Annotated in this window: 53 protein-coding genes (1 of these 53 running past the window's edge); 29 read left to right on the top strand and 24 right to left on the bottom strand. The window is 55.7% G+C overall.

What is annotated here, in order from left to right; translation table 11 throughout:
- Nucleotides 1-1,693: the 3' portion of a two-component system sensor histidine kinase KdpD gene (gene kdpD, locus AAF463_RS18405; protein WP_350261252.1), read on the top strand. It extends 980 nt beyond the left edge of the window; the window shows 1,693 of its 2,673 coding nt (coding positions 981-2,673); its start codon lies off the left edge, out of view; it ends in the stop codon at nucleotides 1,691-1,693.
- Nucleotides 1,694-1,747: 54 nt separating this feature from the next.
- Nucleotides 1,748-2,257 (top strand): TIGR00645 family protein, encoded by a 510-nt coding sequence (locus AAF463_RS18400; RefSeq protein WP_101762740.1) that lies wholly within the window; start codon nucleotides 1,748-1,750, stop codon nucleotides 2,255-2,257.
- Between the two features lie 187 nt (nucleotides 2,258-2,444).
- Here the strand turns inward: AAF463_RS18400 and AAF463_RS18395 are convergent, their stop codons facing one another.
- A complete protein-coding gene (locus AAF463_RS18395) occupies nucleotides 2,445-3,377 on the bottom strand; it encodes a LysR family transcriptional regulator (RefSeq protein WP_192414746.1) in 933 nt (310 codons plus the stop codon).
- Nucleotides 3,378-3,469: 92 nt separating this feature from the next.
- Between AAF463_RS18395 and AAF463_RS18390 the strand changes: the two genes are divergently transcribed.
- The 4 genes from AAF463_RS18390 to AAF463_RS18375 all read left to right on the top strand — a co-directional run bounded on the left by AAF463_RS18390 (nucleotide 3,470) and on the right by AAF463_RS18375 (nucleotide 7,624).
- A complete protein-coding gene (locus AAF463_RS18390; protein WP_101762738.1) occupies nucleotides 3,470-4,675 on the top strand; it encodes an MFS transporter in 1,206 nt (401 codons plus the stop codon).
- A 53-nt stretch (nucleotides 4,676-4,728) separates the two neighbouring features.
- Nucleotides 4,729-6,078 carry a sodium:proton antiporter gene (locus AAF463_RS18385; protein ID WP_192236938.1) on the top strand — a complete coding sequence of 450 codons (1,350 nt, stop codon included), beginning with the start codon at nucleotides 4,729-4,731 and terminating at the stop codon, nucleotides 6,076-6,078.
- Between the two features lie 26 nt (nucleotides 6,079-6,104).
- Complete coding sequence (locus tag AAF463_RS18380; protein WP_101762791.1) at nucleotides 6,105-6,452, top strand: hypothetical protein; 348 nt, start codon at nucleotides 6,105-6,107, stop codon at nucleotides 6,450-6,452.
- 275 nt (nucleotides 6,453-6,727) lie between these two features.
- Nucleotides 6,728-7,624: an alpha/beta hydrolase gene (locus AAF463_RS18375; protein WP_101762736.1), complete on the top strand. Its 897-nt coding sequence runs from the start codon at nucleotides 6,728-6,730 to the stop codon at nucleotides 7,622-7,624.
- Here AAF463_RS18375 and AAF463_RS18370 read toward each other — a convergent pair whose 3' ends face one another.
- Nucleotides 7,625-8,542: a bestrophin family ion channel gene (locus tag AAF463_RS18370; RefSeq protein WP_350261251.1), complete on the bottom strand. Its 918-nt coding sequence runs from the start codon at nucleotides 8,540-8,542 to the stop codon at nucleotides 7,625-7,627.
- A gap of 108 nt (nucleotides 8,543-8,650) precedes the next feature.
- Nucleotides 8,651-9,553, bottom strand: coding sequence for a LysR family transcriptional regulator (locus AAF463_RS18365; protein WP_350261250.1), 903 nt, complete (start codon nucleotides 9,551-9,553; stop codon nucleotides 8,651-8,653).
- A 95-nt stretch (nucleotides 9,554-9,648) separates the two neighbouring features.
- Between AAF463_RS18365 and AAF463_RS18360 the strand changes: the two genes are divergently transcribed.
- Nucleotides 9,649-10,470 (top strand): SDR family oxidoreductase, encoded by an 822-nt coding sequence (locus AAF463_RS18360; RefSeq protein WP_350261249.1) that lies wholly within the window; start codon nucleotides 9,649-9,651, stop codon nucleotides 10,468-10,470.
- A gap of 75 nt (nucleotides 10,471-10,545) precedes the next feature.
- On the opposite strand, the gene AAF463_RS18355 is transcribed toward AAF463_RS18360, so the two are convergent.
- From AAF463_RS18355 to gorA, 4 genes are all read right to left on the bottom strand, one after another.
- On the bottom strand, nucleotides 10,546-10,914 hold the full coding sequence (locus AAF463_RS18355) for a helix-turn-helix transcriptional regulator (RefSeq protein WP_110867668.1): 369 nt from the start codon (nucleotides 10,912-10,914) through the stop codon (nucleotides 10,546-10,548).
- 87 nt (nucleotides 10,915-11,001) lie between these two features.
- Complete coding sequence (locus AAF463_RS18350; RefSeq protein WP_101762732.1) at nucleotides 11,002-11,277, bottom strand: hypothetical protein; 276 nt, start codon at nucleotides 11,275-11,277, stop codon at nucleotides 11,002-11,004.
- Nucleotides 11,278-11,440: 163 nt separating this feature from the next.
- The gene (locus AAF463_RS18345) at nucleotides 11,441-12,373 is read right to left on the bottom strand and encodes a nucleoside recognition domain-containing protein (protein ID WP_101762731.1); all 933 of its coding nucleotides are present in this window, start codon (nucleotides 12,371-12,373) and stop codon (nucleotides 11,441-11,443) included.
- Nucleotides 12,374-12,593: 220 nt separating this feature from the next.
- On the bottom strand, nucleotides 12,594-13,946 hold the full coding sequence (gene gorA, locus AAF463_RS18340) for a glutathione-disulfide reductase (protein WP_350261248.1): 1,353 nt from the start codon (nucleotides 13,944-13,946) through the stop codon (nucleotides 12,594-12,596).
- 126 nt (nucleotides 13,947-14,072) lie between these two features.
- Between gorA and rnz the strand changes: the two genes are divergently transcribed.
- On the top strand, nucleotides 14,073-14,984 hold the full coding sequence (gene rnz, locus AAF463_RS18335) for a ribonuclease Z (RefSeq protein WP_350261247.1): 912 nt from the start codon (nucleotides 14,073-14,075) through the stop codon (nucleotides 14,982-14,984).
- Here rnz and AAF463_RS18330 read toward each other — a convergent pair.
- Both AAF463_RS18330 and AAF463_RS18325 read right to left on the bottom strand, forming a co-directional pair.
- Nucleotides 14,981-15,793 (bottom strand): CPBP family intramembrane glutamic endopeptidase, encoded by an 813-nt coding sequence (locus AAF463_RS18330; RefSeq protein WP_101762728.1) that lies wholly within the window; start codon nucleotides 15,791-15,793, stop codon nucleotides 14,981-14,983. The genes rnz and AAF463_RS18330 overlap by 4 nt on opposite strands.
- Nucleotides 15,794-15,833: 40 nt before the next feature.
- On the bottom strand, nucleotides 15,834-16,676 hold the full coding sequence (locus AAF463_RS18325; RefSeq protein ID WP_277974199.1) for a 23S rRNA (adenine(2030)-N(6))-methyltransferase RlmJ: 843 nt from the start codon (nucleotides 16,674-16,676) through the stop codon (nucleotides 15,834-15,836).
- A gap of 330 nt (nucleotides 16,677-17,006) precedes the next feature.
- On the opposite strand from AAF463_RS18325, the gene AAF463_RS18320 reads away from it, so the two are divergent.
- The 4 genes from AAF463_RS18320 (at nucleotide 17,007) to rsmJ (ending at nucleotide 21,790) form a co-directional block, all read left to right on the top strand.
- Nucleotides 17,007-17,456, top strand: coding sequence for a hypothetical protein (locus tag AAF463_RS18320; protein ID WP_350261246.1), 450 nt, complete (start codon nucleotides 17,007-17,009; stop codon nucleotides 17,454-17,456).
- A gap of 127 nt (nucleotides 17,457-17,583) precedes the next feature.
- Nucleotides 17,584-18,849, top strand: coding sequence for a hypothetical protein (locus AAF463_RS18315; protein ID WP_350261245.1), 1,266 nt, complete (start codon nucleotides 17,584-17,586; stop codon nucleotides 18,847-18,849).
- Nucleotides 18,850-18,989: 140 nt separating this feature from the next.
- The gene (gene prlC, locus AAF463_RS18310) at nucleotides 18,990-21,032 is read left to right on the top strand and encodes an oligopeptidase A (protein WP_110867662.1); all 2,043 of its coding nucleotides are present in this window, start codon (nucleotides 18,990-18,992) and stop codon (nucleotides 21,030-21,032) included.
- 8 nt (nucleotides 21,033-21,040) lie between these two features.
- Complete coding sequence (rsmJ, locus tag AAF463_RS18305) at nucleotides 21,041-21,790, top strand: 16S rRNA (guanine(1516)-N(2))-methyltransferase RsmJ (protein WP_192236947.1); 750 nt, start codon at nucleotides 21,041-21,043, stop codon at nucleotides 21,788-21,790.
- Between the two features lie 66 nt (nucleotides 21,791-21,856).
- On the opposite strand, the gene uspA is transcribed toward rsmJ, so the two are convergent.
- The gene (uspA, locus tag AAF463_RS18300; RefSeq protein ID WP_007889892.1) at nucleotides 21,857-22,294 is read right to left on the bottom strand and encodes a universal stress protein UspA; all 438 of its coding nucleotides are present in this window, start codon (nucleotides 22,292-22,294) and stop codon (nucleotides 21,857-21,859) included.
- 418 nt (nucleotides 22,295-22,712) lie between these two features.
- Here uspA and uspB point away from each other — a divergent pair, with 418 nt between their 5' ends.
- Nucleotides 22,713-23,048, top strand: a complete 336-nt coding sequence (gene uspB / locus AAF463_RS18295) for a universal stress protein UspB (RefSeq protein WP_008108136.1) — start codon at nucleotides 22,713-22,715, stop codon at nucleotides 23,046-23,048.
- Nucleotides 23,049-23,143: 95 nt separating this feature from the next.
- Here uspB and pitA read toward each other — a convergent pair whose 3' ends face one another.
- Complete coding sequence (gene pitA, locus AAF463_RS18290) at nucleotides 23,144-24,643, bottom strand: inorganic phosphate transporter PitA (protein WP_137386695.1); 1,500 nt, start codon at nucleotides 24,641-24,643, stop codon at nucleotides 23,144-23,146.
- 242 nt (nucleotides 24,644-24,885) lie between these two features.
- Between pitA and AAF463_RS18285 the strand changes: the two genes are divergently transcribed.
- From AAF463_RS18285 to yfaU, 7 genes are all read left to right on the top strand, one after another.
- Nucleotides 24,886-26,070 (top strand): NAD(P)/FAD-dependent oxidoreductase, encoded by a 1,185-nt coding sequence (locus AAF463_RS18285; protein ID WP_350261244.1) that lies wholly within the window; start codon nucleotides 24,886-24,888, stop codon nucleotides 26,068-26,070.
- Nucleotides 26,071-26,121: 51 nt separating this feature from the next.
- Nucleotides 26,122-26,469 (top strand): hypothetical protein, encoded by a 348-nt coding sequence (locus AAF463_RS18280; protein ID WP_101762721.1) that lies wholly within the window; start codon nucleotides 26,122-26,124, stop codon nucleotides 26,467-26,469.
- Nucleotides 26,470-26,736: 267 nt separating this feature from the next.
- Nucleotides 26,737-27,273, top strand: coding sequence for a DUF1640 domain-containing protein (locus AAF463_RS18275; protein WP_192414773.1), 537 nt, complete (start codon nucleotides 26,737-26,739; stop codon nucleotides 27,271-27,273).
- A 177-nt stretch (nucleotides 27,274-27,450) separates the two neighbouring features.
- A complete protein-coding gene (locus AAF463_RS18270) occupies nucleotides 27,451-28,233 on the top strand; it encodes an IclR family transcriptional regulator (RefSeq protein ID WP_101762719.1) in 783 nt (260 codons plus the stop codon).
- Nucleotides 28,234-28,246: 13 nt separating this feature from the next.
- Complete coding sequence (rhmD, locus tag AAF463_RS18265; RefSeq protein ID WP_217549878.1) at nucleotides 28,247-29,449, top strand: L-rhamnonate dehydratase; 1,203 nt, start codon at nucleotides 28,247-28,249, stop codon at nucleotides 29,447-29,449.
- A 47-nt stretch (nucleotides 29,450-29,496) separates the two neighbouring features.
- The gene (locus tag AAF463_RS18260; RefSeq protein WP_350261243.1) at nucleotides 29,497-30,783 is read left to right on the top strand and encodes an MFS transporter; all 1,287 of its coding nucleotides are present in this window, start codon (nucleotides 29,497-29,499) and stop codon (nucleotides 30,781-30,783) included.
- Between the two features lie 13 nt (nucleotides 30,784-30,796).
- Complete coding sequence (gene yfaU, locus AAF463_RS18255) at nucleotides 30,797-31,597, top strand: 2-keto-3-deoxy-L-rhamnonate aldolase (RefSeq protein ID WP_350261242.1); 801 nt, start codon at nucleotides 30,797-30,799, stop codon at nucleotides 31,595-31,597.
- A 109-nt stretch (nucleotides 31,598-31,706) separates the two neighbouring features.
- On the opposite strand, the gene AAF463_RS18250 is transcribed toward yfaU, so the two are convergent.
- A complete protein-coding gene (locus AAF463_RS18250; RefSeq protein WP_222235108.1) occupies nucleotides 31,707-32,198 on the bottom strand; it encodes a helix-turn-helix domain-containing protein in 492 nt (163 codons plus the stop codon).
- 317 nt (nucleotides 32,199-32,515) lie between these two features.
- On the opposite strand from AAF463_RS18250, the gene AAF463_RS18245 reads away from it, so the two are divergent.
- Nucleotides 32,516-33,538 (top strand): alpha/beta hydrolase, encoded by a 1,023-nt coding sequence (locus tag AAF463_RS18245; RefSeq protein WP_350261241.1) that lies wholly within the window; start codon nucleotides 32,516-32,518, stop codon nucleotides 33,536-33,538.
- 31 nt (nucleotides 33,539-33,569) lie between these two features.
- Here AAF463_RS18245 and AAF463_RS18240 read toward each other — a convergent pair whose 3' ends face one another.
- From AAF463_RS18240 to proP, 3 genes are all read right to left on the bottom strand, one after another.
- Nucleotides 33,570-34,541 (bottom strand): sensor domain-containing diguanylate cyclase, encoded by a 972-nt coding sequence (locus tag AAF463_RS18240; protein WP_350261240.1) that lies wholly within the window; start codon nucleotides 34,539-34,541, stop codon nucleotides 33,570-33,572.
- 109 nt (nucleotides 34,542-34,650) lie between these two features.
- Nucleotides 34,651-35,628 carry a porphobilinogen synthase gene (gene hemB, locus AAF463_RS18235; RefSeq protein ID WP_101762712.1) on the bottom strand — a complete coding sequence of 326 codons (978 nt, stop codon included), beginning with the start codon at nucleotides 35,626-35,628 and terminating at the stop codon, nucleotides 34,651-34,653.
- 116 nt (nucleotides 35,629-35,744) lie between these two features.
- Entirely contained in the window at nucleotides 35,745-37,250 is a 1,506-nt protein-coding gene (gene proP, locus AAF463_RS18230) for a glycine betaine/L-proline transporter ProP (protein WP_101762711.1), read from the bottom strand.
- Nucleotides 37,251-37,610: 360 nt separating this feature from the next.
- Between proP and AAF463_RS18225 the strand changes: the two genes are divergently transcribed.
- The 3 genes from AAF463_RS18225 (at nucleotide 37,611) to AAF463_RS18215 (ending at nucleotide 39,489) form a co-directional block, all read left to right on the top strand.
- Nucleotides 37,611-38,411, top strand: a complete 801-nt coding sequence (locus AAF463_RS18225) for a hypothetical protein (RefSeq protein WP_350261239.1) — start codon at nucleotides 37,611-37,613, stop codon at nucleotides 38,409-38,411.
- Nucleotides 38,404-38,874, top strand: a complete 471-nt coding sequence (locus AAF463_RS18220; RefSeq protein ID WP_101762709.1) for a hypothetical protein — start codon at nucleotides 38,404-38,406, stop codon at nucleotides 38,872-38,874. The genes AAF463_RS18225 and AAF463_RS18220 overlap by 8 nt, the downstream gene beginning before the upstream one ends.
- A gap of 111 nt (nucleotides 38,875-38,985) precedes the next feature.
- Entirely contained in the window at nucleotides 38,986-39,489 is a 504-nt protein-coding gene (locus AAF463_RS18215; RefSeq protein ID WP_350261238.1) for a hypothetical protein, read from the top strand.
- Here the strand turns inward: AAF463_RS18215 and AAF463_RS18210 are convergent.
- Together AAF463_RS18210 and AAF463_RS18205 are read right to left on the bottom strand one after the other, a co-directional pair.
- The gene (locus AAF463_RS18210) at nucleotides 39,457-40,416 is read right to left on the bottom strand and encodes a D-2-hydroxyacid dehydrogenase family protein (RefSeq protein ID WP_350261237.1); all 960 of its coding nucleotides are present in this window, start codon (nucleotides 40,414-40,416) and stop codon (nucleotides 39,457-39,459) included. The two genes, AAF463_RS18215 and AAF463_RS18210, sit on opposite strands and share 33 nt — an antisense overlap.
- Nucleotides 40,391-41,995 carry an EAL domain-containing protein gene (locus AAF463_RS18205; RefSeq protein WP_350261236.1) on the bottom strand — a complete coding sequence of 535 codons (1,605 nt, stop codon included), beginning with the start codon at nucleotides 41,993-41,995 and terminating at the stop codon, nucleotides 40,391-40,393. The genes AAF463_RS18210 and AAF463_RS18205 overlap by 26 nt, the downstream gene beginning before the upstream one ends.
- Nucleotides 41,996-42,222: 227 nt before the next feature.
- Between AAF463_RS18205 and AAF463_RS18200 the strand changes: the two genes are divergently transcribed.
- Together AAF463_RS18200 and AAF463_RS18195 are read left to right on the top strand one after the other, a co-directional pair.
- Complete coding sequence (locus AAF463_RS18200) at nucleotides 42,223-42,987, top strand: class II aldolase/adducin family protein (RefSeq protein ID WP_101762706.1); 765 nt, start codon at nucleotides 42,223-42,225, stop codon at nucleotides 42,985-42,987.
- 11 nt (nucleotides 42,988-42,998) lie between these two features.
- Entirely contained in the window at nucleotides 42,999-43,949 is a 951-nt protein-coding gene (locus tag AAF463_RS18195; protein ID WP_350261235.1) for an ABC transporter substrate-binding protein, read from the top strand.
- A gap of 76 nt (nucleotides 43,950-44,025) precedes the next feature.
- Here the strand turns inward: AAF463_RS18195 and AAF463_RS18190 are convergent, their stop codons facing one another.
- From AAF463_RS18190 to AAF463_RS18175, 4 genes are all read right to left on the bottom strand, one after another.
- Nucleotides 44,026-45,072 (bottom strand): AI-2E family transporter, encoded by a 1,047-nt coding sequence (locus AAF463_RS18190; RefSeq protein ID WP_101762704.1) that lies wholly within the window; start codon nucleotides 45,070-45,072, stop codon nucleotides 44,026-44,028.
- Nucleotides 45,073-45,187: 115 nt separating this feature from the next.
- Complete coding sequence (locus AAF463_RS18185; RefSeq protein ID WP_350261234.1) at nucleotides 45,188-46,837, bottom strand: ABC transporter permease subunit; 1,650 nt, start codon at nucleotides 46,835-46,837, stop codon at nucleotides 45,188-45,190.
- 3 nt (nucleotides 46,838-46,840) lie between these two features.
- Nucleotides 46,841-47,812: an ABC transporter substrate-binding protein gene (locus tag AAF463_RS18180; protein ID WP_222235067.1), complete on the bottom strand. Its 972-nt coding sequence runs from the start codon at nucleotides 47,810-47,812 to the stop codon at nucleotides 46,841-46,843.
- Entirely contained in the window at nucleotides 47,790-48,503 is a 714-nt protein-coding gene (locus AAF463_RS18175; protein WP_350261233.1) for an ABC transporter ATP-binding protein, read from the bottom strand. The genes AAF463_RS18180 and AAF463_RS18175 overlap by 23 nt, the downstream gene beginning before the upstream one ends.
- Nucleotides 48,504-48,729: 226 nt before the next feature.
- On the opposite strand from AAF463_RS18175, the gene AAF463_RS18170 reads away from it, so the two are divergent.
- Nucleotides 48,730-49,953 (top strand): MFS transporter, encoded by a 1,224-nt coding sequence (locus AAF463_RS18170; protein ID WP_192236961.1) that lies wholly within the window; start codon nucleotides 48,730-48,732, stop codon nucleotides 49,951-49,953.
- A gap of 214 nt (nucleotides 49,954-50,167) precedes the next feature.
- On the opposite strand, the gene AAF463_RS18165 is transcribed toward AAF463_RS18170, so the two are convergent.
- Nucleotides 50,168-50,983, bottom strand: coding sequence for a TIM barrel protein (locus tag AAF463_RS18165; RefSeq protein WP_137386675.1), 816 nt, complete (start codon nucleotides 50,981-50,983; stop codon nucleotides 50,168-50,170).
- Nucleotides 50,984-51,407: 424 nt separating this feature from the next.
- Between AAF463_RS18165 and AAF463_RS18160 the strand changes: the two genes are divergently transcribed.
- The gene (locus AAF463_RS18160) at nucleotides 51,408-52,913 is read left to right on the top strand and encodes a CoA-acylating methylmalonate-semialdehyde dehydrogenase (protein WP_008107947.1); all 1,506 of its coding nucleotides are present in this window, start codon (nucleotides 51,408-51,410) and stop codon (nucleotides 52,911-52,913) included.
- Nucleotides 52,914-52,937: 24 nt separating this feature from the next.
- On the top strand, nucleotides 52,938-53,753 hold the full coding sequence (gene iolB, locus AAF463_RS18155) for a 5-deoxy-glucuronate isomerase (protein WP_222235071.1): 816 nt from the start codon (nucleotides 52,938-52,940) through the stop codon (nucleotides 53,751-53,753).
- Between the two features lie 72 nt (nucleotides 53,754-53,825).
- On the opposite strand, the gene AAF463_RS18150 is transcribed toward iolB, so the two are convergent.
- Together AAF463_RS18150 and iolC are read right to left on the bottom strand one after the other, a co-directional pair.
- Entirely contained in the window at nucleotides 53,826-54,671 is an 846-nt protein-coding gene (locus AAF463_RS18150; RefSeq protein ID WP_350261232.1) for a MurR/RpiR family transcriptional regulator, read from the bottom strand.
- 331 nt (nucleotides 54,672-55,002) lie between these two features.
- Nucleotides 55,003-56,916: a 5-dehydro-2-deoxygluconokinase gene (gene iolC / locus AAF463_RS18145; protein ID WP_101762693.1), complete on the bottom strand. Its 1,914-nt coding sequence runs from the start codon at nucleotides 56,914-56,916 to the stop codon at nucleotides 55,003-55,005.
- Nucleotides 56,917-57,061: the final 145 nt, after the last annotated feature.

Genomic DNA, 57,061 nt, shown 5'->3' with positions numbered 1-57,061 from the left:
GCGTTACGCGCGCGAGCACAATCTCGGCAAAATCGTGACCGGCCGTCAGCCACAACGGCGTTGGCGGCGCGACAGCTTTGCCCAGCGCCTCGGCGAACTCGGCCCGGATCTCGATTTATTGGTGGTGGCGCTGGATGAACCGGTGCGCGATGCGCCGCATCCGCTCAGCGGCCAGCGCGCCAGCAACGAAAAATGGCGGCTCTATCTGCGCGGCTGTGTGATGGCGCTGCTGCTGTGTATTGTGGTCACCGGCGTCGGCCGCTGGCTGCTGGTGGCGTTTGATCCCGCCAACAGCGTGATGATTTATCTGCTGGCGGTGGTGCTGGTGGCGCTGCGCTATGGCCGCTGGCCATCGGTGTTCGCCACGGTGATCAACATCATCGCTTTCGACCTGTTCTTTGTCGCGCCTACCGGCACCGTGGCGGTGTCGGATTTGCAGTATCTGGTGACCTTCGCGGTGATGCTGGCGGTGGGCGTGATTGTTGGGAATCTGACAGCGGGCGTGCGCTATCAGGCCAAAGTGGCGCGCTACCGTGAACAGCGCGCGCGGCATCTGTATGAGATGGCGAAAGCGCTCGGCAGCGATTTGACGCCGCAGGATATCGCCACCACCAGCCAGCGCATCATCGATGTCACCCTGCAGGCGCGCAGTTTACTGCTGCTGCCGGATGAGCAGGGCGAGCTGCAAACCGTGGGCGATACCGCGATCGGTACGCCGCCGGATCTGGCTATCGCCAAATGGAGTTACAGCAAAGGCCAACCGGCGGGCGCGGGCACCGATACCTTGCCCGCGGTGCCGTACCAGATTTTGCCGCTGAAAAGTGGTAATCACTGTCTCGGCTTGCTGGTGGTGGAACCGGAAAACCTGCGTCAGCTGATGATCCCCGAACAGCAGCGTTTACTGGAAACCTTCACCGTGTTGATTGCTAACGCGCTGGAACGCATGGCGCTGTCGCACAGTGAAGCGGCGTCGCGGCTGGCCGCCGAGCGCGAGCAGCTGCGTAATGCGCTGCTGTCAGCGCTGTCGCACGATCTGCGTACGCCGCTGACGGTGCTTTTTGGTCAGGCGGAGATGCTGATGCTCGATCTCGCCAGCGAAGAGTCGAAGTATGTCGGCCAGGCCAATCAGATTCGTGAACAGACGCTGAGTACCATTCGGCTGGTGAGTAACATGCTGGATATGGCGCGCATTCAATCCGGCGGACTCAATCTGCGCGAAGAGTGGGTGGCGCTGGATGAGGTGATTGGCGGCGCGCTGAGCAGCATGGGCCCGTCGCTGAAGGGCCATGAATTTATCCTCGATTTACCCGAGATGGTGCTGATCAAAGGCGACAGCGCCATGCTAGAGCGCGTGTTTACCAATCTGATCGAAAACAGCCTGAAATATGCAGGCAACGCAGCGCAGCACGGTATTCGGGCGTGGCGCGATCGCGATCGGCTGGAGATTGCAGTGTGGGACAGCGGTCCCGGCATCGCGCCGGAGAACCTCACGCGTATTTTTGACAAATTTGCGCGCGGTGATAAAGAGTCGGCGGTGCCGGGCGTCGGCTTGGGTTTGGCGATCGGTAAAACCATTATCGAATCCCATCGCGGGCGCATCTGGGCGGAGAATCGGCCGGAAGGCGGCGCGGTGTTCCGTTTGTCATTGCCGCTGCCCGCCGCGCCTGAAATTTCTGAAGAAGGGCTGAAATAACTTCACATAAGTTCGGTTATACTCGCCCACTTGTCTGTTGATTAATGGGAACTTATGGAACGTTTTATCGAAAACCTGATGTATTCATCGCGCTGGCTGCTGGCTCCGGTTTACATGGGACTTTCGTTGGGCCTGCTGGCGCTGACCATCAAATTCTTCCAGGAAATTTTTCACCTGTTGCCGCACGTCTTCAGCATTGCGGAGAACGATTTGATTCTGCTGCTGCTGTCGCTGGTGGATATGACGCTGGTCGGCGGTTTGCTGGTGATGGTGATGCTCTCGGGTTACGAGAACTTTGTCTCCAAGCTGGATATTGATGAGCACAGAGAGAAGCTGAGCTGGCTCGGTAAAATGGACTCTGGCTCGTTGAAAAACAAAGTCGCGGCCTCGATTGTGGCGATTTCGTCGATTCACCTGCTGCGTATCTTTATGGACGCGCGCAACATCGAAAACGACAAGCTGATGTGGTACGTGATTATCCACCTGACGTTTGTGCTGTCGGCCTTTGTGATGGGCTGGCTGGACAATATGTCGAAGGGGGATAAGAAAGCAGTGAAGATGTAGTTTGTGCGCGCTGTCCCTCACCCCAGCCCTCTCCCGCAAGCGGGCGAGGGGGCTGACCGCGCTACCATCGGCACAAGCGGGCGAGGAGGCTGACCATGCTACCATCGGCACAAGCGGGCGAGGAGGCTGACCGCGCTACCATCGGTTCCCTCTCCCGTTGGGAGAGGGTTAGGGTGAGGGAAAACCGCTACCGCGTCGCTGGCTGCGTTCCGGCTAACTTCGGCATCACGTCCCGAATCATGGCGAAAAACTTCTGTAACCGCGCCGGATAGTAGCTGGCCCACGGATAAGTCAGCCACACTGGCAGCGGCGGCGCTTGCCACTCCGGCAACAGCTGAATCAAATCCCCTTTCGCTAAATCCTCCTGCACCACCCACGATGACACCACCGCCGCGCCCATCCCGGCAACGGCGGCTTTGCGCACCGCGTATAAACTGTCGCTGGCGAGGCGCGGGGCAATCGCCAGGTTCACAGGCTGACCATCGTTAATACGCTGCAGGGCGATTTCGTTGCGATAAAAACTGGTCAGCGCCAGCCAGGGCAGGTTGGTGAGCTGCGAGACGTCCTCAACTGGCGGGTGCGCGGCCAGCAGCGACGGTGCCGCCACCACAAAGCGTGGCACTTCCGCCAGTAACACCGCTACGATTGAAGCATCGCTGGGCGCACCGACCTGAATGGCGCAGTCGATGTTTTCGCTGATGAAGTCTGGCGTGCGGTCATTCAGCGTCCACTCCACGTTTAAGCGTGGATAGCGATGCAGATAATCAATCAGCGGTTCAATTAGCTGATCCTGACCAAACGCATGCGGCGCCCGCACGCGCAGCGTGCCAATCGGGTCGTCGCTGGCACCGGTGAGGTCATCCTCCAGCGCGTGCCAGGTCGCGACCAGCTGACGCGCCTGCGCATAACAGCGCTCGCCATCGTCGGTGAGTTTCAGCGCATGCGTGGTGCGCATAATCAGTTTGAGACCAAGCCGCTGCTCAAGCGCCTGCAGCCGTCGGCTGATAGTGGGCTGCGTGGTGCCGAGCTGGGCGGCGGCGGCGGAGAGCGATCCGCTCTCGACGATGCGAATAAAGGTCTGCATCAGTTCGATACGATCAAGGCTGGATGGGTTGTTCATACGCACCACGCATAACAGTTCTGTGTTTGAGCAGTCTACCGCGTATGGCGGCAACGCGCTTTAATAAGCGCACTTTCACGGGGGAATCCACTATGTCAGCTATATCAACGTCAGCCATGCCAGCTGAAAAACTGCCCGCGCCGCTGGTCTTCACGCTCGCGGCCGGTGCCGGACTCAGCGTTGCATCGATTTACTACAGCCAGCCGATGCTGGATATCATCAGCAAACAGTTCAACGTCGGCATCGGCAGCGTCGGCATGGTGCCGATGCTGACGCAAGCCGGTTACGCGCTGGGCATTTTGCTGCTGGCCCCGCTCGGCGACCGCCACGATCGCCGTACCATTATCCTGATTAAAGGTTTGCTGCTGGTTGCCGCGCTGCTGCTGTGTGGCTTCTCGGGCGGATTGAACGCCTTGCTGATCGCCAGCTTCGTCACCGGTTTAACCGCCACCGTGGCGCAGGACATCGTGCCCGCTTCAGCGGCGTTAGCGCCGGAGCGCAGCCGCGGCAAAATCGTCGGCACGGTAATGACGGGATTGCTGGTGGGGATTTTGCTGTCACGCGTGGTAAGCGGCGTGGTGGCGGAGTATTTCGGCTGGCGCACCATGTACATGATTGCGGCGGCGGCGGTGTTGCTGATTAGCGTGGCGCTGTGGCGCGTGCTGCCGCGCTTTACGCCGGGCACGTCGGTGAGCTATCCGCGTTTGCTGCTGTCGCTGGCGCATCTGTGGCAGCACCATCAAACGCTGCGCCGCGCCGCGCTGGCACAAGGTTTGTTGTCGGTGGGCTTTAGCGCCTTCTGGTCAACGCTGGCGTTAATGCTAAGTCAAAACTTCCATCTGGATAGCGCGGTCGCTGGCGCATTCGGCCTCGCCGGAGCCGCGGGCGCTTTAGCCGCACCGTTAGCTGGCAGCGTGGCGGATCGCATCGGTCCGGCGCGTGTTACGCAGTACGGTGCCACGCTGGTGATGGTGTCGTTCGCGCTGATGTTCCTGCTGCCGCTGCTGCCGATGCCGGCTCAGCTTGGTCTGATTATCATCAGCACCATCGGTTTTGATTTGGGGGTGCAGGCCACGCTGGTGGCGCATCAGACGCTGGTTTACAGCCTGGCGCCAGAAGCACGCAGCCGCCTTAACGCCTTGATGTTTACCGTTGTTTTCATCGGCATGGCGACCGGCGCGGCGCTGGGTAGCCTGGCGCTGGCACATTGGGGCTGGACCGGCGTGGTTGCACTCGCAACATTGGCCGCTGCGCTTGCCCTGATGATTCGCCTCGCAAGCCGTCATCTGAAAAACTGATCGCCTAACATGTGCCAGGCTTAAAGGAGAATGTTATTTAAAAACGGAGCGTTATGAATTTCCTGGCCTGGACCGCCGCCACCGGCGGTCTTTTACTTCTTATGTCACTGGCTTCCGGTTGGATACACCGCGGGCCAGTGACCTCATTTGGTCTCTACCTGTTCGCGGGCATTCTGTGTGGCCCGTGGATGCTCAATCTGCTGCAAGTCGACATCATCGGTCACGCCAACCTCGCCGCGCATCTTACTGAAATCGCGATGGCAGCCTCGCTGTTTATCACCGGGCTGAAACTGCGCTTACCGCTCAACGCGCATGCGTGGCGGCTTGGCGTCAGGCTGGCGTTTCCCGCGATGCTGCTCACCGTCGGCGGCATGACGGTGCTGGTGCACTGGATCACCGGCTTTGACTGGGCGATGTCGCTGGCGTTTGGTGCCATTGTCGCGCCGACCGATCCGGTGCTCGCCAGCCTGATTTCAGTGAACGATGCGCGTGACGACGATGCCCTGCGCGTGGCGCTCTCCAGCGAAGCGGGCATGAACGACGGCTCGGCGCTGCCGCTGCTGATGCTGGCGATTTTGCTGTTGCAGCCGGGCGAACTCAGCACCGCTGCGCTCGGTGAATGGTTCGCCAAAGATGCGCTGTGGGCGATTGGCGGCGGGCTGGGAATCGGCTTTGCGCTGGGCTGGCTGATCGGCCAGCTGGCGACGCATTTACGTACCGCCAATCAGGATCTGGCACCCAACGATCTGTTCGCGCTGGCGCTGATTGCGCTCAGCTATGCCGCCGCGCAGTCGGTGGATGCGTCGGGCTTCCTCGCCACCTTTGCGGCTGGCGTCGGTTTACGTCGTGCGGAATTGCGCGTGGTGAAGCACTATCCGCAAGATGAGATGTCTGAAGAGGAGCGTTTCTTACCGGCTGAAGCGCGCGTGAATACCGGTCAGCGGATGGCGCAGGGCAGCAGCGGCATGGTGAAATCGGTGGGTTTGGTGATAGGCGATGCGCTCTCCTTTGGTGATACTATCGAGCGTTTGCTGGCGGCGGGCATGATGGTGGTGCTCGGTATTACGCTGGCGCAGCACTGGAATCTCACCGGCATTGGCCTGGCGCTGCTGCTGTTTGTGGTGGTGCGCCCGCTGGCGGTGTGGATCACCACATGGCGCTGCGATATTCCGCTGATGCGACGCTTGCTAATTGGCTGGTTGGGTATTCGCGGCATCGGCAGTATCAATTATATTGCCTATGCATGGGTGCACGGCATGCGTGGACCGCAGGCGGAGCAGATGGTGGACATGGCGCTGACGTTAGTGGTGTGCAGCATTGTGTTGCACGGCATCACGGTCACGCCATTGTTAAACTGGCGTGCTGCCCGTCAGGCCGCCCGCGCCGAACAGAACGAAAAATGATTTATTGGAAATTATTGGAGCCTATTATGAAAGCGTTATTACTCGCCCTCGTTGGGCTGTCGCTGTCGGCCGGCGCGTTGGCTGCCGACGGTGACAATAATCAGGAAGAGAATGTTTATGCCAGCCAGCTGTGTCATCTGGTGAGCAGTGAAAAGAAGACCAGCGATTTGGATGGCTACACTGAGAAGCTGAAGTCGCAACTCGCGGCCAGCCAGTCTTCATCGGCCATGCAGCAGCCTGAATTCAATGAAGAAATCGCGCAGGAAGTGATTAGCGCATGGCTGGAGTTGGGCGAAGATGAGCGCGGCAAACTGCGTAAAGATCAGCAGCAGTGCGAACAAACGGTAATGACCCAGTTCCAGCAACAGGACTAATACCCGTCATACTTCAAGCTGCAGGTGCGTTGGCTGCGTGTGCTCACCCCAGTCACTTACTTTTGTAAGCTCCTGGGGATTCACACCCTTGCCGCCTTCCTGCAGCTCGAATTATTTAGGGTATTCGAAAAAGCTCGCGCCTTTTTAGGCGCGTTTTTTTATGGCTTTTTTGTACGATTTACGTACATAATCGCCAACGTCGAAATCAGACACGCGTCACATAATGAGATTCAGCTGTTGAAGCTGGCATTTTTTGCATACTGGCACTGGGCAAGATGATTACACGTCGTCACTTTTTGTTGGCTACTGGAGCAACCGTTCTCTCGATGACCACGGGCAAGCTGTTTGCCCGCGATGACGTCATTCCGTTGTGGCCCGACGATCCGCCGGGCGGCGGCGGTCCTTCCGGCTTGCTTAAAGTGAATTCGCACGGCTCCTGGACCAATATCGTTTCACCCGCGATTCAGCGTTTCCGCCCGGAAAATCCCAACGGCGAAGCGGTGATTGTGGCCGCGGGCGGCGGCTATCGTTTTATCGGCATGGGCCGCGAAGCCTGGCCGGTAGCGCGCTGGCTTAATGCCAACGGTTATACCGTGTATGTGCTCAGCTACCGTTTGCCGGGTGAGAAGTGGCAGGCGGGCAATCTGGCACCGCTGCAGGACGCGCAGCGCGCCATTCGTCTGGTGCGTTCGATGGAGCGCAAAGTGCATGTGCTGGGCTTTTCTGCCGGTGGCCATCTACTTGGCATGGCGGCGGCGCGTCCGGATTTCGAATCCTATCCGGCGCAGGATCCGCTTGACCAGATCAGGCCGAAGGTGGATAGCGTTGGCCTGATTTATCCGGTGATCACCCTTGAAGCGCCATATCAGCACACCAACACGCATCTGATGATGGTGGGGAAAAACGCCACGCCAAGCCAGGAAGCCAACTGGTCAGTGCAAAATTACGTCACACGTCACTATCCCCCGACGTTCCTCGCGCAGGCCGAGGACGATCGCACCTCCAATCCTCATAATACTGAACTGATGCGCGATACCTGCCGCCGCATGCGCGTGCCGGTTGAGCTGATTGAGCTCAGCAGCGGCGGTCACGGTTTTGGTCTCGGCAAAGCGGGCACGCCTGCCGCATTGTGGGATCAGGCGTATGTGCGTTGGTTGGATAATCAGAGCTGATTACGTCAAATTGAAATGCGCATCCGGCTGCAGTGGTTCCGGTAGCGGCATATCGCCATTCATCGCTTTCAAATTGCGTTCGATAGTGACGCACAGCGCATCGAGCGGCAGATGATTCGGTGCGGTGCCAAACGGATGTTCCAGCTCCTCCGCCAGCGCTTCCAGCGATAAAAAGGTGTAGGAGATAAACATCGACACCAGCGGCGTCATCAGGTGCAAATCCGCCACCAGCGCAAACGGCAGCAGCGTGCAGAACAGATAAACGGTGCGATGCAGAATCAGGCTGTAGGCGAACGGAATCGGTGTGCTGGCAATGCGATCGCAACCGCCCAGAATCGCCGACAGCTGATTCAGATTCTCATCAATGCTCTGCCAGACAATATCCGACACCAACCCTTCATCGCGGCGTAGCGCCAGCCATTCACTCAAACACACTAAAATCTGCGACGTCGTCATCGGATGATGCAACACCGCGCTGTGCCAGTTAGCCGGCAGCAAACGCTGTAAATCGGCCTGCACATCGGTTTTACGCAGGCGATGTTTCAGGCACCAGCAGAACGCCAGCAGCAAGCCGGTAAATTCCCGCACCTGTTCTTCGCTCACGCCACGCATGCTTTTGATCTGCCGCAGCAGCGAGCGCTGGGTGATATGCAGGCTTCCCCACAAGGTGCGGGCTTCAAGAAAGCGCGCATAGCTGGCGTTATTGCGAAAGCCGAGGAAGATGGCGATCGACACCCCAACCAGGCTAAAAGGCGCGGTGGTGAGGTGAATGCCGAAAGTGGAGTACCACGGATAGCCAAAGATGGCGATCAGCGACATCAGCAGGTTAAGCGACAGGCGGAACACGATGTTGCTGAGCACCGAACCATGCCAGTCAAACAGCCGGAGAAACCAGTGTTGGTGAGGACGTACAATCATTTTGCGATGGTGTATTTTTTAGGTTTTGTGGCGACAGGTTACGCCGCCGGGCATCAAAGGATCAACGCCATTGCCAAAGGTTTTAAGACAAAAGCCGTGCTGCTCGCCTCACGCATGACGTGGCAGGCCGACTTTCAGCGCATCGATAAACAGCCGTAGCGCCATGGATTGATGCCGGTTGGGCGGGAACCACAGCGCAATCCCCGCCGATTGCACCCGCCAATCGGCCAGCAGCTCCACCAACTGGCCGCTGCGCATCTCCTTCTCGACATACAGCGACGGCACATAAGCAATGCCTAAACCGGCGAGAGCGGCCTGCGCCATCAGCGCGTTGCTGTCCAAAGTCAGCGTGCCTGGCACGTCAATCTCCTGCTTTTCTTCCGCCTGCGCATATTCCCACTGATAACGTTTTCCGCTCGGTAAGCGCTGGCGAATGCACTGTTGCTGTAGCAGATCGCGCGGATGATTAACCGCCGCGTTTCTCGCCAGATAAGCGGGCGCGGCGACGGTGACAAACGTCAGCGGGCCGCTAAGCGGAATGGCCACCATATCCTGTGGCACATCCTCAATCAGCCGAATGCCGGCATCAAAACCGGCGGCGGTGATATCCACCAACGCACCTTGCGCGGCGAAATCGAGCTGGATATCGGGATAGCGCGCGCTAAAGTCCGCCACCACGTGCTCCAGCAGCAAAGCGATCGCGGCATCGCTGGCGCTGATGCGCAGCGTGCCGTAATGCTGATGGCGGCTGGCGGAGATGTCGTGCAGCACATCATCCATCTGGTTCAGCAGCGGCGAGAGTCGATCCAGCAGTTGCTGTCCGGCATCGGTGAGCGACACGCTACGTGTGGTGCGTTGAAACAGCTGTACGCCCAGATTGTGCTCCAGCGTTTTCACCAGATGGCTGAGTGACGAGCGCTTGAGGCCGAGCATTTCAGCGGCACGACGAAAGCTGCGCTGCTCGCCCAGCGTTTTGATGGCCTGCAGTTCGTGCCAGGAAGGACGTCTCATTGGTGGCTTTTCCTCACTGGGTCATGCGCGATTGGGTAGATTATCTCCACCAGTAAAGCGATCTACCATCAAGTTTTCAATATGAGGAGCACAAGATGAAAACCTGGTTGATTACCGGCGCCAGCAGCGGACTGGGCCGATTGATGAGTGAACGTTTACTGGCACGCGGCGATCGCGTAGTAGCGACGGTGCGGCGTGAACAGGCGATGGCCGATCTGCAGCAAACCTATGGCGAACGGCTGCAGGTTATTACGCTCGATCTGGCGCACACCGCCAGCATTGCGCCCACCATTGAACGCGCCTTTGCCGCCGTCGATCGCATTGATGTGGTGGTGAGCAATGCCGCTTACGGCCTGTTCGGCGCAGCTGAAGAGTTGAGCGATGCGCAGATTGATCGGCAGATCGCCACCAATCTTACCGGCTCAATCCAGCTGATTCGCGCGGTGATCCCGTTTCTGCGCCAGCAAGGCGGCGGGCGCATCGCACAGGTTTCCTCGGAAGGCGGCCAGGTCGCTTATCCCAATTTCAGCCTGTATCACGCCACGAAATGGGGGATTGAAGGATTTGTCGAGGCGGTACGCCAGGAAGTCGCCAGTTTCGGTATCGATTTCCTGCTGGTCGAGCCGGGCCCCACCGCAACCCATTTTGGCGCGGGGCTGGACGTGGCAGATGCGCTAGAAGTTTATCGTGAAAACGCTGCTGGCCAACTGCGGCAGGCAATTCTTTCAGGCGATTTCACCATTGCTGGCGATGCCGGGAAATGCGTCACGGCGATGATCGCCACGCTGGATCAGGCCAGCATGCCGCTGCGTTTAGCGCTTGGCAGTACGGCGTATCAGAACATCGAAGCGGCGCTGGAAGGGCGGTTGGCGGAGCTGCGCGGGCAACGCGATGTGGCATTCGGCGCGGATGTGTAATCGTATAATTTAAAAATCACGCGAGTGCCATGCAGAACGCGTGGCACAAAAAAGCCGGGAAGACCGGCTTTTTGTTTAATCATCGGTAAGTTGTTCTGGCATGCACTCGTAAAGCTCAGCGAGCTTGGCGAGATTAAAATCACGCGGTTTTTCGCTTTTTTCCATCGCAGAGACAGACGCTTGCGTGATGCCAAGCGCTTCAGCAACCTGCTTTTGGGTCAGTTTACGATAGATGCGCCAAGCGGCGTGAAGAGTGACACCCTTATTAATGGCGATGTCTACGACGTCACCTGGAATCAAGGCGTCATCATTAATACCGGATTCGTAAGGGATTGATTCCCATAGTTCAGTGAAATCAGCATGTTGAGTCATTTTTTCGAACAGCTCGATGGGAACAATTGCCGCTTTGCGGTTGCCAGCACTGTCAGTGATGAATTCGATCATAGGATGTATGTTCCAGTATTCAGCGTTATCAGTTTTTTGAAAACGAGTTGAGAATCTGTGAATTAAGGCAGTAAATCTCCACCTTGATTATTTGTATGTTCCGCTGGTACGTCTCATTACCTGCTGAATAGCGATGATTTTCGGTTCCTCGCCTTTGTTGTAGTCGAACAAAACACGATAATTTCCCCATCTAAGCCGATAGTCAGCCTGACCATTTTTCAAAGACTTAACATCCAGATTGGGCGGAACAAGCGGAAACTTTTTTAACTCATTCACTTGCTCATTCAGCTTCTTCCTTTCGTTAGCGTCTGCAATGGCTCGCATCTGCTTCAGAGCAGCTTTGCGCCAATGTAGCTCTGGCATTCCCTTACCTCACTTGTTACAAACACTCCTCACTGGATTTAGATATTATAGATATTCTTTTCTATATCTGCAATGTATATAGATTTTTATTGTGTTTTAGTTCTATATAATCACAAAGCAGAGGGTTTGGCGGCTATCCATCATCAACGCTTTTGAGCCATCTTCAGAATAGAATGGCGTGCACCGTCGCACGCAGCGCAATACCGAGCAGAATGCCAGGCACGGCAAAGCGGAACAGGCGCGGGAATCGGCTCGACAGGCCAAGGTAAATCCCGATGCCGGGCAGGTCAAAGGTCTGAATCAGTAGTCCCGCCGAGGCGTTGATGTTGTGCGCGCTGTATAATCCTTTCTCCACCAATCCCGCCACCACGCCGTAATAGGCGGTGCCGCCCGCCAGACATTTGGTCAGCGCCGGCAGAATATAGACTTCGGAAATATTCAGCTTATCCAGCAGCGGCGACACCAGACGCGTCAGCATTTCAATCCCGCCCGCTTCTTTCAACATGCCAACCACCGATAATGAAATAATCAGCATCGGCAGCGAACCCAGCGCCAGACGAATCGCATCGGATCCGGCGCTATTAATGATGCCAATCAGCCCCATTTTATTTTCACTGTTGGTAACGGCCTCATCTTCATTTAATAGCGCCGCATCGGAAAGTTTGCGGCCAAACAGGTGATAGGTTGCCGCCGCCGCTAATACACCGCCGCAGATCGAAATAATTAGCGCTGTGCTCCAGTGTAATCCCGCCGGAATCAGGGGATAAAAGGTGCTGGCCTGGCCCATCGCAAACAGCATCGCCAGCGTGGCCGCCATATGACGATCGGACGTACCGCGCTTTTCCATGATGGCCAGCGCCGCCAGCGGGGCCGCGAAGCTGACGAAATTAAGTTGAATCATGGCAAAAAATGCCAGACCGGTAATACCGAAAGGTTTTAATAACGGTGTGGCATGACGTACAACAAAATCCAATACGCCTTTGACCTCCAGATATTTCATGATGAATAACATCACCACCATAATCGGAATCAATGTGTAGAGCGCCACGTCTACCGAGGCTTTGCCTGCGGACATAATGATATCAATAATATTCATGCCCGATTCCGACCTTTGCTCACACCGTTCTCCCCGTAAAAATAAATAAGCTGGCAATGCCATGAAGTTTGCGGTGCGCATTAATGCTCACCCTGCAGCAAAGAAATAAATCTTATCCTGTGCGTGGATTATTGAGTAGTGAAGAAAAAGGTATATAAATTGCAGCCATAAAAAAACCAGCCATATTAAACGGCTGGTTTTTCAATTCCGGCGGGAAATATTAACGCATCGTCACAAACTCTTCCGCCGCTGTTGGGTGAATCGCTACGGTGTTATCGAAGTCTTGCTTGGTTGCGCCCATTTTCAGCGCCACCGCGAAGCCTTGCAGCATCTCATCCATACCGTTACCGATACCGTGAATGCCGACAATCTTCTCTTCCGGGCCAACGCACACCAGCTTCATACGGCACGGCTGGCGATGCTGGGTAACGGCGGTATACATCGCGGTGAAAGAAGATTTATACACTTTCACCTGATCGTCGCCGTACTGTTCGCGCGCCTGCGGTTCGGTCAGGCCCACGGTGCCAATCGGCGGATGGCTGAACACCACGGTCGGCACGTTGCTGTAATCCAGATGCTCGTCCGGTTTGTTGTTGAACAGGCGCTCGGAAAGACGACGACCTGCCGCCACGGCCACCGGCGTCAGTTCCACCGCGCCGGTGTTGTCGCCCACCGCGTAGATGCCTTTCACGTTGGTGTTCTGGAACTTATCGACGTTGATGTAACCTTTGTCGTTCAGCGCCACGCCAGTTGCTGCCAGGTTGAGGTTGTCGGTCGCCGGCTCACGGCCAATCGCCCACACCAGGCAATCCACGGTTTGCTCGTGGCCACTTTCCAGCTGCAGCGTCAGGCTGCCGTCGGCGTTTTTAATCACGGCTTTTGGAATCGATTCGGTGTGCAGCGTTGGGCCTTCGGCCTGCATCACTTCTACCAGCGTATCGACGATCAGCGGATCGAAGCTGCGCAGAGGCGCATGCTTACGCACGAAGAGATGGGTTTCCGCACCCAGCGCATTGACCACGCCCGCCAGCTCCACCGCGATGTAACCCGCGCCCACGACCGCCACGCGTTTTGGCAGCGCATCGAGTTCGAAGAAACCGTCAGAATCGATACCGTATTCCGCGCCCGGCATGTTTGGATGGCTTGGACGCCCGCCGGTGGCGATCAGAATATGATCGGCTGTGAGTGTTTCACCGTTCACTTCCACGGTGTTGGCATCGATAAAGCGCGCGAAACCTTTGATCACCTCAACCTTGTTTTTACCCAGCACGTTGTCGTACGAGCTGTGAATGCGGTCGATGTAGGCGCTGCGGTTTTTCACCAGAATTGACCAGTCAAACCGGTTTACCGTGGTATCAAAGCCATAATCTGGCCCATAAAGATGAATAGCTTCAGCGATTTGCGCCGCATGCCACATAACCTTTTTCGGTACGCAGCCGACGTTGACACAGGTGCCGCCCAGCTCTTTGGCTTCAATCAGCGCGCACTTCTGGCCGTGCATCGCGGCACGGTTAATCGAGGCGATACCGCCGCTGCCGCCGCCGATGGCGAGGTAGTCAAAATGTCTGGTCATCCGTTATGTCCGTCTGTTGGAAGAAAATTGGCATAGAGTTTAACGCTATGACGATTATTGACGCAAAGATTGCACCTATGATTGTAATAGCATTGATTTTTATGTCCGATTACAGGGAAGCATAGCATGCAACTGACATTCCTCGGCACCGGCGGCGGTGCGCCCAGCCTGCAACGTAACGTCACGGCGATAGCGCTGACGCTGTCGAAACGCGGCGACACCTGGCTGTTTGACTGCGGCGAGGCGACGCAGCATCAATACATGCGCTCTGCGCTGAAGCCGGGCAAGCTGGAGAAAATCTTTATCACCCATCTGCACGGCGACCACATCTTTGGGCTGCCGGGCTTGCTCACCAGCCGCTCCATGGCCGGCATCTCCGAACCGATGACCATTTACGGGCCGAAAGGTATTCGCCAGTTTATTGAGACGGCGCTCAGTTTGAGTGGCTCGTACACCTCTTATCCGCTGGAGATTATCGAGATCGAAGCCGGTTTAGTGCTGGATGACGGCGAAGTGCGCGTGACGGCCTGGCCGATGAATCATGTGATTGAGTGTTATGGCTATCGCATCGAGCAGCACGATAAACCAGGCTTCCTTGATGCGCCGCGCCTGAAAGCCGAAGGTGTACCGCGCGGGCCGTGGTATCAGGATTTGAAAGCGGGTAAGCGTATCCAGCTGGAAGATGGTCGCGAGATCAACGGTGCGGATTATCTTGGCCCGGCAACCAAAGGCAAAGTGCTGGCGATATTTGGCGATACCGCGCCCACCGACGTGGCGCTCCAGCTGGCGGCGAATGCCGATGTGATGGTGCATGAAACCACGCTGGAGGCGGCGCTGCAGGAGAAAGCCAATGGACGCGGCCACTCAACCACCATTCAGGCTGCGGAAGTGGCGAAACAGTCGGGGGCGAAGCGCATGATCGCCACGCATTTCAGCTCGCGCTATTTGTCTAAGGATCGGGAAAAACTGCTGGCGGAGTGCCAGTCGGTGTTTGCGGCGACCGAGCTGGCACATGATTTCGCGGTGTTCGAGGTTTAGTGCTGTAGCGCCGGATAGGTGAAGAACAGCAGATGCGTCATGTTGAACAGGAAATGGATGCCGGTGGCGACCCACAGGCGTCCGCTCCACTGCCACGCCAGGCCGTAAATCAATCCGGCGAGCGTGGCGAAGATCATCAGCAGCGGCCCGCCGGGGAAGTGCGCCAGACCAAACAGCAGCGACGTCAGCAACAGGGCCGCCACGGCACCAATGTGCTGGCGCAGACGCTGTTGCAGATAGCCACGAAAGAACGCTTCTTCTGCCAGTGATACGAAGAACAGGTTCGCCAGCATAAAACTGCCCAACCATTCCGGCCAGTGGGGTTCAACGGCCAGGCCACCCAACTGCACCGCGACATACAGCAGCAGCGGAATCGCCGCCAGCAGCGCCAGCCACAAAATTTTAAGTCGCGGCGGCGCAGATTGGGTGCGGAACAGCTGCGGCAAGCAGATGAGCAGCACAAACGGAATCAGCGCTTTATCGAAGTTGTACGAGAAACTAAAGGGCAGGCTGAGCGGCCCGGCCTGCACATCTTCCACCTGGCGCGGATTTTTGAAGCCCGGGAAAAAGTGTACAAACAGGCCGATGGCAATGGCAACCAGCGCGACTTCACTCACCCACTGAATCCAGCGCGCGTTATTTTCCACGCGAATCCAGGCGATGACGGCAATCGCGCCGAGCAGCAGCATCGCTGGCCAATCCAGCACATCCTGGAACAGCCCAAGAATGGTGGCGAGCGTGAGCAGCAGTACCGAAAAACGTTTGGCGGGCGACAGCATAGCAAGCGCGCCAGCCAGAATGATCCACATGATAATAGTCCTAATAGGCTGGCGACGCGGTAAGGCGAACTTACTCTGGCACGATCTGCGTGACGCTGAAGTGACCGGTTCCGGCGGGCACCAGCTTCTGATGCAGCCACGGCAGCAGCTCTTCCATCTGCGCTTTCAGCTTCCACGGCGGATTAATCACGATCATGCCGGAAGCCGTCATGCCGCGCTGATCGCTGTCTGGACGCACCGCCAGTTCAATCTGCAGAATGTTGCGGATATTAGTGGCCTGCAAATCTTTAATCATGTGTTTTATCTGCTGACGCATCACCACTGGATACCACAGCGCAAACACGCCGGTGGCGAAACGCTTGTGACCTTCCTGAATGCCTTTCACCACATCCTGATAATCGCTTTTCAACTCATATGGCGGATCGATCAGAATCAGGCCGCGACGGCTCAGCGGCGGCAGCTTGGCTTTCAGCTGTTGGTAGCCATCACCACGCGCCACGCGCGCACGTGAATCTTTGCTGAATTCGGTGCGCAGCAGCGGGTAATCGCTGGAGTGCAGCTCTGTCAGCTCCATTTTGTCCTCTTCACGCAGCAGGAAGCGGGCAATCAACGGCGAACCAGGATAGTACTTTAAGGTGCCGTGCGGATTGAGATTACGCACCGCCGAGAGATACGGCTTGAGCAACTCCGGCACATCCGGCTGCTGCCAGATGCGGCCAATGCCTTCCAGATATTCACCGGTACGCTCGGCGTGCTCTCCGCTCAGCAGGTAACGTCCGGCACCGGCGTGGGTATCCAGATAGAGGAAAGGTTTTTCCTTCTCCATCAGAGCGGTGAGGATCAGGCTTTCAACGGTGTGTTTCAGCACGTCGGCATGGTTGCCGGCATGAAAACTGTGGCGATAACTCAGCATAAAAAAAGGGGGTCCGCGGTTGCATCAAAGGGAGTGAAAACATCGTGTGTGGCGCGATTATAGCCGCGCTGCATAAAAATTGCTGACGTTTTGGCTGCCGCTTAAGTTTTGCGCCAATGCGCCGCTATAGCCCGGTGCGATCAGACTTCTTGCCGGTAAATTTGCTACGGAATGACGTGATACTCGAAATTTCATCACGGATTAAGTAAGTTAGTTTCCGATAACGAAGCGGTCATGAGCGAAATGCCAGGTGGTTCTGGCAGGAAACTTTCCGGTGAAGACCGTATAATTTTTTGCTTAAAGCATCTCAAACAACTCCTGGTGACAATAATGAAAAAAATGACTGGTGTCGCGGTGGCAAGCCTGTTGGTACTGACTGGCTGCGCGAAACAACAACCCGTTCATAGTTTAGTAACGCCGCCGACTGCGGACGAACAATCCGCCGCGCAAACCTCGCCAGAGCAGCAAGGTACGCCATTTGTGGCTTCAGCGCCGGCGCAACCCGCGACGGCTTCACTCGGTGACGACCGTTCCAGCAACATTCAGCAGTGCCGTAAAGAGCTCGACGCGATGCGTCTGTATAGCCAGGCGTCATATGACAGCTATCAGGCCGAATTCCAGAAAATCGGTGCCCAGACCAATAAATATCTGCAAATTAAAGATTCGATTGGCGCGGATATTAACGACTTAGTGATGCCGCGTTATCAATTCCAGATTCGTGAATTGTGCTTCCGTATTAAGACACGTCTGTCACAGCTGATTATTCGTCAGGCCGGTTAAACCATAACGATTTAACTGCATTCGCTAAGTAGCAGCGCGAAATTTCGTGCTGAGGATGGGCTTCATCTCTATTTTATTAATAGAGATGAAGCCTTTTGTGTTCTTAAGGCTGTTACAGGAGATTGTGATGACACAGCGTCATCTGCCGTTTGTCTTTATTATCATCGCATTGTTCTTCCCTGCTCTGGCCTGCGCGGCCGCTGAAGATGATGTATTGCAAGCGTTTGGCGATGCAGCCCGCACGTTGCCTCCTGTTCCAGTGCAAAAGCCAAAACCTCAGCTAAAACCGGTAGCGCCAAAATTAGCTGAGAAACCTGCCGTAAAATCGAAAACGCCGGAGCAGCTTCACCAGCTCCGTGCGCAAATAAGCGAGCTGGAAAAACAGAAAGCCGCACTGCAACTAAAGAATGAACAGCATGAAAAAGCGCTGAAAGAACAGCAGGCGAACAGCGATAACAAACGGGCGGCGCTGGATGAAGAAAAACAGCAGCAAACACTAAATATCATCCGGCTAACTCAAGAGCTCAAAGCCGCACAGCAGCAAACGACGGATGCAACCGCGCTACGTAAGCAACTTACCGCAGCGCAGGCTGCTGCTAAGCGCGATCAGGATGCGCTAAAAACTCAGCGGGCCGAAAGTGAAAAAATGTCGCAGGCACTACAAAAACAACAATCTGAGAGTGAGAAAAAGCTCGCGTCACTGAATGAAGTAAAAGTGATGCAGCAGCAAAACATAGTGAAACTCACCGCTGAACTGGAGGCTGCGAAAAAGCAGCCAGCAGCAGTGGTTGCAGCCGCAGAACCCAAAACCGATGCTGAGCGCGATGGCTATATGCTGGGGCAATCGATCGCCAGCAATGCGGTCGTTCAACTACAGATGGTAAAAGATACCGGTCTCACCATCAGCATTGATCAGTTGATCGCGGGATTCAGCACGCAGTTACAAACTGGCACTTCGCTAATGAACAGTGAAGAGATGTCACGGCGATATGCTGCGATGCAGGAGACGATCAATAAAAAGATGGGATCGCTGATTGAGAAGGGCTATGACCAGCTCAACAAACATTTAGAACAGCGCAAAGCGTTAGTGACGCAAAATGGTGTGCGTTGGTTTGCCGTAAAAACAGTCAAAGCTAAGCTTATTCCTGACCAGCAAGTGGAAGTCAGCGTGAAAGTCAGTACCTTAGGCGGCAAAGTGATTAACGATTTTGCTGATGACAAAGTGCCGTTTGATAACAATCTGCCTCCCTTGTTGTATGAAGGGATGTCGTTAACGGGAGCCGGCGGCGCAGTAGAAGGCTGGGCACTGGCAAAAGATATTATCGAACGCGAACCGCTGCCGCCGTGGGTAGCGCCCTACGATGTGATTCACTATCAACTCGCGATTAAATAACCTCCAGCCCGCCTTCTGGCGGGCTTTTCTTCATGGGTACAGGCTCAGTGGCATTGATTTTCCTGTCATCAAGCCGCATGTTAGTAAAATGCGTCGCGCGAGCATTCGCGCCACTACTTCATCATGAAAGGACTGCGCTTATGACCAATCCGTTACTCACGCCTTTTTCGCTGCCCCCGTTTTCTGCTATCAAACCTGAACATGTGGTTCCTGCGGTTACCGAAGCGCTGAACGACTGTCGCGCAGCGGTGGAGCGCGTTGTGGCGCAAGGCGCGCCTTACACCTGGGAAAATCTGGTGCAGCCGCTGGCTGAAGTTGACGATCGCTTAGGTCGCCTGTTCTCGCCGGTCAGCCATCTGAACTCGGTGAAAAACAGCCCGGAACTGCGCGAAGCTTACGAGCAAACGCTGCCGCTACTGTCCGAATACAGCACCTGGGTCGGCCAGAATGAAGGTTTGTATCAGGCCTATCGCAACCTGAAAGAGGGCGATAGCTACGCGGCGCTGGATACCGCGCAGAAGAAAGCGGTGGATAACAGCCTGCGTGATTTCGAGCTGTCCGGTATTGGCCTCGATAAAGAGAAGCAAAAGCGCTACGGCGAAATCGCGGCACGTCTTTCTGAACTGGGTTCGACCTACAGCAACAACGTGCTCGACGCCACCATGGGCTGGAGCAAGCTGGTGACCGATGAAGCGGAGCTGGCGGGTATGCCGGAAAGCGCGCTGGCCGCCGCCAAAGCGCAGGCCGAAGCCAAAGAGCAACAAGGCTGGCTGCTGACGCTGGATATCCCAAGTTATTTGCCGGTCATGACTTACTGCGACAACGCTGCGCTGCGTGAAGAGCTGTACCGCGCGTATTCAACGCGTGCTTCCGAACAGGGCCCGAATGCCGGCAAATGGGACAACGGTCCGGTGATGGCGGAAGAGCTGGCGCTGCGTCATGAACTGGCTCAGCTGCTGGGCTTCGACTCTTACGCCGACAAATCGCTGGCAACCAAAATGGCGGAAAATCCGGCGCAGGTCATCGACTTCCTGACCGATCTGGCGAAACGCGCCCGTCCGCAGGGTGAAAAAGAGCTGGCTCAGCTGCGCGCATTCGCGAAGAAAGAGTACGGCGTCGACGAGATGAATCCGTGGGATCTGACGTATTACGGCGAGAAACAGAAACAGCATCTCTACACCATCAGCGACGAGCAGCTGCGTCCGTACTTCCCGGAAGCGCGCGCGGTAAGTGGTCTGTTCGAGGTGGTTAAACGCATTTACGGCATCACCGCTAAAGAGCGTAAAGACGTCGATGTTTACCATCCAGACGTGCGCTTCTTCGACCTGTTCGACGAAAGCGGTGAACTGCGCGGCAGCTTCTACCTCGATCTCTACGCACGTGAACACAAGCGTGGCGGTGCGTGGATGGACGATTGCGTCGGCCAGATGCGTAAAGCCGACGGCAGTCTGCAGAAGCCGGTGGCCTATCTCACCTGCAACTTTAACCGTCCGCTGCAGGGCAAACCGGCGCTGTTCACGCACGATGAAGTGATCACGCTGTTCCATGAATTCGGTCACGGTCTGCATCACATGCTGACGCGCATCGAAACGCCGGGCGTGTCTGGCATCAGCGGTGTGCCGTGGGATGCCGTCGAGCTGCCAAGCCAGTTTATGGAAAACTGGTGCTGGGAGCCGGAAGCGCTGGCGTTTATCTCCGGCCACTACGAAACCGGTGAACCGCTGCCGAAGGAACTGCTGGATAAAATGCTGGCGGCGAAAAATTATCAGGCGGCGCTATTTATTCTGCGTCAGCTGGAGTTCGGCCTGTTCGATTTCCGTCTGCATACCGAGTTCGATCCCGCCCAAGGTGCGCGCATCCTCGAAACCCTGCGTGAAGTGAAGAAGCAGGTTGCCGTGGTGCCAAGCCCGGAATGGGGCCGTTTCCCGCACGCCTTCAGCCACGTCTTTGCTGGCGGATATGCGGCTGGTTACTACAGCTATCTGTGGGCCGACGTGTTGGCTGCCGATGCCTATTCGCGCTTCGAAGAAGAGGGCATTTTCAACCGTCAGACTGGTCAGTCGTTCCTCGACAACATCCTGACGCGTGGCGGTTCCGAAGAGCCCATGGAGCTGTTCAAACGCTTCCGTGGTCGTGAACCGCAGCTCGATGCGATGCTGGAACACTACGGAATTCAGGGATAAGCCGGCTTGTGAAAATTGGTTTAATCGATGAAACGGGCGCCGGAGACGGCGCCTTATTACATTTAGCCGAGCGCTGGGGTTTGCAGCAGGACGAACAGGCGACGATGGCGCTGGTGTTAACCGCTGAGCATCTTGAGTTGCGTAAACTGGATGAGCCGAAACTCGGCGGCATCTTCGTGGATTTCGTCTCGGGCGCGATGGCGCATCGGCGTAAGTTTGGCGGCGGTCGCGGCGAAGCGGTGGCAAAAGCGGTCGGCATCAAAAGCGGTTATCTGCCAGACGTGGTTGATGCAACGGCCGGTTTGGGGCGCGATGCGTTTGTGCTGGCGGCGCTGGGCTGTCGCGTGCGCATGCTGGAGCGCCATCCGGTGGTGGCGGCCTTGCTGGACGATGGCTTGCGTCGCGGTTATCAGGATGCGGAGATTGGCGGCTGGCTGCGCGATCGGCTGACGTTGCTGCACGCTGCTAGCCAGCAAGCGCTGAGCGATATCACGCCTGCGCCGGATGTGGTCTATCTCGATCCGATGTATCCGCATCGCCAGAAAAGCGCGATGGTGAAGAAAGAGATGCGGGTGTTTCAGTCGCTGGTCGGTGCGGATGATGATGCTGATGCGTTGCTGGAACCGGCGCGCCGTCTGGCGAAGAAGCGCATTGTGGTGAAGCGTCCGGATTACGCGCCGCCGTTAGCGGGCGTGGTGACGCAGGATGCGGTGGTGACCAAAAGCCATCGTTTTGATATTTATCCGCCGCTGGGGTAATAACGCAAACAATGCGCAATAAATTGCGCCGCTACAAAAAATCAGGCCGGTAACCCGGCCTGATTTTTATTCTTCGTCCTCGTCGCGCAGCGGCACAATCAACATGTCGATATGCACGGTGTTAATCAACTGGCGAGCCGATGACATCAGCTTGCTCCAGAAGTCCTGATGGTGACCGCACACCACCAAATCCACATCATATTTCTTAATCGCATCAACCAGTACCTGGCCAAGATCACCGCTGCCGCTCAGGGTTTCACTGATCGGATAACCGGCGTTAATCGACAGCTCTTTCAGCGCGGTGTGCGTCTCTTCAGAAATACGCTTCTGCATGTCGCCCAGATTGACATCAATCAGCCCGGTGTAGAGGTCTGAATAGTTCACATCAACGTGGATCAGCGAGATTTTTGCATCATAAGGACGGGCCAGCGAAACGGCTTTATCAACCAGCAACTGGCTTTCCGGGGAAAGGTCTACTGCAATCAGGATGTGTTTATAAGCCATGATAAAACTCCTTTCTCAAGATTCGGGGCAATCTTCCTGCTTTCACGGTCGGCGATTCCTTTGCGCGAGACGGCGATGAAGCGCCACCAACCAACTATTTCAGCCTTGCAGGCGGTTTTTGTTATGTCCTGAGTATAGCCAGAGTTGTTAACAAATGCTGCAAGCGCAAGTTCGCTTGTGAGGAAGATCAAGCGTTATCGGCTTTTTCACTCGCCCTGAACGAAAATCATCGCTGGAAAAAAATTCAACAGATCTCCTACACTGAAAATAAGTGCCACTGCCATATGCGTTGCGCACTCAGGTTCGCATAACAACAATGCAATCGACATCATTCAATGGCTGGTTTATTTCCCGTGCGGCGTCTACAGCAATTCCCCGCTGCGTTCGACGTCGTTGCGGCTCCAGCCGGGAGGGGAACATGATCAGCACTATCGCGCTTTTTTGGGCTCTGTGTGTGGTTTGTCTGGTGAATATGGCGCGCTATTTCTCTTCTTTGCGCTCACTTTTAGCCGTTTTGCGCGGTTGCGATCCGCTGTTATATCAATACGTGGATGGTGCGGGTTTCTTCACGTCGCACGGGCAGCCGAGTAAGCAGGTGCGGCTGGTGCGCTATATCTGGGAGAAGCGCTATCACGATCATCATGACGACGAGTTCATTCGCCGCTGTGAGCGCGTGCGCGGACAGTTTGTGCTGACCAGCGGGCTCTGCTTTTTGGTGGTGGTGAGTTTGATTGCGATGGCGATCTGGCAATAAAAAGGGCAATAAAAAAGGGCAATAAAAAAGGGCAATAAAAAAGGGCAATAAAAAAGGGCGACATCGCGTCGCCCTCGAATATTTCTGCGCTTTGCTTAGATCAGTTTCAGTGCAATCCAGTAGAGCGAACCCGACAGCAAAATACACACCGGCAAGGTGAACACCCACGCCATAGCGATATTTTTGATGGTGCGACTCTGCAATCCACCGCCATCGACCAGCATAGTACCGGCCACCGACGACGACAGAATGTGCGTGGTAGAAACGGGCATACCGGTGTAACTGGCCACGCCAATCGATACCGCGGCCGTCACCTGCGCCGACATCCCTTGCGCATACGTCATGCCTTTCTTACCGATTTTCTCACCAATGGTGGTGGCAACACGACGCCAGCCAATCATGGTGCCGATGCCGAGCGCCAGCGCCACAGCCACAATAATCCAGATCGGTGCGTACTCAACGGTGCCCAGCAAATCGCTTTTCAGCTTGTTAAGGAAGCGCTTATCGTCCGCGCTGGTTTCCGGCAGCTTAGCCACTTTATCCACGGTATCGGAAACGCACAGCAGCAGGCGACGCATCTGGCTGCGTTGATCAACCGTCAGCTGATCGTAGCTCTGCAGATTGTTCAGCAGCAGCTGCGCACGATCGATAGCCTGCAGCGCACGGCTGCTGTCGCAATGGAACTCCTGCGGACCGCCAAGCGATTCATCTGGCGTTGGCACCACAGGCGGCGCCATCTGCACCATGTGCGTCAGTGATTCGTTGTGCTGCTGATAATACTGCTCCAGATGGTTTACGGCATCGCGCGTGCGGGTGATGTCATAACCCGACGCATTCAGGTTCACTACAAAACCAGCCGGCGCAACGCCGATCAGCACCAGCATAATCAGGCCAATGCCTTTCTGACCATCGTTAGCGCCGTGTGAGTAGCTCACGCCAATCGCAGAAACGATCAGGGCAATGCGCGTCCAGAACGGGGGCTTTTTCTTGCCATCAATCTTTTCACGGTCAGCAGGCGTCATGTGGATGCGTGAACGCTTGGTGGTTCCGCTCCAGTAGCGACGCAGGATAAAGATCAGACCGCCTGCAATCACCAGACCTACAATCGGCGAAAGAATCAGGGACATGAAGATATTGATGACTTTCGGCAGGTTGAGCGCGTCAACCACCGAGGTGCCGGTCATCAGGGCGTTGGTGAGACCAATACCGATGATGGCGCCAATCAATGTGTGAGAACTGGACGCCGGCAAACCCAAATACCAGGTGCCAAGGTTCCAGATAATCGCGGCCAGCAGCATGGAGAAGACCATGGCGAGTCCGTGGGCCGAACCGACATTCAACAGTAAATCGGTCGGAAGCATGTGAACGATGGCATACGCCACGCTCAATCCACCAAGCAAAACACCTAAGAAGTTGAAAACACCCGCCATGACAACCGCCAGTTGCGCCCGCATCGCACGGGTATAAATGACAGTCGCGACCGCGTTAGCAGTGTCGTGAAAACCGTTGATTGCTTCGTAAAACAATACAAACAGCAGAGCAAGAATCAGTAACAGGCTGGTACTGAGGTCGAGACCAGCAAACAGATGTAGCATAAACGTTACGCCATTTTGGGAGGACATGAACGCGGCGCATTATCTGCGACAACGTGCGCGATATGAAAGAAAAATATAGCTCTTTATTGTCTTAAAATTGTAATGCAGCGTATAGATTTAGCTGAAAACAGCTTAAAATTAGTAAGTTACATTATGACACATTTACGGCATTTTTTTGAAGCTGGCGCTAAAAGCCGCAAATCCCTACAATCAGCGCCTTTCGGGCAAGGCGGATAAAAGCAGTGGAAAAGTTTGACGTTATCATTGTTGGTGCAGGCGCAGCCGGCATGTTCTGCGCGGCGCAGGCAGGGCAATTGGGTCGCCGCGTATTGCTGCTGGATAACGGCAAAAAAGCCGGTCGCAAGATTTTGATGTCGGGCGGCGGTCGCTGCAACTTCACCAACATGCACACCGAACCGGCGGCGTATCTGTCGCACAATCCGCATTTCTGCAAATCGGCGCTGGCGCGCTACAACCAGTGGGATTTCATCGATCTGGTCAATCGCCACGGCATTGCGTATCACGAGAAAACGCTCGGGCAATTATTCTGCGATGACTCCGCACAGCAGATTGTCGATCTGCTGTTGAAAGAGTGTGATGCCGGGCAGGTGACGCTGCGCCTGCGCAGTGAAGTGCTGAGCGTCGATCGCGACGATAACGGTTATACCTTGCAGCTGAACGGCACATCGGTGCAGGCAGAAAAACTGGTGATCGCCAGCGGCGGGCTCTCAATGCCAGGCCTCGGCGCCACGCCGTTTGGCTATAAAGTGGCGGAACAGTTCGGCCTGAAAGTGTTCCCGACGCGCGCGGCATTGGTGCCGTTCACGCTGCATAAACCGCTGCTGGAACAGCTCAACACGCTGTCGGGCGTCGCGCTGCCCACCACCATCACCGCGCAGGACGGCACCTTATTTAAAGAAGCGATGCTGTTTACCCATCGCGGCTTATCGGGGCCCGCCGTGCTGCAAATCTCCAGCTACTGGCAGCCGGGTGAATTCGTCACCATTGATTTGTCACCTGCCACTTCGCTGGATGATTTCATTCATGTGCAGCGCGAGGCGCATCCCAATCTTAGCCTGAAAAACAGCCTGGCGAAAATTCTGCCAAAACGGTTGGTGGAAGTGCTGCAGGAGCTAAAGCAGATTCCTGACGTCACGCTGAAGCAGCTAAACAGCAAGCAGCAGGGCGAACTGGTCAGCACGCTACATCAATGGCGCGTGCAGCCAAACGGCACCGAAGGCTATCGCACCGCCGAAGTGACGCTAGGCGGCGTCGATACCACCCAACTGTCGTCAAAAACCATGGAAGCGCGCGATGTGCCAGGTTTGTTCTTTATCGGCGAAGTGGTGGACGTTACCGGTTGGCTGGGCGGCTACAACTTCCAGTGGGCGTGGAGCTCGGCCTGGGCGTGCGCGCAGGCGCTTTAACTCACGTCGCTATGATGGCGCATTTCCTTTCTCCAGCGGATGAACCTATTGATGTTAAAACTCAAATTTATTGTGCCGTTGCTGATCGTCATCAGTGCCGCCGTTTGGTGGCTGATGCCGCATTACAGCGATGAGGACAAAGGCTATTACATCGCCATGTTTTGTACGCTCACGCATGATGGACGCGGCAATGCTCCGCAAGATATGCAGCAGATTATTGAAGGCAGTAATTCCGATTACGCATTACAAAAGGTGCATTTCCAGCAAGCTTTGGCAGAGCATCTGCAAACGGTTTGGCAGGATTTGTCACCGCAACAGCAGCAACAAGCGCGACAGGAAAGGCTCTCCTGCCGCCGTTTGATGTCTGAGAAATTGCTACCGGGCCAGCCGGTTCAGTAATTATTGAACGGGCAGCGCAGGGATTAAAAGCTGCGCCGCCGTTTTAAGAAGCCGCTCAACACCTTCCCGCTCCCATTTCGCAAAACGTTTCGCAGCAGAATCTGACGCCAATTTTGCGAGACGCCCCGCATCCGCTTGCACGTTACTTGTTGTACTAATTGATATTTTTCTCAGCGCCGCGCAAAATACACACAGTCACATGGTGCAGCAATCGCTCGCTGAGCATGATGTTGGCACGCGCCTCACATCAACTCAGGAGCTTCACGGATGACACTCGCGATGATGAACACACACAAAGCCTTTAAAGCACTGCAGTTGGCCGGCGTCAGCGACCAACAGGCCGAAGCTATGGTCGAGATCTTTACCGAGATGCAGCAGGATAATGCGTTATCTCGTGCTGATTTAATGAAGGCCGGAGAAGGAATTACAGGGAGCATTAAAGAACTGGATGTTCGACTTACCGGCGATATCAGAGAGCTGGATATTCGGCTTACTGGTGCGATTAAAGAACTGGATAAGCGGCTGAGTGGTGCGATTAAAGAGCTGGATGACCGGCTTAGTGCTGCTATTCGAGAACTAGAGGTTCGGCTTACTAATCTGGATGTTCGACTGAGTAGTGAGATTAAAGCAGTCGATGTTCGCCTGACCAGAGTCGAAGCTCGCCTTGATCGCATAGAAAAAGACATTGAAGTTATCAAAGCCGATGTCTCTGCTTTAAAAACCGATATGCGCTGGATCAAACGTTTGCTAATGGTGATGACCACCACGATGGTCATTGCAGCGATCAAATACATTTTCTCTTAGATCTCGTGCTCCTGCGCCAGGAGTACAACCGACTGTACTCTCAGCGCGGCGCGATTCACATTCCCGCACACGCGCTGCCAGCAAACACGCTCAGCGCCGCGTAATTTGAAGCGGCGCACACTTATCACGAAGTAAAACTACAACACTGCGCTCCAGATTATCAGACTGGAGTCCAGCATGTTGGAAATTACGCCTGTCCCCGCGCTGACGCGCGCCATTGCGATTCTCGACTTTATTGCCCAGCACGGACCGTGCAGCGCCGCCGAGATCATTGAAACGCTGGCGCTTCCTAAAAGCAGCGCCTACCTGCTGTTCGCTGAACTGAAAAAACAGCGTCTGATCACTATTGATCGCAACAACAACTATTGCCTGTGGACGCGGCTGGTGGAGTTTGCCGGTCACGCACTGCAGCGCATGGATATCCGCGATATTGCGCGTCCACCTCTGACACGTTTAATGCAGCAGACCAATCTGCTGTGCCACCTCGGCATCCTCGAGGGTGGTCACGCCTGTTACATCCTCAAACTCGAATCCGCCGCCACCATCAGCGTGCGCTCACACGAAGGCAAAAGCCTGTCGCTCTATCGCTCGGGCATTGGCAAATGTCTGCTTGCCTGGCAGCAACCTGAAGAGCAGGAACGCATCATCAGCGGCCTGCGTTTTGTGGCGGTGACGCCAACCTCGCTGCGTAATGCCGACGCGCTGCGTACCGAGCTGGCACGCATTCGCCGTCAGGGCTGGAGCTTTGATAACGGTGAAGATTATCCCGATGTGCGCTGCGTCGCCGCGCCGATTTTCAATGCCCGCCAGCAGCTCGTCGCTGCCATTTCGCTGGTGGGCACCCGACTCGACATTGACGACGACAAACGCGATTACCTTGCTGGCCAGGCGATTGCCTGCGCCCGCGATATTTCCCGTCTGCTGGGCTGGCGTAGCCCGGCGGAAAAACACGCCTCGTAACCAGGAGAAGAGCATGTCCCTACCTAAAATTAAAACTGTCCGCGCCTACTTTGCCGGTGGCGCTACCGCGGATAAAGCAGCGGCTGGCGGCGATTACCACGATCAAGGTGCCAATCACTGGATTGATGACCACGTCGCCACGCCCATGAGCAAATACAAGCAGTATGAGCAGTCGCGTCAATCCTTTGGCATCAACGTGTTAGGCACGCTAATTGTCGAAGTCGAAGCCGATAACGGTCAAACCGGTTTCGCCATTACCACCGGAGGCGAAATGGGCTGCTTCATCGTGGAAAAGCATCTCAACCGCTTCCTTGAAGGACGCTGCGTCAGCGACATCAAACTGATTCACGACCAGATGATGAACGCCACCCTGTATTACGCCGGATCGGGCGGCCTGGTGATGAACACCATTTCATGTGTCGATTTGGCGTTGTGGGATTTGTTCGGCAAAGTCACCGATCTGCCGGTGTACAAACTGCTGGGCGGCGCGGTACGCGATGAACTGCAGTTTTACGCCACCGGCGCACGTCCGGATCTGGCGCAGCAGATGGGCTTTATCGGCGGCAAAATGGCGGTGCAGTGGGGACCGCACGATGGCGATGAAGGCATCCGTAAAGAGGTGGCGCGCATCGCTCACTATCGCGAAAGTTGCGGCCCGGATTTCTGGCTGATGCTTGATTGCTGGATGAGCCAGGACGTCAATTTCGCCACCAGGCTGGCCCACGCCTGCGCACCTTATAACGTCAAGTGGCTGGAAGAGTGTTTGCCGCCGCAGCAGTTCGAAGGATACGCCCAGATGAAACAGCAAGCGCCGCAGGGCATGTTGATCACCAGCGGCGAACATCACGGCACGCTGCAATCATTCCGCACGCTGGCTGAAACCGGCATCGATATTTTGCAGCCCGATGTCGGTTGGTGCGGCGGCCTGACCACGCTGGTGGAAGTGGCGGCGCTGGCGAAATCACGCGGCCAGTTAGTGGTGCCGCACGGCTCCTCGGTTTACTCGCATCACGCGGTGATCACCTTCACCAACAGCCCATTCAGTGAATTCCTGATGACCAGCCCGGATTGCAGCACGCTGCGCCCGCAGTTTGATCCGCTGCTGATCAACGAACCGGTGCCGGTTAACGGTCGCATGCACAAATCGGTGCTGGATAAACCGGGCTTCGGCGTGGAACTGAATCGCGATGGACTGAAGCGTCCTTATCAACACTAATCGCAGCGGCTGCGGCGACGCGTCGCAGCCCTGCGTGAGGGTTTACCATGGATAATCTGGTGTTAAGCGCGGTTAAAAAGAATCGCGCACGTCTTATTCCTTTCATGTTGATGCTCTACGTGCTGGCGTTTCTCGATCGCGCCAACATTGGTTTCGCCAAAGAGGCATATCAACTCGATACCGGCCTGAGTAATGAAGCTTACGCGTTAGGGGCTGGGATCTTCTTTGTGGTGTACGCGCTGCTTGGCGTGCCGGCCAATTTGCTGATGCGACGCTTTGGCGCGCGCAGCTGGATTGGCGGCACCACGCTGCTGTGGGGATTACTTTCGGCGGCGATGGCATTTGCTGATACCGAAGCCAAATTCCTGCTGGTGCGTACCTTGCTCGGCGCAGCTGAGGCGGGTTTCTTCCCGGGCATGATTTATCTGACCTCGCTGTGGTTCCCGCAACAGCAGCGCGCTAGCGTCATGGGACTGTTCTACATGGGCGCGCCGTTGGCGTTGACGCTGGGTTCACCGCTCTCTGGCGCACTGCTGGAAATGCACGGCGTGCTAGGCCATCCCGGCTGGTTCTGGATGTTTATCATTGAAGGATTACTGGCGGTGGCAGCCGGCGTTTTCACTTTCAGCTATATCGACGACACACCGGCGAAAGCGCGTTTTCTCAGCGCCGAGGAGAAGCGGGCGCTGCAACGTCAGCTGGAGAGCGAAGAGCAGCAGAAGCCGACTTCACATCTGCGTGATGCGCTGCGCAATGGTCGCGTCTGGCAGCTCGCCATTATCTATATGACCATTCAGATAGCGGTTTATGGCCTGATTTTCTTCCTGCCTTCTCAGGTCGCAGCGTTGTTGGGCACCAAAGTCGGTTTCCTCGCCTCGCTGGTGGCGGCCATTCCGTGGGTGGCCGCGCTGTTTGGCACCTGGCTGATTCCGCGCTATTCCGACCGCAGCGGCGAGCGTCGCCGGGTCGCGGCGTTCACCTTGCTGGCTGCTGCTGCCGGGATTGGTTTGTCCGGATTGGTTTCGCCGCTGTTGGCCATCATTGCGCTTAGCGTCGCGGCGGTGGGTTTTATTGCCGTGCAGCCGGTGTTCTGGACCATGCCGACGCAGCTGCTTTCTGGCACTGCGCTGGCGGCGGGCATCGGCTTCGTCAATTTGTTTGGCGCCGTGGGCGGCTTTCTGGCGCCGCTGATTCGCGTAAATGCCGAAATGCACTTTAACAGCAGCGCTGCCGGATTGCTGGCGCTGGCGCTGATTGCCGCCATCGGTTCACTCATTATCCTCAGCCTGAAAGTGGAGCGTCAGTTGCCACACTCTCAGCAGCCAAGTCATTAAGTAAGGAGCAGCTATGCAGGATCCGTTAAATAATCCCTTCAAAGCCGGATTGGCGAAAGGCGAAACGCAGATTGGTTTGTGGCTGAGCAGCACATCGTCGTATCTGGCCGAAATTGCTGCCACCAGCGGCTACGACTGGTTATTGATAGATGGCGAACACGCCCCGAATACCGTACAGGATCTCTATCATCAATTGCAGGCCGTTGCGCCTTATCGCAGCCAGCCGGTGATACGGCCAATCGAATTCCAGACCGCACTGATTAAGCAGGTGCTGGATATCGGTGCGCGCACCTTGCTGGTGCCGATGATCGATACCGCTGAGCAGGCACAGGCGCTGGTGAAGGCGACGCGCTATCCGCCTTACGGCACGCGCGGCGTCGGCGCAGGCGTGGCGCGGGCGGCACGTTGGGGGCGCGTGGAAAATTATATGGCGTGCGCCAATGAAGAGTTATGCCTGCTGATTCAGGCCGAAAGCAAAACGGCGATTGATAATCTCGATGCGTTGCTGGAGGTTGAGGGCGTTGACGGAATCTTTATTGGTCCGGCTGATTTATCAGCCTCATTGGGCTATCCCGATAATGCCGGGCATCCTGAAGTGCAGAAAGTGATTGAGCAGAGTATCAAACGCATCCGCAGCGCAGGAAAAGCGGCCGGTTTTCTGGCGGTTAATCTGGAGATGGCGGAACGCGCTATTCATTGGGGAGCTAATTTCGTTGCCGTCGGTGTGGATACCATGCTGTATACCGATGCGCTGGATAATCGGCTCGCGCATTTTAAAAAGAGCGTAAATGCGCTGAATAAATCGAGTTACTAATTGAGAAACGGATGGTATGCCATCCGTTTCTATTCAATTAAAGCGTTCATGAATTGGAATGAAGAAGTCTGTTGGCGTCAAATGGCGCCAAAAAAGAGTCAATTATTTATCAACGCATCGCACAACCAATTCGCGGCATATATTTATCGTTACGTACCGCAGGCGTGATAATTGCTTTATTGCGTTCCGTGGCGTCAAATCCCGCCTGACGGCAAAGCACACAGGGATCGCTACTTTCACGCATTGCAAGTTTGGCTTCCTCATCCAGCTGGCGCTTACGGCAATAAAGAGGCGTGCAGCCCAGCACATGTTTAAATGAGCGCGTGAAAGATTGCTGGCTTTCAAAATGATATTTCACTGCCAGGCTGATAATTGGCACATTGCTGTCTTTTAAGTCATTAATGCAATGAGCCAGTTTCTTTTTTCGGATGTAGCGTGCCAGCGTCTCATTGTGATAGCGGGCGAACAGTTTCTGTAAATACCATTTCGAATAGCCAGACTTCAGTGCAATATCATCAATCGTTAAACGTTGATCCAGGTTAGCCATAATCCATTCGGTTACCGAATCAATTACCCCTTCATTATATTTTTGCTGTGTCATCATAGTCCTCCATTAACAGTGGCAGAGTGTAATTTAATTAATCTTTCCAATCTGCAATTAATGTAAAGTTTTCTGGTTATTTGGCTGTTTTAATATTTGTCATCAAGACCGGTCTTGGTTTTCGTGAATTTACAGGTTTTCTTGTTGTGATGGTGTTGAGTATTTATCGTAATAACGGGCGTTATTATTAACTCAAATTTTTCATCGCTTCGCGGCGCTTAATAGTAAAAGGTGTGCTTTCTGGCGGCACACCTCATCAATACTTAACGCGGATTAACGTGCCACACTGAAGGTTTTCACTGTTGAGGAATCACCTAATGGGTTTTCGTTTCAAGCCAAAACAGTCACTTGCCGTGATTCTGGCATCAGTGGCATTAGGCGCTGTTGCTCCGGCGCTCGCCGCCAATGTGTATGGTGAACAGCTCGAAGGCTTTAGCTATCCCTATCCGCTGCAGCACTTTAACTTCTCCTCGCAGCAGCAAGCGCTGAGTATGGGTTATATGGATGTCAAACCTACGCAGCAGACCAACGGTGAAACCGTGGTGCTGATGCACGGCAAGAACTTCTGTGGCGCAACCTGGGATGACACCATCAAAGCGCTGAGCCAGAAAGGGTATCGCGTCATCGCGCCAGATCAGATTGGCTTCTGCAGCTCAACTAAACCAGCTAACTATCAATACACCTTCCAGCAACTGGCACAGAACACCCATCAACTGTTGCAGCAGCTGGGTATCGACAACGCCATTATGGTTGGGCACTCGACCGGCGGCATGCTGGCGACGCGTTATGCGCTGATGTATCCCAGACAAACGCAGAAGCTGGTGCTGGTCAATCCCATCGGCTTAGAAGACTGGAAAGCCAAAGGCGCGCCGTGGCGCTCGGTGGATCAGTGGTATCAGCGTGAACTCAAGCTGGATGCGGCGGGCATCAAGAAATATGAACAGCAGACATATTACAGCGGCCAGTGGAAGCCGGAGTATGACAAATGGGTCGATATGCTGGCCGGGCTAAATAGTGGGCCAGGTCACAAGAAAGTGGCGTGGAACTCGGCGCTAATCTACGACATGATTTTCACTCAGCCGGTGTATTACGAGTTTAAAGATCTGCGCGTGCCGACCACGTTGATGATTGGCACCGCAGATACCACGGCGATTGGCAGTGATATCGCGCCGCCGGAAGTGAAAGCAAAACTCGGGCATTACAATGTATTGGGTAAGCAGGTGGCGCAGCTGATTCCCGGCGCACGCTTAATCGAATTCCCGGGCATGGGGCACGCGCCGCAGATGGAAGAACCGCAGACGTTTAATCAGGCATTGATCACGGATTTAGTGGGTCATTAATTGCAGGGTCGCCATTCATGGCGACCCACAATCAACTCAGCTTCTTTTTCCCGTTCTTAGCGGCGTACATCCGTTCGTCGCTACCTTCCAGCAGCTGTTCCAGCGACTGCGGATGATCGGGATCGAACTCAACAATGCCCGATGAGAAGTGCAAAGCGTAGCGGCGCTCCAGATTCTGGGTTTGCTGTTGCAGGAAACCATCAAAGCGCGCCAACACACCTTCGGCATCGGCTTGCTGCAAGCCATTAAACAGCACCACAAATTCGTCGCCGCCCAAACGGGCAAAGATATCCGCATGGCGGAAACTCACCTTCATGGCGTTGGCAAAGTCCATTAATGCGCGGTCGCCTTCGCGATGACCGAGCGTATCGTTAATGGCTTTAAAGCGATCGAGATCGAGGAAAGTCAGGCTGGCCGGTAACTGCTTCAGCTGGCACTCATTCAGCGCCAGCTGGCCGAGCGTCATAAAGCCACGGCGGTTGGTGATTTGCGTCAGTTCATCGGATGTTGCGGTCTGGAACGCCACCAGCTCCGCTTCCGCCATTGCGGCTAAATCACGCAATGTATGGATATCATCCGCATCGAACTGGCGCGCATGATGATCGATAATGCACAAGGTGCCGACTTTCGCACCAGCCGGCGTGCGCAATGGGCAACCGGCGTAGAAACGCACCGGATTTTCGGCATTTTTAACCAGTGGATTATCGAAGAAGCGCTCGTCATCAAGCGCGTTTTCCACCACCATCACATCATCCTGCAGCACGGCGTGGCCACAGAAAGAGGTATTGCGCGGTGAGGTGGTATCGCTTGAACCCGCAGTGGATTTGAACCACTGATGGTCCTCTTCCAGCAGGCTGACCAGCGCAACGGGTACACCAAACAAACGACGGGCAAGGCGGGTTAAACGGTCGAAACGCTCTTCGGCAGGCGTGTGCAGAATGTTGAGCGCACGTAACTGGGCCAGACGATATGACTCGTCCGCAGGCAGTGCAGGTGCTTTCATCGCGTTACTCTTATTAATTATGGAATTACAGAAACACTGGTATTTAAGCCACAAAGGCTGAAAGCGCCTGGCAACGGTATGCGATGTCCGATGCCAGGCGTAACGATAATCAGAGCACTTTTTGCTCAGCGAGATCAAGGGCAAAATAGCTGAAAATGAGATCCGCGCCGGCACGTTTAATCGCGCCAAGGCTCTCCAGAACCACATTACGTTCGTCGATGGCACCCGCCTGCGCGGCGAATTTGATCATCGCGTACTCACCGCTCACCTGGTACGCAGCGAGCGGCAGCGTGGTGCGTTCGCGGATATCGCGCAGGATATCGAGGTAAGCGCCAGCCGGTTTTACCATCAGAGAATCTGCACCTTCCGCTTCATCAAGCAGCGACTCGCGCAGCGCTTCACGGCGGTTCATCGGATTCATCTGGTAAGTCTTACGATCGCCTTTCAGCGCGGTGCCTGCGGCTTCACGGAACGGGCCGTAGAAGGAGGACGCGAACTTCGTCGAATAAGACATGATGGCGGTATCGGTGAAGCCGGCGGCGTCGAGCGCCTGGCGAATGGCTTTCACCTGGCCATCCATCGCGGCAGAAGGAGCGATAAAGTCTGCGCCGGCTTGTGCCGCAACCACGGCTTGCTTGCCGAGGTTAATCAGCGTTTGGTCGTTATCGACGCCGTGATCGCACAGCACGCCGCAATGGCCGTGGCTGGTGTATTCGCAGAAGCAGGTATCAGACATCACGATCATTTCTGGCACGGTGTCTTTGCAGATACGCGACATACGCGCCACTAAACCGTTTTCATTCCAGGCATCGCTGCCGGTGGCGTCGGTGTGGTGGGAAATACCGAAGGTCATCACTGAACGAATGCCCGCTTTGGCAATACGTTCAATCTCATAAGCTAAACGTTTCTCGGGGATACGCACCACGCCCGGCATGGCGTTAATGGGCACATAATCGTCCACGCCTTCTTCAACGAAAATTGGTAGTGCCAAATCGTTGATGCTGAGGTGAGATTCCTGGAACATTTCGCGCATTGACGCGCTTTTGCGCAGCCTTCTTGGGCGCTGGATCAGATTAAATTCAGACATGCTCTACAACTTATGCAGGTTAAAAAAGTGGCAATAGTTTACCCCTTTTCGCGGCTGCGCATGAAGGATTGTGTGCGGAAACGAAAACTCCCGCCGGGCGGCGGGAGTAGGGAAGATTACTCGTTGATGTCCGGATGCTGCTGCACCAGGTTTTTACGTTTCGCCTCAAGCTTGGCGATCTCGTCATCAATATCTTCGATTTTCTGCTCGATGTTGTCGTGATGCTCCTGCAGGATCTCACGTGCTTCATCCATGTCCGACGCGGCTGGCGTGGCACCGCGCAGCGGCTTATTGGCGGTCTCTTTCATGAAGATACCGGTAATCAAACCAATCACCGCGACAACCATTAGGTAGTATGCCGGCATATACAGATTGTTGGTGGCTTCCACTAAATAAGCGGCGAATGTCGGCGTTAGACCGGCAATCAGTACCGAAATATTGAAGGCACTTGCCAATGCGCTGTAGCGAATGTGGGTTGGGAACATCGCAGGTAGCGAGGATGCCATTACACCGGTAAAGGCGTTTAAGATCACAGCCATCAGCAACAGACCGGCAAAAATCAGACCCAACACGCCACTGTTAATCAGCATAAAGGCCGGAATCGCGAAGGCAAACAGGGCGATACTGCCGATGATGACAAACGGACGACGGCCAAAGCGGTCACTCAGCATGCCCATTACTGGCTGCACAAACAACATACCCATCATGATAGCGATGATGATCAACACGCCGTGATCTTCCGAGTAGTGCAGGTTATGTGACAGGTAACTCGGCATGTAGGTCAGCAGCATGTAATAGGTCACGTTGGTGGCGATCACCAGACCGATACAGGCCAACAGGCTTTTCCAGTGTTTGGTCGCGATCTCTTTAAACGACACTTTCGGGCCGTCGCGCAGACCTTCACGGTCGCCTTGTTCCAGCTTGTCAACGTGTTGCTGGAACGCCGGCGTTTCTTCCAGGGCATGACGCAGATACAAACCGATAATGCCGAGCGGCAGCGCAATAAAGAAAGGAATACGCCAGCCCCACTCGAGGAATTTCTCTTCACCGATAATGGTGGAGATCAGCACCACGACGCCCGCACCGAGCACAAAACCGGCGATGGAGCCGAAATCAAGCCAGCTGCCCATAAAGCCGCGCTTGCGGTCAGGCGAGTACTCGGCAACGAAGATCGATGCACCGGTATATTCACCGCCGACCGAGAAGCCCTGCGCCATTTTTGCCAACAGCAGCAGAATCGGTGCCCAAATACCAATTGAGGCATAGGACGGTATCAAGCCGATACAGAAGGTACTGATCGACATGATAACGATGGTAATAGAAAGGATTTTCTGGCGACCATATTTATCGCCCAACATGCCGAAGAACAAACCACCGAGTGGACGAATCAGGAACGGAACTGAGAACGTACCCAGTGCAGCGATCATCTGTACACTTGGAGAAGCATCCGGGAAGAACACCTTACCCAGCGCGTAAGCCACAAAGCCATAAACACCAAAATCAAACCATTCCATCGCGTTGCCCAGTGAAGCCGCAGTAATGGCTTTACGTAAACGGGAGTCATCGATAATGGTGACATCATCAATCCCGATAGGTTTTACACGCTTCCTACGTAGTTTCATGCAGATACCCTGTATTGGAATTCGAAAAATCCTCAACGCTGCGGACTCAAACAATGCCAACAGTCCGCGGCGTTGAGAAAATTAAAGCATAGCGGGGAAATAACGCTTTTTCCCTGCCCTGCCGGGCAATTATTAGGAAAGTAATGATTGCCAACCGCGACAGAGTATACCGATTTTGTGTGATATTTGTCATGTTCTCACCATTAACTGGCTATTTTTTAGCTAATGCTGTGGCCTGTTAGCGCTTAAAACGCGTCGAAAAAAGGCCACAATTTCACGCAGCGATTTGCAGTAAGCGTGCGCCATCTCGCGAAACTACATATACTTGCGTGAGTTGCTTTTTTGGAAATCAGGTTTCATATGGCGCGCTTTGTTTTATTTGCCAAAAGTCTCTGTTTTGATGCCGACCAACAGGTGTTTTATCCACTCAATTCTCCCGCTCAACGCGTGGCATTAAGTCCGCTGCAAAGCGCGGTATTACGTCGCGTGCTCAATGCCCAAGGCAAGCTGGTGCGTAATCAGGCATTGCATGTGCTGTTTCAGCGCGAACCTTCTGAGATCCCCTTTGCCGATCGCTTAACGTTGACCATTGCTGAGATCAATCGTCTGGCGCAGCAGGCGCACGCGCCAGGTGCATTGGTACATCAGGTGCCGCTGATTGGCTGCGTGCTGGCCGAGCAGGTCGATGTCGAATCCTTCAATGAGTTCGCTACGCCTGCTGCTGAAGCTGAAAAGCCGGTCACGGTGCAGCCCGAACCTGCTGTGAAAGCGGTCGCCGTGAAGAAAAAATCCTGGCTGTGGCGTGGCGTGCTGGCGGGATTATTACTGCTAAATGTGGCGCTGGCACTGATTATCCGTCAGGAGTTTGCGCCAACCGAACATGATGGCATGCAATTTAAATTTTATGGTCAGGAAGCGCAGACGCAGGTCTTTATCAATGAAAGACTTTCTGCCGATTCTTTTGTCGTTCAGGATGCTATGCGCCGATTCCGCGAGTTAAAACCGCGCCTGCCGGATGGCTCAGTCCCGCCGTTGCTGTACATCAACCGTTCACGCATTCGTGCCTTCAGCAGTGCTTTCCTTTGCCTCCAACCCATCGAGCAAAAGAATAATGAATGTATTTCATGGTTGATATCTAATCAGGAGCTACCTGATGCGTAAGTCATTACTCACATTGGTTGTTATTATTGCGTTCATTCTTCCCTGGGCGTGGGTGCTGTTGGTCCGCCCAACCGTTGTGGTACCCGAATGGTGTGATGTTCCCTATCGCATTGATAATGAAGGGAAGCCAACGGGTACGCTGGATGCGACGGTACGCACACGTTTTAAAGCGGATGGTAGCGGCGCATCAACGCTAATCGGCACGGTAACATTGCCGGATCGCCAATATCGCTTAAATCGCGTTTCTGTCAGTAGCTGGCATCGTCAGGGCGATTTTATGCTGGTGAATACCCGTAAAGTGCAGGCGATGGCCGATGATACGGTGCCCGAGCCACTCGCTGCGCAGATACTTTTCACCTCGGCGCGAGAATCCCACAGTGATTATTATCAGATGTATCAACTCCCCAATGGCGATCAAATAATCAATTATTCTGGTATGCCGCGGCTTTATTGCCATACCTAATTGATGCGCACATAAATAAGAAAAACTTACCATTAAGCGAGGCGGCAACCTCTGCTTGCCAGCTCCAAAACATTGGGTAATACTCTGCCGCCGTGCTTTGGTGGAGTGTTCATGTCGAGGATAAACGCCCAGTCTTTTAAGAATCCCTGGCTGTCGATGAGCGACAGTGTAGAAAGCAATCTTATCAATCTTGTGCCTGCGGCACAGCGTACGACTGCCGTTTCCATTAGCTCGGTGGCGTGGATTAACTGTGGCGAACGAACCGATGCGCAGCTGGCATTATTGGCGCAACAACCCGATGAACTGCTGCAGCGCCTGAAAAGCTGGCGTCAGGCCGGATTACTCTCCCGCCAGGCGACCGGGAGCTTGCGTCAGCTGCAACGGTTGACGCAAACCAGCATCGCATGTAACCAACCCATCACGCAGCTTGATGAATATCAGCAGTTCGTGGGGCAGTTAACGCCGACGCTGGAGCGCATTAATCAACGTCTCAATGCCCAGCGCGATGTGCCGAATGGCGCGCTGGCGGAAGACAGCCTTGAAGTGGCGCTGCGCATTGCGGAAAAACGGCGCGCAGGCCGTTCAGAGCAGCGAGCGCAGTGGCGCACCCGTTAACCATCCCTGAATATCTTCCACCGCCTGCGTGAAGTAGGTGCGATAATTGCTGTCGGCGACATAGCCGAGATGCGGCGTCGCCAGCACGTTCGGTAGCTGACGCAGCGGATGATCGGCGGGCAGCGGCTCCTGTTCAAACACATCTAATCCCGCACCGGCTAACTGACCCGATTGCAGCGCGGCGATCATCGCCTGTTGATCGACAATGCCGGCGCGCGATGTGTTAATCAGCAGCGCGCCGGGCTTCATCTGCGCCAGCGCCGCTGCATCAATTAAATGGCGTGAGCGCTCGCTCAATACCAGATGAATGGACACCACATCGCTGCTACTGAGCAGCGCAGCCAGCGATGGCGAACGTTCTGCGCCACACTCGGCGGCACGTTCGGCGGTTAAATTCTGGCTCCACGCACACACGCGCATCCCAAACGCCTGCGCCACTTTTGCCATCTCGCCGCCGATTTTACCCAATCCAAGTAATCCCAGCGTTTTGCCCTGCAGGCCCATGCCAACGGTGTGCTGCCACGCGCCGTTGCTGCGCAGCGCCTGATTCTCCGGCACGATATGGCGCGCCAATCCCAGCAACAATCCCCACGTCAGTTCCAGCGGTGCCGCGCTGCTGCTGGCGGTACCGCACACCGCGATATAGCGTTCCGCGCAGGCATGTAAATCGATGGAGGCATTACGCATGCCGGAAGTGACTACCATTTTCAGATTGGGCAAGCGGCCAATCAGCTTGGCGCTGAGCGGCGTGCGTTCGCGCATAACCACCAAAATATCGGCGTGCGCGATGCGCTTAACCAATTCATCCTGGTCGGCGAAATGTTCAGTCAGGGAAGTGGTGTGCACCAGCGGGGCGAGAGACGCCCAATCGGCAAGCGACTGGGCGACGTTCTGGTAGTCATCAAGAATGATGCAGTTCAGGCTCATAATGTTCCTCAACGAGAAGTGGCTTGTGCCCTTGCTCGCTGAGCCAGGCACGCAGCCGGTCATTATCCAGCGGACGGGCATAATAGTAGCCCTGAATAAATATCACACCACGCTGCCGCAGGTACTCAAATTGTGTTGCGGTCTCGACGCCTTCGCCCAGCACATCCAGTTCCAGCTTGTGGCACAGATTAATAATCGCATCCAGCACTGGCGTTTCCACGTCGAGGCCTTCAATGGCATTGATAAAGCCGCGATCGATTTTCAGGTAGTCCAGCGGGAAGGTGAGCAGGTAGGTCAGTGAACAGTGGCCGGTACCGAAATCATCAATCGCCACCTTCATGCCCTGCGCGCGCAAATGACGCAGTTTACACGCCACCTTTTCACCCTCTTCAATCAGGCTGCGTTCGGTCAGCTCCAGCGTGATGCACAGCTGTTTATCTTTGATGCGCTCAGCAAACAATTCAATATCGGCCACGAAATCGTCATGCTGCAGATGCTCCGCCGCCAGATTCAGCCCGAGGTGAAATCCGGGCTCGACCTGCCAGCTCTGAATATCTTCGGCCATCAACTCCAGCAGATGCTGCGTCAACGGCACAATCATCCCTTCGGCTTCAGCGGCGCTGATAAAGATATCCGGACGAATCATCACGCCGTTGGGCCGTTGCCAGCGCAGTAAGGCTTCAACACCGGCGCAGGCGTGCAAGGTATTGCTGTATACCGGCTGATAATGCACTGAGAACTGGTGGGCGCGGATGGCGCGACCAATCTCATCGTGCCAGGAAATACGACGACGCAGCCAATTGGCGGTGAGGATCATCAGCAAAATCGAGAAAATCGCCGCCATCGGCAGGAAGATGAACAGCGCCTGACGCCAGGCTTTGAGCAGCTCAGAAGCCGGAACGGTTACATTAACGGTGATGGGATAGCGGCTGGAGTCGGCCTGAAAAGATTCACTTTTCATATACAGCTTTGGCTGCATGTCAGCCGGTCCGCTGGCGATCACTGCGCCACCGCTAAATTGCAGGCTCATGTGGTAACCGCGTGAACCGCCAATGGCGTTCATGAAATCCATCAAATATTGGCCGTCGATGACCGCCCAAAAACCGCTGGTATCGGGAAGCTGACGCATAAACACCACCGCCGGACGATTCGGCACGCCAACCGTTCCGTGCACCGAGATGCTCCACCAGGCTTTGCCGGTTATCGGCGGCGGCTGCATCATCATCTCGGTCAGGGTGCCATGCCGCAGGCCAAAGGCGGACGAGCAAATGATGTCATCGCCTTTCAGCATGCCAATGGATCGAAAATAGGGATTGAGCGTACCGGCGCGCTGCAGCTGATCTTCGATTTGTGCACAAGGCTGGTACTGATACTGGCGCATCTCAGTGATCATATTCCAGGCGTTGTCACTCATCTTTTCAGCCTGAGTAATCAAGGTATTGGCGGTAGAAATCTGCTGTTGGCTGACGGTGTGACGCGCTTCGATGGCCGTACAAAGGATGCCGAGCACCAACGGTAGCAACCCGGCACAAACGATTAAGACCCAATCAAAATCGTGATGTCGTTTTTTCAGTGGCACCAGACAATCCTCAGTCGGTTTAAGCTGCGCTTGCGGCGTCAGCAGCATACCATTTTCACAGGGCTGTGTAGGGTAGCGATTTAAGAATAAACCGGTCTGATACAGGTCAATGATCAATCTCACTTTGCGTTTAATGACATTGTTTTGCCGTTATTGGCATTTCCCAGCGGCAAAAACGCTATGCCACGATGTTAGGTAAGCACATTGACCTGAAATGAGGAGCGAAAATGAGCACGGAAACCCTGGATGTCACATCATTACGGCAGCGCATCAGTGAAGGCGAATGGCAGGCGCGCATCAAGCTGGCGCAGGCTTATCATCTGGCGGCGAAGCTACGCTGGACCGACCATATTTACACCCATTTTTCCCTGCGCGTACCGGGCGATCAGCCGCACTTTCTTATCAACGCTTTTGGACAAACCTTCGATGAAATCCAGGCGGAAACGCTGGTTAAAATCGACATCGACGGCAATATTATTGACGACCCAACCGGGCTGGGAATTAACCTTGCCGGGTTTGTTATTCACAGCGCGATTCACCGCGCGCGGCCAGATGCCCATGCGGTGCTGCATACGCACACCGCGGCGGGCATTGGCGTTTCGGCGCAGCGAAACGGCCTGCTGATGATTTCGCAACACAGCACGCGTTTCCATAATCGCCTCGGCTATCACGATTACGAAGGTATCGCGCTGGATCTCGACGAGCAGCAGCGCATCGTTGCCGATCTCGGCGATCTTAACGCGCTGATCCTGCGCAATCACGGCCTGCTGACCAGCGGCGGCAGCATTGAAGAAGCTTTCTACAACCTCTATTACCTCGAGCGCGCCTGCCAGGCACAGTTGGCGGCACAATCGGGTGGCGCGGATCTGATCATTCTGCCGGACGCCGTTTCCGAGAAAGCCGCGCAGGCGTTTGATAACAGCATCCGCAATCGCAAATATCAGCTGCACTGGGATGCTTACATCCGCCAGCTCAACCGCAACGCACTCTGAGAATCTCCCCGATGAAATGGCTAAAACCGGTAGTTTCTACGCTGCTGCTGTGCGCGGCGTTTGGCAGTCAGGCGGCGCCTGATTTGAGTAAAGTCACGCTGGTGCTGGGCGATCAGGCACGCAATCTGCGTTCGCTGATCGAAGCGGCAGATGTCATGAAAGACGCGCCTTATCACTATCGCTGGGCGAATTTCCAGGGCGCGGCGCCGCTGTTTGAAGCGCAGCGTGCGGGTGCGGTCGATACCTCGTACGCCGGCGATTTGCCGGTGCTGATGGCGGCATCGGGCGGCGTGCCGCTGAAGATCATCGCCACCAACGTCGGTGACGCCGGTTCGAACGGGCTGATCGTCCCTGCCGATTCGCCGATCCACAGCGTGAAAGATTTGGCTGGCAAGCAGGTTGTCGTCTCGTCGGCGCGCGGCAGTATCTCGCAGCACTTGCTGTATGAGGCGTTGGAAGAGGCGAAAGTGCCACGTGATACGGTGCCGGTGCGTTTTGTGTTGCCAACCGACGCCAGCGCGGCGTTTAACTCCGGGCAGATTACCGCATGGGCGACCTTCGATCCCTATTTAGGTATTGCGGAAAAGCATGGCGCGCGTCTGCTGCGTGACGGCAAAGGGCTGACAACCGCGCTGTCGTTTGTCACCGCCACGCAAAGCTCGCTCGACGATCCCGCGAAGCGCGCGGCGATTGCGGATTTCACCCATCGTCTGGCCAAAGCGCGCGAGTGGGCGCTGGCGCATCCGCAGCAATATAACGAGGTGTATGCGCAGTTAACGCGCCTGCAACCGGCGGACGCGCAGCAGATTACTGCGCGTATTTCCCACGGTGTACGTGGCGTGACGCCGGATGATGTGGCAAAGGTGCAGAAGGTGTCGGACTTGTTTAGCGAGTTGAATATCCTGCCAAACAAAGTTGATGTACAGGCGATTACCGACAACAGCGTGTTTCAAACCCAATAACGTAAAATCACGCCGCTACGGCATGCACTGAATCTGTAGCGGCGCAATTTATTGCGCGACCTTGAGTAAAAGAGCCTTAACGCGCCCGTTTACCCGGCCGTCCATTACCCAACATAATCGCCAATCGGCTTCCGCCCGGCGTGGTTTCCATCAAAATCTTGGTCACGCTGGTGAGCGGCACCGACAGCAACATGCCGACCGGACCCAGCAGCCAGCCCCAGAAAATCAACGACAGAAACACCACCAGCGTCGAGAGTCCCAGCCCGCGCCCCATCAATCTTGGCTCCAGCATGTTGCCGAACACCATATGAATCGCGCTGAACAGCGCCGCCACCAGCATGGCGTCATAAATATCATTTAACACCAGCGCCTGAATAAATGGCGGAATACCGGCGATGATCGGGCCAATGTTGGGGATGAAATTAAGGATGAACGCCACCACGCCCCAGAACAGCGCGAACTTCACGCCGAGGAGCAGCAGCGACAGCCAAACGGCCACGCCGGTAATCAAACTCACCAGGGTTTTCAGTGCCAGATAGTGCGTCACACCTTTCAGCGCACGGTGCAGACCGGCGATGCGGATTTGTGGATTAACCATCGCATTGCGCATCTTGTACGGCAGATGACGCACTTCAAACAGCATAAACACCACGGTGAGGATCAGCAGCAGGACGTTGGTCATCGCGCCGGACAGCTGTTTTAGCACCGATGTTGCCATGTCCATCACCACGTTGGGATCGAGGCGCGCAGCCAGCGCTTCGGTAGAGATGTTGATATGAAAACGCGCGGCAAAATGTTGCACCACCGCCAGTTTCTGCTCCAGCATGGCGCGGATTTGCGGATAGGTATCGCTGAAGTCACTGGCCGAGCTGGCGAGTACAGCAATGAGTAACAGCACGACGATAAAAATCACGGTGATCACCAGCGTAATCGCCAGGCCGCGCTTGACGCCGCGTCGCATCAGCATCGTAACCAGCGGATTGAGCACAATAGCTAAAAAGCTGGCGAGTAAGAAGGGCACCAGAATGTCCGAGGCGGCGCGAATGCCCGCCAGAATAATCACCAGCATCGCCAGTTTTACCAGGATGTTCTGGCCAATTTTTTCCTGAAGCAGGTTATTCATTCTCTCTCCTGAGACAAAATTTCTCAGGAGAGTGTAGTTGATGGAAATTAACCATCTGTTTTTTAAGATAAAGAGAAATCCGGATCGCCGTGCCGTAGGGGCGCCATTATTATCATCACCGGGCATGACGCCGCATCAGCACCGTGGCCGCCAACATCAAACTCAAACTGGCGCAAAGCGTCAGCGTGGCCATCGCCATACCTTGTCCCACCGAGCCCTGTTCGAACTGACGCCAGATAAAGATCGCCACGGTTTGCGTGCCTGCCGGAGCCAGCAGCAGCGATGTCACCAGCTCGCGCGACGCTACGGCAAACACCATCATCATCGCCGCCAGCAAGCTGGGCGCGACTAGCGGCAGCACAATCAGACGCAGCGCCTGCACACGTGATGCGCCGTGCACGCGCGCCGCCGGTTGCAGCGTGGGTGCAAGCTGGCGCAGCGCGCTACTGACATAACGCACCGGCCACGGCAGCAGCAAACAGCTGTACGACAGCAGCAGAATAAACATCGTGTTGTAGGGCGAAACCGGCCAGAAACCGCGGTTCCACAGCAGAATCAACCCCACGCCCACCACCACGCCGGGCATCGCCGCAGGCAGCAGCGCCAGGCCATCCATCATCGCCAGCAAACGGGTTTTCCCTTCTGATACGCGCCAGGCGATCAGAAAACCCAGCGCGCCGGTCAGCAGCGCCGCGCCGAGCGCCAGGCCAATGCTGGTGGAGAAGGCCGCCAGCGCATCGCCTTGCTGGCTGAACAGCGCGCCGAAGTGGCGTAGCGTCAGATTACTCAGATGTAATCCGCCGGAGAGCGTATTCAGCAAGCCGCTCAGGGTCATCGCGCCGAGCGGCAGCACCACCGCCAGCAGCACGGTGACAGCAAACGGCAGCAGCATTAAGATTTGTAAGCGTCCCGCATGCGCCAGTTCCTGACTCACCGGTTTGCCACCAACCGCCGTCACATCGCTGCTGCCGGTCAGTTTGCGCTGTAGCAGCCACGCCGTGAGCGCCATCAGGCTCAGTATCAGTGACAGCGACGCCGCGCCAGGCAGATCAATCGGCCAGTCGGCGAGTTTGGTTTCAATACCGACGGTCATCAGCGTCAACTTCGCCTGCGCACCGAGCGCCGCAGGCACGCCGTACTCCTCAATCGCCAGCGTAAACGCCAACAGCACGCCGCCCGCCAATGCCGGTAAGGTGAGCGGCAAGGTGATGTGCCAGAAGCCGCGCCACGCCGATGCGCCATGCACGCGCGCCACCCAGGCGAGACGTTGCCCGCTGGCCAGCAGCGAACGCGACACCGCGAAATAGACCACCGGGAAGATGTTCAGCGTCATCACGCCAATCATGCCGCTGCTGCTAAACAGCAGGCTGTCGAAGTTGATGCCGGTGAGTTGTTCGATATAACCGTTGCGTTGCAGCGCCAGCGTCCATGACAGCGCCACAATATAGGGCGGCGTCAGAAAGGGGATCAGAAACAGCAGATCCCACAGCGCCGCGCCCGGCAAGCGGAACAGGCCGCGCAGTGCGCCGAGCGGCAAGCCCAGCAGCAAACTGCACAGCGCCACGCCGCCGCCGATTTTCAGCGTGCCCAGCCACATCGCTGCCAGTTGCGGATCGTCCAGCAGCGCCGGAAAAGCACTAAAAGCGCCGCGCCAACTGCCTTCACCTAAGTAGGGAAACAACGCTTGCAGCACGATAAACAGCAGCGGCAGCGCCACTAGCAGCAATAACGCCAGCAGAATCACGCCATTCAGGGCACGCGACATCGCTTATTGTCCGAACAGGGCGCCAAAGCGCTTTAGCACCGCCGAACGTTCGCTGCTGCCATCCTGATTAGTCGGCAATAACTTGATCTCAGTAAAAAGCGGACGTTGCGCTTTGATATCGGTACGCGCCGGCATCAGCCAGGCTTTCGCCACTTGCTCCTGACCTTCATCTGACAGCACGTAATCAACGAACTTCTTCGCATCGTCTGGGTGCTGGCTGCTTTTCAGGATCATCATCGGACGCGGTGCGACCACGGTACCGTTTTCCGGAAAGATCACCTTCACGCTCTCGCCCTGCGCGATGTTGTTATAGGTAACGTAATCGACTGCGCCAAACACCGCCGCTTTCGCGCCTTGCAGCACCGGCGTCACCGCCTGCGCGTTGGGGCCGCTCATCACCATGCCGTTGGCTTTCAGCTGGTCAAACAGCTGCCAGGCTTTTTCGCCTTCGCTGTTTTGCAGGCCAATCAGCAGATCGAGTGACGCGCCAGACAGCGCCGGATCCGGCGTGGTGACGTTATCTTTGAAGGCGGGCGCGGTGAGATCCTGCCAGGTTTTCGGCTCTGGCGTGTTGCTTTGCGTATTCCACACGATGCCGAGCGCGGAAATGCCCTGCGCGACATAGTTGGCGGTTTTGAACTGATTCGGCACCTTCGCCGCGTTGGCGCTGTTGAACGGCAGCAGCCAGCCGCGCTGTTGCAGATCTTCGGCGGTATCCCACGAAGCCGAGATCAGCACGTCGGCCTGTGGATTGGCCTGTTCCGCTTCCAGACGCGCCATCACTTTGCCGGTGGTGGCCTGGAAAATATTCACTTTGATGCCGGTCTGTTTTTCAAATCCGGCGGCAAGGCTTTTCGACAGCGAACCCGGACCGGCGGTGTATACCGTCAGCGCCTGGGCGTCGTTGATCATGATGGCGGAAGTCAACATCATCGCGCTGATGGCTCCTGTTTTAACTGACTTGAGAGATGGCATTGCAGTCCCCTGAGAGGTGAGTAACGGAAACAATCTGGCCCTGCGCCAGGTGAATGATGCGGTCGGCCAGCGTGTTGGCTTCGTCGCGATCGTGCGTAACGTAAACAGCGGTGATGCGCGCCGTGCGCAGCAAATCCGCCATGGTGTGAACCAGAGTTTCACGCAGGTCTCGGTCGAGGTTGGAGAGCGGTTCGTCGAACAGCAGAATGGCCGGTTTCGCCACTAGCGCGCGCGCCAGCGCCACGCGCTGCTGCTGGCCGCCTGAAAGCAGCGCCGGTTTGCGATCGCCAAAATCCGCAAGGCCCACCTGCGCCAGTGCGGCATCGGCCTGTTGCCGCGCGGCGGCTTTTTTCATGCCACGCATGCGCAGCGGAAAGGCGACGTTTTGCGCCACCGACATGTGCGGCCACAGCGCGTAATCCTGAAACACCATGCCAAGGTTACGTTTTTCCGGCGCATCGCAGTGGTGCGGCGATGCCACGCAGCGTTGGCCGATCCACAGTTCGCCGGCGGTGGGCTGCAACAAACCCGCCAGCAGTTTCAGCAGCGTGCTTTTGCCACAGCCGCTCGGGCCGAGCAGCGCCAGAATTTCGCCTGCGGGAATGGTCAGGGAGAGATCGTGCAGAATAGTCAGGTTATCCACCGACCATCTGAGATTTTTCAGTTCAATAGGCAGCGCGGCATGCGTCATCGGCCACCTCCCGCGAAGGCGTGAGCGTTACGCACGCGCGCCTGAGAAATCAGGGGCGTCATCAGATTGTTATCCTCTTTGGGATTTGATTGGGGGCGAGTCTACGAGCGCGATATGACGAAATGATGACCATAAAACTGGGCATTTCACTGATGCGGATAAAACCAAATGGCGTATAGTTATCCTCTTGTTATAAAAATTCCGTCACCCACGAGCGCAATCACTCATGCCTGACTCGCCTGCCGCCGCACCTGAACACGGTCGTTTTCGCCTCAATTTACTGATCCTTTCCATCGTGAAGTTCAACTTTGCCAGCTATCTCACCATCGGCTTGCCGCTGGCGGTGCTGCCCGGTTTTGTCCATGACGGACTGGGTTACAACGCCTTCTGGGCCGGATTGGTGATCAGCCTGCAATACATCGCCACGCTGCTCAGTCGCCCACACGCGGGACGCTATGCCGATATGTGGGGGCCGAAAAAAGTGGTGGTGCTGGGGCTGGTGGGATGCTTGCTGAGCGGCATCTGTATTTTGCTGTCGGCGCTCAGCGATGGGCAGGGCGTGCTGAGCCTGGTGCTGCTGTGTCTGGGGCGCGTGATTCTCGGCATCGGACAGAGTTTTTCCGGCACCGGTACGTCGCTGTGGGGCGTGGCGCGCGTCGGTTCGCTGCATATTGGCCGGGTGATTTCGTGGAACGGCATTGTCACCTATGGCGCGATGGCGATTGGTGCGCCGCTCGGCGTGGTGATTTTCCGCAGCGGCGGCTTGCTGCTGCTTTCCAGCATCATCATTGCCATTTGTGTGCTGGCAATTGCGCTGGCGCTGCCGCGCGCATCAGTGAGAGGCAGCAAAGCCAAGCCGCTGCCGTTCCGTGACGTGCTGAGCAAGGTGTATGGTTTCGGCCTGATTCTGGCGATGGGTTCCGCCGGGTTTGGCGTGATCGCCACCTTTATCACGCTGTTTTATCAGGATAAAGGTTGGGATGGTGCCGCCTTCGCGTTGACCATGTTCAGCGCCGCGTTCGTCGGCACGCGTCTGCTGTTTCCGAATGCCATCAACAAGCTTGGTGGTTTGCGCGTGGCGAGTATCTGCTTTGCGGTAGAAGCGATGGGCCTGTTTCTGGTGGCCGGTTCATTCGACCCGTGGATGGCGAAGATGGGCGCGTTCCTCACCGGCGCGGGTTTCTCGCTGGTATTCCCGGCGATTGGCGTGGTGGCGGTAAAAGTGGTGCCGCAGCAGAATCAGGGCAGCGCGCTCGCGACTTATACCGCGTTTATGGATTTATCGCTGGGCATCACCGGCCCGATCGCCGGTTTCATCATGAGTTATGCCGGCGTGTCGCTGGTCTATTTCCTCACCGCACTGCTGGTGTGTTTAGCGCTGTTCTGCACGCTGCGCATGATTAAGCAGATGCCGGAAGAGCCGATGGGGGAGGTTAAAGAGAACGCATAATTTTGCTATTGAACTCAGGCATACCCTAAATAGTTTAAGTCAGAGCAAGGCGGCAAGCGTGAGAATCCCCAGGAGCTTACGCCCGTAAGTGACTGGGGTGAGCACGGGCAGCCAACGCAGCTATGGCTTAAAATATGACGGGTATGAAAAAAAGGCCTCCGACCGAGGCCAACACTAACAAAATGTGTCATTAGACACAGATAAGGGTTCGTTTTCAGGCTTGCAGCAACTCAATGCTGTAGCGAATTTGGCGCTCAATGTCTGCTGGCTTCCACGTCTCCAGCTCGGATGAAAACGGTTCAAAGGCATACACGCCTTTATAGCCCAACATCTCCAGACGTTTCACCTGCGCCACGCTGTTCAGCACATCGCGGTCGCTGAGCATGATGCGTTGTTCATCGGTCAGTTGCGCCGTTGGGCGGGTATCTTCCACGCCGGATAAATGCACCAGACCAATATGGTTGATATCAATCTCCTGCGGGAACTCGTTTTCGGCGTTCTCATACAGGTGATGATGGAAGGTATCGAGCAGCACCTTAAACGGGACTTTTGCTTGCTGAATCAGTTGCTGCGTCTGCACCGCCGAGCGCAGCGAGCTGACCGGGAAGCCCAGCGGTTCAACCAGCCCCTGAATGCCATACTTTTCAAAGCGCGGCGCCAGTACCTGCAGCGCTTCCAGCGTCTGCTGGGGCGAAATCTCAACTCCTTCATTGAGCGGACACATCACCAGCGCTTTTGCGCCGATGGCCTGAGCTTCCTGTAGCAGCGCGTCGGCTTTAGCCAGCAGCGACTCATCGGCACGGTTAAACGGATAGAGCGCGTTAATCGTCACGATTTCAATATGGTACTTATCCGCTAGCGCGCGCAGCTGCGCCGCGCTGAGATCATCGGTTACCTTGCCGCTCTGCATGTCATTACGCAGTTCAACCTTGCTCAATCCCAGGCGTTGCACCAGCTGAAAGAAGGCTTCCAGCGTTAGCCTGGGCGCAATTTTACGGTTAATACAGAAACGGGTCGGATCGATGGCCATGTGCGGCTCCTGTAAACGGATACGGATTAGGTGCTGCAAAGAGAACATTTATTTCATTGTTATTGAATTATGAAATATCAGATATTGGATCTGCCTCGCAAAAATTTCATATTTCGTTTCGCGTTGCATGGGGAAGCTGGATTTCAGACATAAATTCGGTGCGGGCAACGGCTTAGCGGCAGAGCGGTTTGGTGAGCCTTTAGCACCAGCAGTGCAGCGCTACGGGCTGATTGACACCCGGCTGTCAGCGCAGGCGGAAAAAATGCGATCCATGCCGCTAAAAGGAAATTTTCTAAAAAGAAGTATTTGAAAAATTCATTTCATTACGATAGCTTCATAGCACGCTTTAAGTATTGCCTGCACACGCAGCGTCGCGGTTCGAACGGGCTATCTGCAGGGAACTTCACATCTAAGAGGCAACGACATGACTATCGTAGGAAACTTTATCGGCGGCAAAATTACCCACAGCGCCAGCAATGAAACCATTCCCGTGTACGATCCGGCGACCGGCAAAGTCGTGCGTGAACTGACGCAGAGCACCGCCGCTGAAGTGGAAAAGGCGATTGAAGTCGCGCATGCCGCCTTCCCGGAATGGTCGAAAACCGCGCCGTTGCGTCGTGCCCGTGTGATGTTCAATTTTAAAGCGCTGATGGAAAAACACCGCGAAGAGCTGGCGGCACTGATCGTGTCTGAGCACGGTAAAGTGTGGTCCGATGCGCTGGGTGAACTGACGCGCGGTATCGAAGTGATCGAGTATGCCTGCGGTATTCCACATCTGATTAAAGGTGAGAACTCACCGAGTGTGGGCACCGGCGTTGACAGCTATTCGCTGATGCAGCCGGTCGGTGTTGTCGCCGGTATCACCCCATTTAACTTCCCGGCGATGGTGCCACTGTGGATGTTCCCCATCGCGCTGGCGTGCGGCAACACCTTTATCCTCAAGCCACCGGCGCTGGATCCTTCCGCATCTGTGCGCATGGCCGAACTGCTGAAAGAAGCGGGCCTGCCGGATGGCGTATTCAACGTGGTGCATTCGTCTAACGAAGATGCCGAGCAGCTGTACAAAGATCCGCGCATCGCCGCGGTCAGCTTCGTGGGTTCTTCCGGCGTAGCGGAGCACATCTATAAAACTGCCAGCGCCCACGGTAAACGCGTGCAGGCGTTTGGTGCGGCGAAAAACCACGCCATCGTGATGCCCGATGCCGATCTCGATGCCACCGTGAACGCCATTATGGGCGGCGCGTTTGGTTCAGCGGGTGAACGCTGCATGGCGCTGCCGGTTGTGGTTGCCGTGGGTGACGACACCGCAGACAAACTGATTGCGCGTCTGACGCCGCTGATCAAAGCGCTGCGCGTCGGTCCTGGCATCCAGAAAGGTGCCGAAGAGAATGAAATGGGGCCGGTGGTTTCTGCTGCGCACCAGAAGAAAGTGCTGGGCTACATCGACAAAGGTGAGCAGGAAGGCGCGAAGCTGGTGGTTGATGGCCGCGGCATACAGGTTGCTGGCCATGCAGAAGGTTACTACGTTGGCGGCACGCTGTTCGACAATGTGACGTCGGATATGACTATCTGGCGCGAAGAGATCTTCGGGCCGGTGCTGAGCATCATGCGTTCCAGCGATTACGACAGCGCACTGCAGCTGGTTAACAGCCACGAATTCGGTAACGGTAGCGCCATCTTCACCAGCAACGGCCACACCGCGCGTGAGTTCGTGCAGAACGTCGAAGCTGGCATGGTTGGCGTTAACGTGCCGGTTCCGGTTCCGATGGCGTTCCACAGCTTCGGCGGCTGGAAGCGTTCGGTATTTGGTGCGCTGAACGTGCACGGTCCAGACGGCGTGCGTTTCTACACCCGCATGAAAACCGCCACCGTGCGTTGGCCGAGCGGCCAGCAGACCGTATCTGAGTTCAGCATGCCGACGCTGGGCTAATTTCGCTCAACAAGGAGGAACAGGATGTCTCTGATTTCGAAAGCGCAAAAACCCGACAGTAACGGCCGCATCCAGCACGTCACGCCGGAAAGCGCGGGCTGGGAATATGTCGGCTTCGACGCTTATCTGCTGAAAAAAGGGCAGAGCCTGAAGCTGAGCAGCGGCGACAAAGAGTTGTGTCTGGTGCTGGTGGCGGGCTTTGCGTCGGTGAAAACCCGCCATGCGGAGTTCCCAAATCTCGGCAAGCGTCTGTCGCCGTTTGAACGCATTCCACCTTATTCGGTGTATGTGCCGCATAACGACGAAGTGGAAGTGTATGCGGATAGCGATCTGGAGCTGGCGGTGTGTAATGCACCGAGCAGCGGCAACCTGCCGGCGCGACTGATTGCGCCGGAAGATGTTGGCGTTGAGCAGCGTGGTAAAGGGCGTAATCAGCGTCTGGTGCACAACATTCTGCCGGACAATAAAGAGGCAGACAGCCTGCTGGTGGTGGAAGTCTACACCGATGAAGGCGCGACCAGTTCGTACCCCAGCCACAAGCACGACCAGAAAAACAGCCCGGACGAAACCTATCTGGAAGAGACCTACTATCACCGTTTCGATCCTGAGCCAGGTTTCGCCATGCAGCGCGTTTATACCGACGACCGTTCACTCGACGAGTGCATGGCGCCGTATAACCGCGATGTGGTGACAGTGCCGCGTGGCTATCATCCGGTGGCAACCATTGCCGGGTACGATAACTACTATCTCAACGTGATGGCGGGTCCAAAACGTCTGTGGAAATTTACCTGGGAGAAGGATCACGCCTGGGTGAACAGCGACCAGTATCCGCGTTCGTAGATTGCACATCAATGTAAGAAGGGCAGCCAGGTAGCTGCCCTTTTTTGTTAGCTGGTCGACTCTGCGAAGAGATTATTCTCTGGCCACGTTGTTGTTCAGCGCCAGCGACACGGCGAGCGTCTGTGCCAGACACAGCGAAGCGACCTGCGAACGGAAGCCATCCACTTGCGCTTCACGCACCACAAAACACACATCGCTGAAGGCGGCCAGCGGGCTGACCTGACTGTCGGTGATGGCAATCAGATGCGCGCCACGTTTGGCACCCAACTCAACCAACTCCACCGCTTCACGCGCGTATGGCGAATAGCTGATGGCGATCACCACGTCTTTCGGGTTCACCATGCTCAGCTGCTCGGTGAACATGCCACCGAGGCCGTCGATCAGGAACGCACGACGCTCCAGATGGCGCAGCGCATACACCAGATACGATGCCACGCTGAATGAGCGACGCAGGCCGATGATGTAGATGTTCTCGGCTTCATCGAGCATTTTCACCGCGCGGTTGAGCTGGTCCGGATTGACCTGCATCGCCAGCTGTTGCAGCGCCTGGCTGTTGACCATGGTGAAGACGTTGAGGATTTCGGCCGGGCTTTCGGGTGAAGTGGCGCTGTCGTCGGTGGCGGTCTGGCGGAACAGACGTGCGCGCTCGGTATAGTTAACGGTCTCTTCCATCAGGTGCTGACGGAAAACCTGTTTCATTTCGTTGAAGCCGCTGAAGCCAAAGGCGTTGGCAAAGCGGATCAGCGTCGAGGGCGGCACATCGGCATGTTGTGCAATGGAAGCAACGGTATCGAAAGCGATGCTGTTACTGTTATCAAGGATATAACGAGCCACCTGCTTCAGGCGTTTGCTCAGCGTCTCATAGCGACGACGGATCTCGTCCTGTAACAAGGTTAATTGCGTTGGATTATTGGTCATTACTTCGGCCCGCTAGAAAAGAAAATATGGCTGGATAATGAGCGCTATAGTACCAGATGGATGGAAAATTTCATTTGTTTGACATCATCGTGACGCTTATTTCATCGGTTTATGAAATGCCTCACAGAATATGCAGGTTTTCCCCTCACCCTAACCCTCTCCCGCAAGCGGGCGAGGGAACCGTCTTGTGCGGCTTAGCAGATCGAGTTCAATACTCAACAATTGCTGGATCGGTCCCTTCTCCCGCTGGCGGGAGAAGGCTAGGATGAGGGCCAGCGAGCACAATCAAAAAAGCGGCCAATTGGCCGCTTTTTCCCTGCTAACTTCGCACTTAACCGCGTACAGCGCGCCAGTAGCCGATCAACCGCAGGTAGTTCCCTTTCACGGTCTCAACCAGCGCTGTATCATCCAGCTCGCCTTGCAGCCACTGGCGTGACGGCTGGCCGAAGATGGTGCGACCTACCGCGAAACCTTTCACCCACGGCGCTTGCGCTGCGGCGGCGAAACCGGCTTTCAGCGTCTCTTCCGGGGCATCGAGGCCCAGCAGCAGAATGCCGCGGCAGTGCGGGTCGTTCTGCTCGATCAACCCACTGATCGCCTGCCAGCTTTCGGCAGACAGCGGCGGCAGTTTCCACCAGTCTGGCTGAATGCCAAGGCTGTAGAAGTGGCTCAGCATGTCGTAATAGTAGGATTCGTTACGGTCCGGATTGCTCTCCGGCAGAATCAGCTCCAGCAGCAGTTCGTGCCCGCTCTTGTTACAGCCATTCCACACATCGAGCACCAGCTCATCCTGCTCTTTACGCAGTTCCGCGCTGTCGTGCGGATGGTAGAACACCAGACATTTTACCACGTGCTCGGCTGGCCAGTCGACCAGCTGTGAGCCGATGTTGCCGTGTTCAAGGCGCAGCGGACGTGAACTTGGCAGCTCAATTGGACGCCCAATCCACCAGTTTTTACCGGTAATCGCGTTCAGCGCTTTCTGGCCGTAAGTGGTATCCGCGAGGATGCCGCTCTTTTCATTCAGGCCGGCTTCATTGGCCGCTTCTTCTGCGGCACGCAGCAGCAGCAGTTTCAATTCTGGGATGCGCGCTTCGCTGACGCCCGCTTCGCGTGCCATATCAGCCAGCTGTTTGCGATGGTCGAAGGCGAACACATTCAGCTCTGGCCACTGCTGTTTACGCGTGGTGACGCGATGCAGGTGATTAAGACGTACATCAAGATCCGGACGTTTCACCTCTTTATCGCGGCTAAGGAAATCGTCCAGCTCTTCTTTGGTCGGCATCGCCGGTGCACAGCCGTGGCGCGAAACCACCAGCGCGCCACAGGCGTTCGCGTAACGGCACGCTTGCTCCCAGCTTTCATCATTCAGCCAGCCGCGCAGCAGGCCAGACATAAAGGCATCGCCCGCACCCAGCACGTTCAGCACTTCAACGCGCACGCCGCTCTGCAGTTTGGTCTGTTCCCAACTATCCGGGATCTCGCCCTCAAACACCACGCAACCCAGCGGACCGCGTTTGCACACTAATGTGGCCTGGCTCGATTGACGCACATTTTTCAGCGCGGTCAGCGTATCGGTGCTGCCACCAGCGATATGGAACTCTTCTTCCGTTCCGACCACCAAATCGAAATAGTGCAGCACTTCCTGCAGTTGTTGCGTCACTTCGCCCGATTCAATGAAACGCGTTTCGCCGTCGCCGAGTGAGGTCAATCCCCACAGCACCGGACGATAATCGATATCCAGCGCGGTGCGCAGGCCGTTGCGTTTGGCGATATCCAGCGCTTTCAGTACGGCGGCGCGGGTTTGCGGATGCGAAAGGTGCGTGCCGGTGACGGCGACCGCGCGTGAAGAGGTGATGAAATCTTCGTTAATATCTTCCGGCACCAGCCCCATATCGGCGCAGTTGTCGCGGTAGAAGATCAGGGGGAAGCTCTCTTCATCTTTGATCCCAAGGATCACCAGCCCGGTCAGGCGCTGCTTATCGGTAATCAGGCCATCGGTATTGCAGCCCGCACGTTGCAGCTCTTCACGCAAAAAGCGGCCGTTATGCTCGTCACCTACGCGCGCCAGCATCGCCGATTTCAGGCCCTGGATCGCCGTACCGTAGGCCACGTTGCCGGAAGACCCGCCGAGATATTTGTTGAAGCTGGTCATATCTTCCAGGCGTGATCCAATTTGCTGACCGTAGAGGTCGACGGCGATGCGTCCGATACAAATCACATCAAGCCGCTTCTGTTGTGTACTCATACCTATTGTTTCCTTCTGTGATAAGCAGACACTGCGGGCGCTGCCGCCCAACGTCGAGCGCTTTGCTTCCGGGTTCTCAAGGTGCCTGATTGGCTTTGGTCGCAGTATGAGGAATAAAAATTCCAAATTCAATATGAAATGAAAC

Source organism: Pantoea sp. BJ2, assembly GCF_040255075.1.
GTDB lineage: Bacteria > Pseudomonadota > Gammaproteobacteria > Enterobacterales > Enterobacteriaceae > Pantoea > Pantoea leporis.
This window is presented reverse-complemented; position numbering and strand designations above follow the sequence as displayed.

Bases quoted from the DNA above. Each gene is read 5' to 3' on its own strand.
- AAF463_RS18400 (WP_101762740.1), top strand. From the start codon at position 1,748: ATGGAACGTTTTATCGAAAACCTGATGTATTCATCGCGCTGGCTGCTG.
- AAF463_RS18395 (WP_192414746.1), bottom strand. From the start codon at position 3,377: ATGAACAACCCATCCAGCCTTGATCGTATCGAACTGATGCAGACCTTT.
- AAF463_RS18390 (WP_101762738.1), top strand. From the start codon at position 3,470: ATGTCAGCTATATCAACGTCAGCCATGCCAGCTGAAAAACTGCCCGCG.
- AAF463_RS18385 (WP_192236938.1), top strand. From the start codon at position 4,729: ATGAATTTCCTGGCCTGGACCGCCGCCACCGGCGGTCTTTTACTTCTT.
- AAF463_RS18380 (WP_101762791.1), top strand. From the start codon at position 6,105: ATGAAAGCGTTATTACTCGCCCTCGTTGGGCTGTCGCTGTCGGCCGGC.
- AAF463_RS18375 (WP_101762736.1), top strand. From the start codon at position 6,728: ATGATTACACGTCGTCACTTTTTGTTGGCTACTGGAGCAACCGTTCTC.
- AAF463_RS18370 (WP_350261251.1), bottom strand. From the start codon at position 8,542: ATGATTGTACGTCCTCACCAACACTGGTTTCTCCGGCTGTTTGACTGG.
- AAF463_RS18365 (WP_350261250.1), bottom strand. From the start codon at position 9,553: ATGAGACGTCCTTCCTGGCACGAACTGCAGGCCATCAAAACGCTGGGC.
- AAF463_RS18360 (WP_350261249.1), top strand. From the start codon at position 9,649: ATGAAAACCTGGTTGATTACCGGCGCCAGCAGCGGACTGGGCCGATTG.
- AAF463_RS18355 (WP_110867668.1), bottom strand. From the start codon at position 10,914: ATGATCGAATTCATCACTGACAGTGCTGGCAACCGCAAAGCGGCAATT.
- AAF463_RS18350 (WP_101762732.1), bottom strand. From the start codon at position 11,277: ATGCCAGAGCTACATTGGCGCAAAGCTGCTCTGAAGCAGATGCGAGCC.
- AAF463_RS18345 (WP_101762731.1), bottom strand. From the start codon at position 12,373: ATGAATATTATTGATATCATTATGTCCGCAGGCAAAGCCTCGGTAGAC.
- gorA (WP_350261248.1), bottom strand. From the start codon at position 13,946: ATGACCAGACATTTTGACTACCTCGCCATCGGCGGCGGCAGCGGCGGT.
- rnz (WP_350261247.1), top strand. From the start codon at position 14,073: ATGCAACTGACATTCCTCGGCACCGGCGGCGGTGCGCCCAGCCTGCAA.
- AAF463_RS18330 (WP_101762728.1), bottom strand. From the start codon at position 15,793: ATGTGGATCATTCTGGCTGGCGCGCTTGCTATGCTGTCGCCCGCCAAA.
- AAF463_RS18325 (WP_277974199.1), bottom strand. From the start codon at position 16,676: ATGCTGAGTTATCGCCACAGTTTTCATGCCGGCAACCATGCCGACGTG.
- AAF463_RS18320 (WP_350261246.1), top strand. From the start codon at position 17,007: ATGAAAAAAATGACTGGTGTCGCGGTGGCAAGCCTGTTGGTACTGACT.
- AAF463_RS18315 (WP_350261245.1), top strand. From the start codon at position 17,584: ATGACACAGCGTCATCTGCCGTTTGTCTTTATTATCATCGCATTGTTC.
- prlC (WP_110867662.1), top strand. From the start codon at position 18,990: ATGACCAATCCGTTACTCACGCCTTTTTCGCTGCCCCCGTTTTCTGCT.
- uspA (WP_007889892.1), bottom strand. From the start codon at position 22,294: ATGGCTTATAAACACATCCTGATTGCAGTAGACCTTTCCCCGGAAAGC.
- uspB (WP_008108136.1), top strand. From the start codon at position 22,713: ATGATCAGCACTATCGCGCTTTTTTGGGCTCTGTGTGTGGTTTGTCTG.
- pitA (WP_137386695.1), bottom strand. From the start codon at position 24,643: ATGCTACATCTGTTTGCTGGTCTCGACCTCAGTACCAGCCTGTTACTG.
- AAF463_RS18280 (WP_101762721.1), top strand. From the start codon at position 26,122: ATGTTAAAACTCAAATTTATTGTGCCGTTGCTGATCGTCATCAGTGCC.
- AAF463_RS18275 (WP_192414773.1), top strand. From the start codon at position 26,737: ATGACACTCGCGATGATGAACACACACAAAGCCTTTAAAGCACTGCAG.
- AAF463_RS18270 (WP_101762719.1), top strand. From the start codon at position 27,451: ATGTTGGAAATTACGCCTGTCCCCGCGCTGACGCGCGCCATTGCGATT.
- rhmD (WP_217549878.1), top strand. From the start codon at position 28,247: ATGTCCCTACCTAAAATTAAAACTGTCCGCGCCTACTTTGCCGGTGGC.
- AAF463_RS18260 (WP_350261243.1), top strand. From the start codon at position 29,497: ATGGATAATCTGGTGTTAAGCGCGGTTAAAAAGAATCGCGCACGTCTT.
- yfaU (WP_350261242.1), top strand. From the start codon at position 30,797: ATGCAGGATCCGTTAAATAATCCCTTCAAAGCCGGATTGGCGAAAGGC.
- AAF463_RS18250 (WP_222235108.1), bottom strand. From the start codon at position 32,198: ATGACACAGCAAAAATATAATGAAGGGGTAATTGATTCGGTAACCGAA.
- AAF463_RS18245 (WP_350261241.1), top strand. From the start codon at position 32,516: ATGGGTTTTCGTTTCAAGCCAAAACAGTCACTTGCCGTGATTCTGGCA.
- AAF463_RS18240 (WP_350261240.1), bottom strand. From the start codon at position 34,541: ATGAAAGCACCTGCACTGCCTGCGGACGAGTCATATCGTCTGGCCCAG.
- hemB (WP_101762712.1), bottom strand. From the start codon at position 35,628: ATGTCTGAATTTAATCTGATCCAGCGCCCAAGAAGGCTGCGCAAAAGC.
- proP (WP_101762711.1), bottom strand. From the start codon at position 37,250: ATGAAACTACGTAGGAAGCGTGTAAAACCTATCGGGATTGATGATGTC.
- AAF463_RS18225 (WP_350261239.1), top strand. From the start codon at position 37,611: ATGGCGCGCTTTGTTTTATTTGCCAAAAGTCTCTGTTTTGATGCCGAC.
- AAF463_RS18220 (WP_101762709.1), top strand. From the start codon at position 38,404: ATGCGTAAGTCATTACTCACATTGGTTGTTATTATTGCGTTCATTCTT.
- AAF463_RS18215 (WP_350261238.1), top strand. From the start codon at position 38,986: ATGTCGAGGATAAACGCCCAGTCTTTTAAGAATCCCTGGCTGTCGATG.
- AAF463_RS18210 (WP_350261237.1), bottom strand. From the start codon at position 40,416: ATGAGCCTGAACTGCATCATTCTTGATGACTACCAGAACGTCGCCCAG.
- AAF463_RS18200 (WP_101762706.1), top strand. From the start codon at position 42,223: ATGAGCACGGAAACCCTGGATGTCACATCATTACGGCAGCGCATCAGT.
- AAF463_RS18195 (WP_350261235.1), top strand. From the start codon at position 42,999: ATGAAATGGCTAAAACCGGTAGTTTCTACGCTGCTGCTGTGCGCGGCG.
- AAF463_RS18190 (WP_101762704.1), bottom strand. From the start codon at position 45,072: ATGAATAACCTGCTTCAGGAAAAAATTGGCCAGAACATCCTGGTAAAA.
- AAF463_RS18185 (WP_350261234.1), bottom strand. From the start codon at position 46,837: ATGTCGCGTGCCCTGAATGGCGTGATTCTGCTGGCGTTATTGCTGCTA.
- AAF463_RS18180 (WP_222235067.1), bottom strand. From the start codon at position 47,812: ATGCCATCTCTCAAGTCAGTTAAAACAGGAGCCATCAGCGCGATGATG.
- AAF463_RS18175 (WP_350261233.1), bottom strand. From the start codon at position 48,503: ATGACGCATGCCGCGCTGCCTATTGAACTGAAAAATCTCAGATGGTCG.
- AAF463_RS18170 (WP_192236961.1), top strand. From the start codon at position 48,730: ATGCCTGACTCGCCTGCCGCCGCACCTGAACACGGTCGTTTTCGCCTC.
- AAF463_RS18165 (WP_137386675.1), bottom strand. From the start codon at position 50,983: ATGGCCATCGATCCGACCCGTTTCTGTATTAACCGTAAAATTGCGCCC.
- AAF463_RS18160 (WP_008107947.1), top strand. From the start codon at position 51,408: ATGACTATCGTAGGAAACTTTATCGGCGGCAAAATTACCCACAGCGCC.
- iolB (WP_222235071.1), top strand. From the start codon at position 52,938: ATGTCTCTGATTTCGAAAGCGCAAAAACCCGACAGTAACGGCCGCATC.
- AAF463_RS18150 (WP_350261232.1), bottom strand. From the start codon at position 54,671: ATGACCAATAATCCAACGCAATTAACCTTGTTACAGGACGAGATCCGT.
- iolC (WP_101762693.1), bottom strand. From the start codon at position 56,916: ATGAGTACACAACAGAAGCGGCTTGATGTGATTTGTATCGGACGCATC.